Source organism: Carboxylicivirga caseinilyticus, from assembly GCF_050589785.1.
Classification (GTDB): Bacteria; Bacteroidota; Bacteroidia; order Bacteroidales; family Marinilabiliaceae; genus Carboxylicivirga; species Carboxylicivirga caseinilyticus.
Window position 1 is genome coordinate 1 of record NZ_JBNGOX010000047.1, and the last position, 47362, is coordinate 47362.

40 protein-coding genes and 1 riboswitch are annotated in these 47362 nt (G+C 35.4%); of the genes, 12 read left to right on the top strand and 28 right to left on the bottom strand.

The annotated features are described in order from the left end of the window. A partial coding sequence (locus ACRD62_RS18895) for a hypothetical protein (protein ID WP_430821673.1) occupies window positions 1-210 on the top strand: 210 nt, incomplete at its 5' end. A 38-nt stretch (window positions 211-248) separates the two neighbouring features. Here ACRD62_RS18895 and mutS read toward each other — a convergent pair. Further along, window positions 249-2831 carry a DNA mismatch repair protein MutS gene (gene mutS, locus ACRD62_RS18900; RefSeq protein ID WP_430821674.1) on the bottom strand — a complete coding sequence of 861 codons (2583 nt, stop codon included), beginning with the start codon at window positions 2829-2831 and terminating at the stop codon, window positions 249-251. A 226-nt stretch (window positions 2832-3057) separates the two neighbouring features. On the opposite strand from mutS, the gene ACRD62_RS18905 reads away from it, so the two are divergent. Further along, window positions 3058-3228 carry a hypothetical protein gene (locus ACRD62_RS18905; RefSeq protein ID WP_430821675.1) on the top strand — a complete coding sequence of 57 codons (171 nt, stop codon included), beginning with the start codon at window positions 3058-3060 and terminating at the stop codon, window positions 3226-3228. A 27-nt stretch (window positions 3229-3255) separates the two neighbouring features. On the opposite strand, the gene ACRD62_RS18910 is transcribed toward ACRD62_RS18905, so the two are convergent. From ACRD62_RS18910 to ACRD62_RS18935, 6 genes are all read right to left on the bottom strand, one after another. After that, entirely contained in the window at window positions 3256-3981 is a 726-nt protein-coding gene (locus ACRD62_RS18910; RefSeq protein WP_430821677.1) for a 2-phosphosulfolactate phosphatase, read from the bottom strand. After that, window positions 3974-5314 (bottom strand): MATE family efflux transporter, encoded by a 1341-nt coding sequence (locus tag ACRD62_RS18915; protein WP_430821679.1) that lies wholly within the window; start codon window positions 5312-5314, stop codon window positions 3974-3976. The genes ACRD62_RS18910 and ACRD62_RS18915 overlap by 8 nt, the downstream gene beginning before the upstream one ends. A gap of 54 nt (window positions 5315-5368) precedes the next feature. Next, entirely contained in the window at window positions 5369-7522 is a 2154-nt protein-coding gene (locus ACRD62_RS18920; RefSeq protein WP_430821680.1) for a peptidase domain-containing ABC transporter, read from the bottom strand. Then, window positions 7512-8666, bottom strand: coding sequence for an HlyD family secretion protein (locus ACRD62_RS18925; protein WP_430821681.1), 1155 nt, complete (start codon window positions 8664-8666; stop codon window positions 7512-7514). The genes ACRD62_RS18920 and ACRD62_RS18925 overlap by 11 nt, the downstream gene beginning before the upstream one ends. A gap of 83 nt (window positions 8667-8749) precedes the next feature. Further along, window positions 8750-8989, bottom strand: coding sequence for a hypothetical protein (locus tag ACRD62_RS18930; RefSeq protein WP_430821682.1), 240 nt, complete (start codon window positions 8987-8989; stop codon window positions 8750-8752). A gap of 181 nt (window positions 8990-9170) precedes the next feature. After that, complete coding sequence (locus ACRD62_RS18935) at window positions 9171-9314, bottom strand: hypothetical protein (RefSeq protein ID WP_430821683.1); 144 nt, start codon at window positions 9312-9314, stop codon at window positions 9171-9173. An 81-nt stretch (window positions 9315-9395) separates the two neighbouring features. On the opposite strand from ACRD62_RS18935, the gene ACRD62_RS18940 reads away from it, so the two are divergent. The 3 genes from ACRD62_RS18940 to ACRD62_RS18950 all read left to right on the top strand — a co-directional run bounded on the left by ACRD62_RS18940 (window position 9396) and on the right by ACRD62_RS18950 (window position 15588). Continuing rightward, window positions 9396-12623 carry a CHAT domain-containing protein gene (locus ACRD62_RS18940; RefSeq protein WP_430821684.1) on the top strand — a complete coding sequence of 1076 codons (3228 nt, stop codon included), beginning with the start codon at window positions 9396-9398 and terminating at the stop codon, window positions 12621-12623. 78 nt (window positions 12624-12701) lie between these two features. Continuing rightward, window positions 12702-15137 (top strand): mechanosensitive ion channel domain-containing protein, encoded by a 2436-nt coding sequence (locus ACRD62_RS18945; RefSeq protein WP_430821685.1) that lies wholly within the window; start codon window positions 12702-12704, stop codon window positions 15135-15137. Between the two features lie 40 nt (window positions 15138-15177). Then, the gene (locus tag ACRD62_RS18950; protein WP_430821687.1) at window positions 15178-15588 is read left to right on the top strand and encodes an acyl-CoA thioesterase; all 411 of its coding nucleotides are present in this window, start codon (window positions 15178-15180) and stop codon (window positions 15586-15588) included. Between the two features lie 63 nt (window positions 15589-15651). On the opposite strand, the gene ung is transcribed toward ACRD62_RS18950, so the two are convergent. Further along, a complete protein-coding gene (ung, locus tag ACRD62_RS18955; RefSeq protein ID WP_430821688.1) occupies window positions 15652-16314 on the bottom strand; it encodes a uracil-DNA glycosylase in 663 nt (220 codons plus the stop codon). Window positions 16315-17359: 1045 nt separating this feature from the next. Here ung and gpmI point away from each other — a divergent pair. Then, complete coding sequence (gene gpmI / locus ACRD62_RS18960) at window positions 17360-18874, top strand: 2,3-bisphosphoglycerate-independent phosphoglycerate mutase (protein WP_430821689.1); 1515 nt, start codon at window positions 17360-17362, stop codon at window positions 18872-18874. Between the two features lie 71 nt (window positions 18875-18945). Here gpmI and ACRD62_RS18965 read toward each other — a convergent pair whose 3' ends face one another. The 19 genes from ACRD62_RS18965 to ACRD62_RS19055 all read right to left on the bottom strand — a co-directional run bounded on the left by ACRD62_RS18965 (window position 18946) and on the right by ACRD62_RS19055 (window position 40235). Further along, entirely contained in the window at window positions 18946-19527 is a 582-nt protein-coding gene (locus ACRD62_RS18965; RefSeq protein WP_430821690.1) for a DUF3109 family protein, read from the bottom strand. Window positions 19528-19666: 139 nt separating this feature from the next. Beyond that, window positions 19667-20095 (bottom strand): hypothetical protein, encoded by a 429-nt coding sequence (locus tag ACRD62_RS18970; RefSeq protein WP_430821691.1) that lies wholly within the window; start codon window positions 20093-20095, stop codon window positions 19667-19669. Window positions 20096-20654: 559 nt separating this feature from the next. Further along, window positions 20655-21656, bottom strand: coding sequence for a family 43 glycosylhydrolase (locus ACRD62_RS18975; protein ID WP_430821692.1), 1002 nt, complete (start codon window positions 21654-21656; stop codon window positions 20655-20657). A 1-nt stretch (window position 21657) separates the two neighbouring features. After that, window positions 21658-23079, bottom strand: a complete 1422-nt coding sequence (locus ACRD62_RS18980) for an MFS transporter (RefSeq protein WP_430821693.1) — start codon at window positions 23077-23079, stop codon at window positions 21658-21660. Window positions 23080-23571: 492 nt separating this feature from the next. Then, on the bottom strand, window positions 23572-24192 hold the full coding sequence (locus ACRD62_RS18985) for a class I SAM-dependent methyltransferase (protein ID WP_430821694.1): 621 nt from the start codon (window positions 24190-24192) through the stop codon (window positions 23572-23574). Between the two features lie 135 nt (window positions 24193-24327). After that, a complete protein-coding gene (locus ACRD62_RS18990; protein ID WP_430821695.1) occupies window positions 24328-24696 on the bottom strand; it encodes an iron chaperone in 369 nt (122 codons plus the stop codon). Between the two features lie 62 nt (window positions 24697-24758). Further along, window positions 24759-25340 carry a YdeI/OmpD-associated family protein gene (locus ACRD62_RS18995; RefSeq protein WP_430821696.1) on the bottom strand — a complete coding sequence of 194 codons (582 nt, stop codon included), beginning with the start codon at window positions 25338-25340 and terminating at the stop codon, window positions 24759-24761. Between the two features lie 103 nt (window positions 25341-25443). Next, window positions 25444-26649 carry a hypothetical protein gene (locus tag ACRD62_RS19000; protein ID WP_430821697.1) on the bottom strand — a complete coding sequence of 402 codons (1206 nt, stop codon included), beginning with the start codon at window positions 26647-26649 and terminating at the stop codon, window positions 25444-25446. A 10-nt stretch (window positions 26650-26659) separates the two neighbouring features. Beyond that, entirely contained in the window at window positions 26660-27322 is a 663-nt protein-coding gene (locus ACRD62_RS19005; protein ID WP_430821698.1) for a hypothetical protein, read from the bottom strand. Between the two features lie 193 nt (window positions 27323-27515). Beyond that, on the bottom strand, window positions 27516-28256 hold the full coding sequence (locus ACRD62_RS19010) for an energy transducer TonB (protein ID WP_430821699.1): 741 nt from the start codon (window positions 28254-28256) through the stop codon (window positions 27516-27518). Window positions 28257-28328: 72 nt separating this feature from the next. Further along, the gene (locus tag ACRD62_RS19015) at window positions 28329-29390 is read right to left on the bottom strand and encodes a CHASE2 domain-containing protein (RefSeq protein ID WP_430821700.1); all 1062 of its coding nucleotides are present in this window, start codon (window positions 29388-29390) and stop codon (window positions 28329-28331) included. Window positions 29391-29460: 70 nt separating this feature from the next. After that, on the bottom strand, window positions 29461-30258 hold the full coding sequence (locus tag ACRD62_RS19020) for a hypothetical protein (RefSeq protein ID WP_430821701.1): 798 nt from the start codon (window positions 30256-30258) through the stop codon (window positions 29461-29463). Window positions 30259-30267: 9 nt separating this feature from the next. Further along, on the bottom strand, window positions 30268-32991 hold the full coding sequence (locus tag ACRD62_RS19025; protein ID WP_430821702.1) for a CHAT domain-containing protein: 2724 nt from the start codon (window positions 32989-32991) through the stop codon (window positions 30268-30270). A gap of 337 nt (window positions 32992-33328) precedes the next feature. After that, a complete protein-coding gene (locus tag ACRD62_RS19030) occupies window positions 33329-34117 on the bottom strand; it encodes a hypothetical protein (RefSeq protein WP_430821703.1) in 789 nt (262 codons plus the stop codon). Between the two features lie 846 nt (window positions 34118-34963). Next, complete coding sequence (locus tag ACRD62_RS19035) at window positions 34964-35854, bottom strand: ABC transporter substrate-binding protein (RefSeq protein WP_430821704.1); 891 nt, start codon at window positions 35852-35854, stop codon at window positions 34964-34966. Window positions 35855-35860: 6 nt separating this feature from the next. Continuing rightward, window positions 35861-36403: a cob(I)yrinic acid a,c-diamide adenosyltransferase gene (locus ACRD62_RS19040; protein WP_321412037.1), complete on the bottom strand. Its 543-nt coding sequence runs from the start codon at window positions 36401-36403 to the stop codon at window positions 35861-35863. Between the two features lie 72 nt (window positions 36404-36475). Beyond that, the gene (locus tag ACRD62_RS19045; RefSeq protein ID WP_430821705.1) at window positions 36476-37315 is read right to left on the bottom strand and encodes an ABC transporter ATP-binding protein; all 840 of its coding nucleotides are present in this window, start codon (window positions 37313-37315) and stop codon (window positions 36476-36478) included. Further along, on the bottom strand, window positions 37308-38312 hold the full coding sequence (locus ACRD62_RS19050) for a FecCD family ABC transporter permease (protein WP_430821706.1): 1005 nt from the start codon (window positions 38310-38312) through the stop codon (window positions 37308-37310). Before ACRD62_RS19050 ends, ACRD62_RS19045 begins: the two co-directional genes overlap by 8 nt. A 9-nt stretch (window positions 38313-38321) precedes the next feature. Further along, the gene (locus tag ACRD62_RS19055) at window positions 38322-40235 is read right to left on the bottom strand and encodes a TonB-dependent receptor plug domain-containing protein (RefSeq protein ID WP_430821707.1); all 1914 of its coding nucleotides are present in this window, start codon (window positions 40233-40235) and stop codon (window positions 38322-38324) included. A gap of 115 nt (window positions 40236-40350) precedes the next feature. Beyond that, window positions 40351-40545: riboswitch (cobalamin riboswitch) on the bottom strand. Between the two features lie 532 nt (window positions 40546-41077). On the opposite strand from ACRD62_RS19055, the gene ACRD62_RS19060 reads away from it, so the two are divergent. The 5 genes from ACRD62_RS19060 to ACRD62_RS19080 all read left to right on the top strand — a co-directional run bounded on the left by ACRD62_RS19060 (window position 41078) and on the right by ACRD62_RS19080 (window position 45656). Further along, entirely contained in the window at window positions 41078-42883 is a 1806-nt protein-coding gene (locus ACRD62_RS19060; protein ID WP_430821708.1) for a family 43 glycosylhydrolase, read from the top strand. Between the two features lie 398 nt (window positions 42884-43281). After that, complete coding sequence (locus tag ACRD62_RS19065) at window positions 43282-43950, top strand: DUF4468 domain-containing protein (protein ID WP_430821709.1); 669 nt, start codon at window positions 43282-43284, stop codon at window positions 43948-43950. A gap of 36 nt (window positions 43951-43986) precedes the next feature. After that, window positions 43987-44592, top strand: coding sequence for an outer membrane beta-barrel protein (locus ACRD62_RS19070; RefSeq protein ID WP_430821710.1), 606 nt, complete (start codon window positions 43987-43989; stop codon window positions 44590-44592). Between the two features lie 3 nt (window positions 44593-44595). Then, the gene (locus tag ACRD62_RS19075) at window positions 44596-45282 is read left to right on the top strand and encodes a hypothetical protein (protein WP_430821711.1); all 687 of its coding nucleotides are present in this window, start codon (window positions 44596-44598) and stop codon (window positions 45280-45282) included. Between the two features lie 17 nt (window positions 45283-45299). Continuing rightward, window positions 45300-45656 carry a MotA/TolQ/ExbB proton channel family protein gene (locus ACRD62_RS19080; protein ID WP_430821712.1) on the top strand — a complete coding sequence of 119 codons (357 nt, stop codon included), beginning with the start codon at window positions 45300-45302 and terminating at the stop codon, window positions 45654-45656. Between the two features lie 20 nt (window positions 45657-45676). Here the strand turns inward: ACRD62_RS19080 and ACRD62_RS19085 are convergent, their stop codons facing one another. Further along, complete coding sequence (locus ACRD62_RS19085; protein WP_430821713.1) at window positions 45677-46435, bottom strand: metal-dependent hydrolase; 759 nt, start codon at window positions 46433-46435, stop codon at window positions 45677-45679. 123 nt (window positions 46436-46558) lie between these two features. On the opposite strand from ACRD62_RS19085, the gene ACRD62_RS19090 reads away from it, so the two are divergent. Then, window positions 46559-47323, top strand: a complete 765-nt coding sequence (locus ACRD62_RS19090; RefSeq protein WP_430821714.1) for a hypothetical protein — start codon at window positions 46559-46561, stop codon at window positions 47321-47323. The last annotated feature ends 39 nt before the right edge of the window (window positions 47324-47362 follow it).

Consider the following 47362-nt stretch of genomic DNA (forward strand, 5'->3'; position numbering starts at 1 on the left):
CTTGGCAAGGTCGTGCTCTACCAACTGAGCTATTTTCGCGTTTTTTGCAAATTAACTTGGCAAGTTGTTGCCTACCCCACGATAGCTATCGTGGTGAGCTATTTTCGCGTTTCAAACTGTAGCAATCCCTGTATCTATCCGTTGTTAGCGTTGTTTTCTTTTGCGATTGCGGATGCAAATATAGACCTATTTTTTGTTTCTCCAAAATAAATTTTCGCGATTAATAGTAAAAAATATGGGATAGAAGCCTAACTAACTCCTATCCATTTTTTTATCTCGTTCAATTTATTTAATGCTTCTACTGGTGTGAGATTATTTACATCTAAATCCGCGATTTCATCACGAATTTGTTTTAGCACCGGGTCATCAAGTTGGAAAAAACTAAGCTGCATTCCTTCTCTGTGAGTTGAAATATCATTCATAGGCTTACTTAAGTCACCTTTACGATTTGATTTTTCTAAATCACTAAGTATTGAATTGGCTCTTTTAACAACGCTTTTTGGCATTCCGGCCATCCGTGCAACATGAATACCAAAGCTGTGATTGCTTCCTCCTGGAACCAGTTTACGAAGGAAAATGACTTTATTGTCTACCTCTTTAACAGATACATTGTAATTCTTACAACGTTTATGGGTTTTTGCCATTTCATTTAATTCATGATAATGGGTGGCAAACAAAGTTTTAGCTCCTGATTTTTTGTTTTCATGAATATATTCAACAATTGACCAGGCTATGGATATACCATCATAGGTGCTGGTTCCACGTCCTAATTCATCAAACAAAACAAGGCTTCGTTTGGTAAGGTTATTCAAAATACTGGCCGCTTCGTTCATTTCTACCATAAAGGTGGATTCACCAAGACTAATGTTATCTGAAGCACCCACTCGGGTAAATATTTTATCAACCACACCAATTGATGCGGCCTCAGCTGGTACATAACATCCTATCTGAGCCATCAGCGTAATTAAAGCAGTTTGACGAAGCAATGCTGATTTACCAGCCATATTGGGTCCGGTTATAATGATGATCTGTTGGGTATCATTGTTAAGGTAAACATCGTTAGGAACATATGATTCCCCAATTGGAAGCTGTTTTTCAATAACTGGATGGCGACCCGCTTTAATTGTCAGTTCCAGTGAATCATTAACAACCGGACGAACCAGTTTGGAATCCCCTGCCAGGTTATTGAATGAAACCAATACATCAATTTTGGATAATAACATTGCATTCAATTGAATGGCTGTTATAAATTCCGAAACAGCAATAATCAGATCATTGTAAAGTCTGGTTTCTATTGTAAGTATTTTTTCTTCAGCTCCAAGAATTTTGGATTCATATTCTTTTAATTCTTCAGTAATATACCTTTCAGCATTTACCAAAGTTTGTTTTCTGATCCATTCCTGCGGTACTTTGTCTTTGTGTGTATTTCGAACTTCAATATAATAACCGAATACATTGTTAAAGGCAATTTTTATGCTAGGTATATTGGTTTCTTCACTTAATCGTTGCTGAAGATTAGCCAGATAATCTTTACCGGAATAAGCTATCTTTCGTAAATCATCCAATTCGTCAGACACACCTTCCTGAATGACTCCACCTTTTGAAATTAAAACAGGTGGTTCAGACTGAATCTCACGGTGTATTCGCTCACGTATGGTTGCACATCCGTTTAATTGATCTCCAATATGCTTCAGATGTTCGTTACTGCTTGATAAACATCCTTCTTTAATGGGATCTATGGCAAATAATGCCATTTTAAGTTGGATTAATTCACGGGGAGTGATTCTGCCGGCGGCAACTTTTGCAACCAGTCTTTCCAAATCTCCAATTGAATGCAAAGCATCCATGATGGAGTCTTTGAGTTCAGGTTCTTTAAAGAAATATTCAACAACACTTAAGCGATCATCAATTGGTTTTACATCCTTTAACGGAAGTGCCACCCATCTTTTCAGCATGCGTGAGCCCATTGGGCTAATGGTGCGGTCAATAACATCGGTTAATGATCGTCCGCCTTCATTTAACGAACTGAAAAGTTCAAGATTACGGATAGTAAACTTATCTAACCAAACATACTTATCTTCATCAATTCGACCTAGAGTAGTTATGTGCTGAACTTTATGATGTTGAGTCAGATCGAGATAGTGCATAATAGCGCCGGCAGCCGTGATGCCGTAATTCAGGTTGTGAACGCCAAATCCTTTTAATGAATTAGTCTCGAAATGTTTTAATAATCTATCATGAGCCGAATCCGGTGCAAAAGCCCAATCATCAAAGGCATAGGTGTAATATTTGGGTCCGAATGCTTCTTCAAAAATGGCTCTTTTGCCTTTTTCGTATAAAACCTCTTTGGGTTTGAAGTTACCAAGTAGCTTTTCAACATATTCAAATGAGCCTTCAGATGTTAAAAATTCACCCGTTGAAATATCTAAAAAGGCCACGCCAGCTACTTTTTTATCAAAATGAACACTGGCAAGAAAATTATTCTCCTTGTGTTCCAGAATATTGTCGTTGATGGCTACACCTGGTGTCACCAACTCAGTTACCCCTCTTTTTACAATTGTTTTGGTTGCCTTCGGATCTTCCAACTGATCACATACAGCAACTCTTTGACCTGCACGAACCAGTTTAGGTAAATAAGTATCAAGGGCGTGATGAGGGAAACCGGCAAGCTCAACATACGAAGCTGAACCATTGGCTCTTCGGGTAAGTGTTATACCCAGAATCTCTGAAGCTTTAATTGCGTCTTCAGAAAAAGTTTCATAAAAATCACCAACTCTGAAAAGTAAAATGGCATCAGGGTACTTATCCTTAATGCTATAGTATTGTTTCATTAATGGTGTTTGAACGGTATCTTGTTTTGATTTAGCCAATGTTGAAAAATTTAATGTTTTTACTCAAATGCTGGTATGCTCTTTTTTGAATATTCAAGTCCGTAAAACCAACGAGTGTTGCAAAGATATAAATATCAGTTGCTCTTAGAAATCTTATTTATTAACAGATGGTTGTTTTAAATTTTCGATTTTGTTGGTATATTTAATCGTACCTAAATAAATCGCTATGAATCAAATATTGAAAAATTTCGGAATCTTGTTAATTCTTTTGGGAGTCGTCATTTTACTGGTATACATGATGAATACTCCAGTTGGTAATGGTTTATTAGTGCTTTCTGGTTTCTTAATGGTGGGAGGAATCGTAGCTCATGTTATTCTGAATCGGATTATTGAATAAAACTTTGAAAGGCTGTTTAAAAATATTCTAAACAGCCTTTGTTATACTTTTCCCATTCCATATAGGAACCACGTCGAATTTGCTTTTTGTAAAACACTCCTTTAAATCGTCATTGAATCCCTTATTCTTTAATACGTTATAATGGTATCCTTGTGATGCAAGTTTTTTTACATCAGCTTGAGTACTTAAGTAAAGAGTTAAGGCTGATATGGCAGAATCAGATAATTGAAGTTCTATAGATTCATTCTCAAATAAGCTAATAAGAAAGCCTGCACATAAATTGTCTTCCAGGGTATAAACGCCATTGTTTCCCGAGCAAATCAGTATAATATCTTCAGTGTTTCGTAAATGATTAACTATTGCCTGAGCATTTAAAAATGAGGCAATCAATAATTCATCGGCAGCTAAAGCATTTCTTATGGCTAATGTACCATTGGTAGTTGTGATGATGAGTGATTTACCTTCGATTACTTCACTTGTATACGAAAGTGGAGAGTTGCCATAGTCAAAACCCGGAATTAATTCAGCATGACGCTCGCCACCAAGTATTGCTTTATCTCCAATCTTTTCTTTGATTTTGAAGGCTTCTTCAGGAGTTAATACCGGGATGATTTGTTCTGCATTATTTTGTATGGCGGTAGTCATTACAGAAGTTGCTCTTAGTACATCGATTACAACAACTGTTTTTCCTTGAACTTTTTCAAAAGTGACTTCCTGTGCAGTGTTGATAACATCTATGTAAGTCTTATTCATAATTTCTTCGATAAAGCATTCTAAATCTTAGTAATAAAAATGTACCCGCAGAAGACAGTCCTACAAGGTATCCAATCCAAATTCCAACGGGACCAAAGTCGAAGATGAAAGTAACCAAATAACCCGTTGGCACAGATAACAGTAAATAGGCAATTCCAGCTCCGACAACCGGAGCCACAACATCTTCCAAACCCCTTAAAATGCCAAGCGAAACAACCTGAATGCCATCGAAAATCTGAAAAAAGGCAGCAATCATCATTAGACTTGAAGCCAGTATGATAACTTCCTGATCATTCACAAATAGTGATGGAAGAAGGTAGCGAAGCGTAAAAAATAATAGACCTGTAAAACTCATGAACATGATAACCAGATGCAACGAAGCAAAGGCGGTGTTCTTAATTTCGTTGAATAGTTTTTTACCTCTGAAAATACTTACTTTAATAGTGGTTGCTGAAGCTAATCCTGATGACATCATGTAGGTTAAACTGGCCAGACTTAATACAATCTGATGGGCAGCCAGACTTTCTGCATTTATCCATCCCATCATTATACTACCCAGACTAAAAGCGAATATTTCAATGACAAATTGTAATCCAATGGGTATGCCCAGTTTGATGATTTTTTTAAATGCGATTAGTGAAATTGGATTGTGGTCTGTTTTGATGTAATTTTTAAAGCGTTTTATTTTTGGTAATATAAGTGCAAACGATATTGCCATAGCAATACGAGAAACAAGTGTGCCAATGCCGGCTCCGAATAAACCAAGAGCAGGCATTCCAAAGTATCCGTAGATAAATATGAAATTGAGTAGGACATTTAAAATATTACCGCCAATGGTAATAATCATGGCTATTTTAGTGTTGCTCAATCCCTCTGTAAACTGCTTATAAGTATTAAAAAACTGCAGTGGAATGATGGATAATACCATGAGAAGATAATATGGCCCGGCTTCTTTCCAAACACTTTCTTCTTGACCAAGATAGGGTAGTGCAAAATAAAAACTTCCGGCAATGAGGGTTAAAATACCTCCAATAATTAGGTTCGCCCAAAGTCCTTGTTTTAACCAAAAAGCACATTCCTGATTGTTTCTTGCGCCAAAAGCTTTGCCAACCAAAGGTGTTAAGGCAAAAGAGATGCCAACTCCTAAATATAAAATATTTATGAAAATACTGTTGGCAAACGAAGCCGCAGCTAAAGGAGTGGTACCAACCTGCCCGACCATTAAAGTGTCAGCGAGGTTTACCAGCATTTGTCCTGCTTGAGCTAATATTATAGGAGTGGCCAACTTTGCATTGGGCCAATAATGTTGATTATAGCGGTTTTTTAACTTCATTTCGAGTTTGAAAGAAGCGCAAAAGTACAAAGAAATGAAGAATAAACTATTAGACTAGCTCTTTCTGTGGTGTTGAACCATTTCAAAGAATCGGCCATTTAGTTGTAGAAGTTCTTCGTAAGTCCCCGATTCAATTATTCTTCCTTTTTCAAAAACTATAATTTGCTCAGCAATATTAATAGTGCTCATTCGATGGGCTACCATAATAATGGTTTTGCCTTGATGTTTAAGTTCCGTAATGAGGTTTTTTATACTCTGTTCTGTTCTGTCATCCAAAAAGGATGTTGCTTCATCGAATACATAGATTTCAGGATTTAAATATAGCATACGAGCAATAGCTAAACGTTGCCGTTGACCACCAGAAAGCTGATTGGCATTTTCACCCAACCATGTATTGAGTCCTTCGGGAAGGGCTTCAATGATATCATCTAATTTGAGCAGATCAATAATTTCGTGAATACGCTTAATATTTGGCTTATAATCTCCTAATGCAATATTTTCAATGAGATTACCGGCAAATAATTCAATGTTTTGAGGTACAATACCTACCGTTTTTCGAAGGCGGGTAAGATTAACCTGCTTTATATCTTCATGTCCAAGGGTAATATGACCCGAAGAGACGGGGTATAGACCTTGTAAAAGGTATCCAATTGTAGATTTGCCAGAGCCACTGTCTCCAACCAAAGCTGTGATACTGCCCTTTTTTATGGTAAAGCTGAGGTTTTTAAATAAGTCCTGTTCGAGGGTATATTGAAAATGTACATCTTGAAATTTGATGTCTCCAATAGTCAGTTTTTCCTCTGAAGTATTTTCGTCTCTTCCTTCTGTTTCTCTTTCAAGATCAAGTATCTCAAAAAGACGATCTGTAGCAATTATGGCACCCTGAACTGTTTTGTTCATGCCAATTAAACGGGAAACAGGCCCGGTAAAAAAACTTGTGATGGCAAAAAATGACATCAATTGTCCGGGTGTTAACTGTTGATTGATAACACTCAATGCACCTGTCCAAAGTATTAAAATGGTAATGAGTCGGTTGATACCGATAAGATTATAAGAAGATAATATTTCAATTTTGCCCGATTTATAAACTTCTTCCAATACCTCCATCAATCGTGTTTCAGTTTTATTGATGAAGTAATCTTCGGCTCCCATTTGTTTAATTGTTTTTCCAGCCTTTAGCGATTCTACCAACTGAATTTCCAGTTTGGCAGCCTTCTTCATTTTGTCACGTTCTATTTTACGGTTAGCCTTATTGGTGAGGATGAATACAACAAAGTAAACAGGTATAACAAGTAATGCCAATAAAGATAGTTTCCAGTTTATAAAAGCCATTACTAAAAAGGCAATCAGTATAATTAAAACATCAACTGTTGCTTCCACAGCTACCTGGTTGATGAATGTCCTTATTTTAATAGCATCGTTTATTCTCGAAATCAGTTCACCAACTCTCATGCTGTCAAAAAAGCGTTGAGGTAGCTTCAGAAGATGTTTATAATATCCAGTAATTAATGTACTATCGATATTCTGACCAACCCGAAGCACAAACCAGGATTGAAGCATTCCTAATATTAGTTGAACGCCAATTATAATGAGCATTAAAATACCCATCAGATTGAGTAGGTTTTTGTTATGGCCAACCAATACAAAATCTGTGAGTTTTTGAATATAAATTGCTGTAGAAATACCTAATGTAGAAAAGGCCAAAGCTCCTATTCCCGATTGTGCGAAAATATGACTGTGAGGCCTGATGAGTTTCCAAAGTTTTTGTGCCGGTGATTCTTTATGCGTTCCACTTTTAAAATCTAATGAAGGCAGCAATAAAATACATATGCCCGTCCATGTTTCGAGAAATTCTGATAGGGGCATTTTTATTAATCGACCTTCGGCAGGATCCATTATTTTTATCTTTTTCTTGCCAACTTTGTAGATAACTACAAAATGATGTCCTCCTTCATGTAATTTAAGATGAGCAATGGCAGGTAAAGGTATTTCCTGTAAATCATCTTTCTCTATCTGGATACCCTTTGCTTCAAATCCTATGGTTTCAGCTGCTTTTAATAGACCGTAAGCACTGGTTCCACTAATGTTTGTACCTGCTAATTCGCGTATTTTCCAAAGACGGAGTTTCAGATTGTAGAAACTGGCAACCGATGCGAGGCAGGCAGCACCACAATCAGCATGATCAAATTGTTGAACCTTAATACTCATTGTTGTCTTTTGGATGAATGATTCTAGGATTTAGCCAGTCGTTCACATTGTCGAAAAGCAATTGAAAAAGTGATCTTTGGGTTACAATAAAACGGCCGGTAATGCTCATGCCTTTCTTTAGGTACCCTTTCAATCCATTACTTAAAACAAGATGATCGGAATGCATTTTACTTTTAACTACATAAACAAATTGGCCATTTTTCTCAGTTACATCATGAGCAATGCTCACAACTGTACCATCCATTAATCCCCATTGATTGTAATTATACGAATCTACCTGAATTCGAACTTTCATGCCATTCGAAATTAAACCAATGTCAGAAGACGAAATGTAACACTCCGCAAGTAAAATATCTTCAGGAGATAGCATGCAAATGATGTCGTTTTCATTAACAATACTTCCTTCAGCTATTCCGTTAAATGAAATGATATTACCATCAAAAGGGGCCGTGATAAAATATTGGTTTTTTTGTTGCAGAAGGTTTTCAATTTTAATTTGCAGGTCCTGGATGTTTAGTGCATAATTTTTCTTATCCAATTCCCATTTAGCCATAGTGTTAGTTTTGAAAACCAAAAGTTCATCTTCAGCACTTTTTAATTGAAATGAATCTTCTTGTAAGGTGGATATTGGAAGAACGTCTTCATAAAAAAGTTGCCTGGTTCGTTCATAATCCAACTGTTTTTTTCTAATGGATCGCTTTAGTTTGGTAATTCCATTAATAAAATCGGCTTGTTCTTGTTGATACAGTGGAGTATTTATATTACTTCCTTCAAACTTAACTAACTTCTCAAGATCGGAAAGATAGGTTTCAAATAATTGAATTTGATCTTTAGCTATTGTAATTTCACTGTTAATGCCCGTTTGCTCCAGTATTATTAACGTATCTCCTGAACTGACTGTTTTATTTTCAAAAATATTCAGGTTTGTAACCCTGGCTGTTACTCCAGTAGAGATAGGGCTTAATTTATTGACCGTATTAATGATTCCTCTACTTTGAGTACTAACGTCAACTTTAATTATTGGCAAAGAAATAATGGTTGCAATAAATAAAAGAAGTAATAACCAATAAATTATTATGCCTTTGTAATAAAAGCGAGAGAATAGTTTGTATTTATTGTTTTTCCAAATGGTAGTCTGAGGCATGATAATGTTTCAACGATGTTAAAATACTATTTATTATTGAAACATCCATAATCAGAAATTATGATGCAATGGTAAGAGAGGATTTAATCTTCGACCCACTTGGTTCCATTAATGAAATGCCCGGTCTTGGCATATTCAAAAGTCATTCTTGTTTTACAATATGTTATATCGGCACCTAAAGCACGCATCATGTCTAAATAAAAATAAAGCATGCGTACAGACATACTTAGTTTGCCAGCTAACTGGTTAGGGGTTCCGGTTTGCTGGTCGCGTATTTCCTGATCTATCCAATTGATAGTTCTGTTAATTTCTGCTAGTGCCATAACTTCAAGTTTTCCCGTTTCTAAATATAGGAAAGAGAAGAAGCGAAGCTTGTATCGGGAAACTTTTTGGGGGGCTCCGCTTTCTTCTTTTCACTAACTGCGTCTGCGTTCAGACTAAATTTATACTTGAATTGAGATAATCGAATAAGTTTCTTCGTCCAAAGCACTTATATCTTTAATGTTATACGCGCATTTTGCGTTCAGGATCATCAGTTTCTTGATCTTCACCTTCGCCACCTATAATCTTTTTTAAAAAAGCCTTATCTTTAGATGTGAACTTTATATATTGATTGCGTTTTTCCTGGGTTGTTTTAATTGTTTTCATCACCTATTTTTTTGTTAGTTTATAGGTTAATTGCAAAACATTGAAATCGTAACACCTTTTTTGAAAAAAAAAATGATTTTTTTGAAAAAAAATATTTTATATAGGTATATATTGTTGATTGCTAGTTTTGTAGCTCTTGTGAGTCTGTGCGCTCAAAATAGTAAAGATTCTATTGAAAGAGAAATTGTCTCAGCATATTACAGTAATAATTTTAGTATTGTAATAGAAAAAGGTGTTAATTATCTTACTAAAAAAGAAAACTATTTATCTGGCAGGGAAGATCTGGTAATATTATCACATGTTTTTAAAGCATTAATACAACTAGATGAAAATGAGCAAGCACTTAAGTTGGTTAGGGAGTTAAACCAATTACCGGCTAATGAGGAATTTAATAGATATTTATCCTTTTATTCAGCATGTGTTTTTCTTGGTAATAATCAGAAAGAAGTTGCTTTGTCTATTTTTGAAAATCTGCTTACTTTACCTTCAAAACATCAGTTGCCAGATAGTATTCAGGGAAAGATATATCACAATTTATCTATTTGTTATACCAACAAAAACAGAGTAAAGGAATTAGAGAATTTAAAGAAGTCATTTGAGCTTTCAAAGAAACTTCTAATTGAGAATAAAGATATTGAAGGTTATAACATTTCATCAGCAGCTTACCTAAAGATTATTGGTTTTGAATATAAAAGATATGAGGAAGCTGATTTTTTATTTGAAAATATTTTAAATGAAGAATTTAATAAATCGGTAAACAGGTATAATGAATATTTATATAGTACATATTTACTATATTGCAATGATATAGGCTTGTCAGTCGAATTTGATAAGACGGCAAAAAAGCTTGAAGAATTCTATCTTTCCAATATAAGTTCTTACAATACTGATTTAAGTTTGTTGTATAACAGGCTAGGTTTTTATTTATTAAAGAGAGGAAGATATACTGAAGCATTAAATTATTATCAAAAGGCTTTAAGTATTGCCAAACCGATTGTTAGTTACAGAAATTTCAGACCGGAGTCGTGCAAACAAATTGCCAGGATATATAAAGATCTGGATAATAAAAATCTGAGTATTCAATATGCAAAACAATCTATTGCTGAGGCTAAGATTAAGAAGGCAAAAACAGTCTATAATAATTATGCCAGTGTAGCATTTTTATTCGCAACTCTTGATGAAATTAAATTAGCAAAAGAATATCTCGATACAGCTATTGTTCTGGCGAAAGAGAAAGATCAATATTTAAAAAGTAACTCATTTAATAATCAAGCTGCATGGACATATTTGACACTGAAAGATTATGATAAGAGCATAGAGTTTTTTGAGCAACTTGATATAATATTAAAAAATAATGATAATTATGCGCCGTATGAATATTGGGATAATACCAATGATATGGCTCTGGCTTATTTAGGGAAAAAAGATTATTTAAGAGTTGTGCAATTGTTGAAAGATATTTATCAGCAGATTAGTGTTAAGTATATAAATGAGATTCAGCAAAAAAATTCATCACGGGTATCGCGATTATTTAAGAGAGTAAATCTTAATTTGGGTAAAGCATATTATGGTATTTATGAACAAACCAAACAAAGCGATTATTTACAAAAAGCACTCGAGCATTTAGAACAGGCAGATCAATCTATTGAAACTTTAAAATCACAACTTAGTTTTGATACTGATAGAGTAGCAACGGGTGATTTATATGCCGAGTATATTGAATTAGCGGTTAAGATTAACCTGGATTTATACAATACAACAAATCAAAATATATATTTAAAAAAGGCTTTTGAATTTGTTCAGAAAGGTAAATCTTATTCATTATTGCTTGGCTTAAATGATAAACAAATTAAGGTTAAGGCAGGTATTCCCGATTCTTTGATTCAAAAGGAGAATTACCTAAAAGGTAGATTGTCGTTTTACCAGAATGAGTTGGATCATCTTAAGTTGAGTGCAGATCCTAATGCTGATGATTTGCAGTATTTAATGACTAATCGTGATCGGTTCTTAAAAAATTTAGATAGTTTAAGTCTGATCATTTCAACTAATTATCCGAGATATTATCAATTAAAATACGAGCCCCAATTAACAAATGTAGAAGAGGTTCAAGAAAAGTTAGGTCACAATCAGGTATTAATTGATTATTTTTTATCTGATAATCGCTTGATACAGTTTGTTATTTCAAAAGAAGATTTTAAATATAATGAAGTTGAAATTGGTGAATTATTTTATGACGATTTGGATTCTGTAATCAAAGAAATAACAACACCTTTTATTGCAGATGGAAATTCTGTTGATCGTATTCGAAATTTTGCCAGATCCTCCTATCATTTATATTCTAAACTTATAGGAACCATTAAAGAAAATATTGAGGGAAAAGATTTAATTATAATCCCGCATGCCGAACTTGCCTATCTTTCATTTGAGTCACTACTAACAGATGAGGTTTCACAACAAAAACCGGATATGAGAAACTATCCATGGTTGGTGAATAGTTTTAATATAAGCTATGAGTATAATGCTGCTATATTAAGTTCTTTCAGTGAGCAGAAAAGATCTTTTAATAAAGTTTATTCATTTGCCCCTGAATATTATGGCGACGAGTCAATGAAAGATTCAATTCTGATCAACATTCGTCAGGCTATAAATGACTATTTAATGCCTTTAGCCTCTGCTAAAAAGGAAATTGAAACAATTAGCCAGATATTTGATTCAGAGGTGTATGAAGGTGAAGATGCCAGTAAAACCAACTTTCTTAATAATGCCTATTCCGACAATATAATGCATTTGGCCATGCATTCTTTAAATGATGAGTTGTTACCGTTAAATTCTCAATTGGTATTTTCAGCCATTAATGATTCTAATGAGGTATTGAAAGCCTATGAACTGTATAACTATGATTTGAATTCTCCAATGGTTGTTTTAAGTTCGTGCAGCACCGGCAGGGGACGACGAAAAACGGGTGAAGGATTGATTAGTCTGGCACGAGCATTTAAGTTTACCGGTGTTGAAACACAAGTGTTTACTTTATGGGCAGTTCATGATGAATCGGGAGCGAAACTGACGGAACTCTTCTATAGTCAGTTAAAAGATGCAATGTTTAAAGATGAAGCTTTACGAAAGGCAAAAATAGAATTTATTAAATCCTCAGATGCTATTAAAGCGCATCCTTATTATTGGGCTAACTATGTTATAACAGGTAATGTTAGCCCTGTCGAACAAAAAAATAGTTCGTATCTCTATTACTTATTATTAATCATTCCTCTTTCTTTAATTGTTATTTTTATACGGTCAAAGCGAAACAAGTAATATGATTGACTCAATTTTACGATTTAAAATGGGTGTATTTTATTTGTATTCAATTGCTTGATTAAATAATCGATATTTATGAGATTCAAATATTTAATAAGAATTATTGTTTTCAATATATGTTTGTTTTATACTCTTGACGGGGCATCTCAGGTAAATTTATTTGGAAAAGATACCCTTGAAACGGAAGTTCTGTCTTTTACAACAGCTAATATTGGAACTGAATCAGAGAGGACTCAAGCTTTAATACGAACCATTGCCAATAAGCTGGAGAATTACAAACAAAAGGAATTGATTGATTCATTAACTCAATTTCGTTTGGATAGGGTTACTGATTATCGAAAAAGTTTGTCTATTGAAGCCTTAAATCAGTTGGATTTCAGGCAATCAGACGGACTTAGAAATAAATTATCGAATTTAAAATCGGAACTGGAAGAAACCAGAAAGCTGCTGGCAACAATATCTACTGAATTAAACCTTAATAGAGATGAAATACAAGGTTTGATGAGTAAATGGGAAAAAACGCTGGAAAATCAACAAAACCAGAATACGCCTCAAAGAATCATTGAAAGAATTCGAAGCAATATTTCTGATTTAAATCAATTGCTACTCCAAATAAATAAGCAGAATAATATTTCATTAACCCGGCAAGATGAGATCACGGGTGCCATTCTTTTTTTAGATGAGATTTTAACGAATTTGGACAATGCACTGGAGAGATTCAGAACACAGATTTATGTATTGGATAGCCCTCCGTTGTGGTCAGCCCTTTCAGGCGAGGAAGATACAGCACCCTTTGTAAAGAAGATTTTAAATTCCCTGGAACAGAGAAGGTTTTCAATAATAAGCCATAGGGATGCATTGATTCATACAACATTAATTTTTGTATTCTTATTCGTCGCATTACTATCTCTTTTTATTTTTCTAAGAAAAAGGTTGGTTCACAAAGATGAATTAATGAAGTGTGATACCATAAAAGTACCATTGTTATTTTTATCTAATCCATTTTCTTCCTCACTTCTTTTTACCAGCTTTTTTATTCTAATCTTTTTCCCAGGACTTACACCTGAATCAAGAGATATCTTGAAATTATTGTTGATCATCCCGCTTTTGAGATTGTTACCTTTTGTGTGGCCTCAATTGCCCACAAGATATTTTTATTTGTCGGCGGGTGTTTTTCTGTTAATGATATTAACCGACTTATTAAGTAGTTTTGGATTATTGGGGAGGTTGTTAGTATTAATCAATAGTATTTTGTCAACAGTTATTTTTCTTTCAATTTGGAAATATTTAAGGAAGAACAAAGAAATTAAACTGAAGGTTTTTAGTTCACAGGTATTGCTTATTGGATTAATCTCTGTTGCACTTTCTGTTATTATTAATGTTATAGGTAATAATTTTTTATCTCTAGTACTTTTTAACGGAGCTATTGCCCTTGTATTTGGAGGACTTATTATCTTCTCAACAGTTGAAGTTTTTAAAAGTCTTTTTGACTTAATTGTTCGTCATAAATTATTAGTTGATCTACACATTTTTCGTAATTATCCGGATGATATTCTTAAGTGGGTTTTTAAAATTTTAAAATATTCTGCATTAGTATTCTGGATTGTTTTTACAGCAAAAAGTTATCTGGTTTATTTGCCCATTTATAATTGGATCGAATCTATTCTAACCAATAAGTTGGAGTTGGGATCAGTAAGTGTGTCGTTAGGTAATATTGTTGCCTTCGCAATTACTTTATCGGCAACTATTTATATTTCAAGATTTATAAGGTTTATTCTTGAGGATGAGGTTTATACTCATTTTGAAATGCCCAGGGGTATAGGTGGTGCAATTACCATGATGGTAAGATTAATATTACTGGGATTTGGTTTTATTCTTGCTTTTGGAGCAGCCGATATTGATATCAGTAATATTACAATCATTTTTGGGGCATTGGGTGTTGGTATTGGTTTCGGATTGCAAAATATCTTTAATAATCTGGTGTCAGGATTGATACTGGCTTTTGAACGCCCAATACAGGTGGGGGATGTGTTGCAGATTAGCAGTCTTAACTTAATGGGTGAAGTGAAAGAGATTGGAATCAGGGCCAGTGTTATCAGAACTTTTGACGGAGCGGAGGTCATCGTTCCGAATGGAAATCTTATTTCCAATGAGATGGTTAACTGGACACTGTCGGATAGAAGAAGACGTCAGGAAATAATGGTTGGTGTAAGTTATGGCACGGATTTAAAAACTGTTTTAGCAATATTGGAAAGGGTGGTTGCGGATCAGGATGGAGTGCTGAAAGATCCTGCTCCCGTAATTATTTTTAGAGGTTTTGGGGATAGTTCACTTGATTTCAGAGTTATGTTCTGGACGCATTTTGATGAAGGATTGAAGACCATAAGTGCAGTTGGTATTGCCATTGATAACGCATTTAAAGAGGCTAATATAACCATTCCTTTCCCACAACGCGATTTGCATATTTATCCGGTTAAAAGTGAATCAGAAGAAAACGATAATAGTAATTAATACATAGGTGGTTTAATATCATTAATTCAATAAGTTACCCATGGAATATGATTTTGAGTTAGAATTTAAGGTTCGTGATTATGAGTGTGATTTACAGGGGATAGTTAATAATTCAGTCTACCAGAATTATCTTGAACACACACGACATGAATTTCTGGATTCAATTGGATTAAATTTTAAGGAACTGTATGATAAAGGTGTTGTGGCAGTGGTAGCACGTGCTGATTTATCCTACAAGTCTCCACTGTGCAGCAACGATAAATTTGTGGTTAAGACAAGGGTGGAACACAAGGGAGTGAAATATATTTTTTATCAGGATATTTTTCGTCTGTCGGATAATAAACTTTGCTTAAAAGGCATCATCACAACAACCAGTTTAATTAACGGAAGGTTGGCTATAAGCGAAGATATTGTGCAGGCGTTTGATAATGTAATAGAAAAAAGGAAATAAGTTTTGAGGCAGAAGGCAGAAGCTTACTACTGACTACTGCCTAAAAACTCATGAACTAATAGACTACCAATCAATCTCGTTCAGTCCTTTTTGAGCCAGGTATTGATTAGCCTTGCTAAAGTGTTTATTTCCCATAAAACCACGATGAGCAGATAAGGGCGATGGATGCGGAGAGGTTAAAATAAGATGTTTGTTTTTATCAATCAATGCTGATTTTTTGATAGCATAAGATCCCCATAATAGAAAAACAATGTTTTCTGTGTTCTGAGCCAGGGTTTTTATTACGCTATCTGTAAATTCTTCCCATCCTTTCTTCTGGTGTGAACCTGCATTATGAGCTCTAACTGTTAAGGTGGCATTGAGAAGCAAAACACCTTGTTTAGCCCATCTCTCCAGATTGCCACTTTGCGGTATTGCCTTTCCCAAATCAGCATGAATCTCTTTGTAGATATTTACCAACGATGGAGGTATTTTAACTCCATCATTTACTGAAAAGCATAGACCGTGTGCTTGTCCAGGACCATGATAAGGATCTTGTCCCAAAATCACTACCCGGGTTGAATTAACTGGACAAAGATCGAAGGCTTTGAAAATTTTTGAAGCAGGAGGAAAAATAGTTTGTGATTTATATTCACTTCTCACAAATTCAGTTAATTGTTTGAAATACTTTTTCTCAAATTCATCTTTTAAAAGTTCTTTCCAGCTCGATTCTATTTTTACATCCATGCTTTATTGTTTTTGGGAGCATGAAAATAGTAATGATAGTTGAGGAAATAAAATGTGAATAGTTATTAGTTTTTAGTCAGTAGTTAGACGTTCTAGATTATTAGATTTTCAGAAACTAGATGATAGATTGATGTACATGATTATAAATCAATAACTAATCTTTTATTATCCTTTTTCGGCCTCATTAGTGATGATTATTTAATTGTAGTAGGTCTTTAGTAAGACCGGGAAGCTCCGAGCCAAGCTCGGGGATCACCCGGCCGCACTTAGAAATACAAAAGTAAATGATCTGAACTAATGTAGCCGTGGTCTTTTTTGTTTACTTTTTTTGACTGTTGAAAAAAAGTAAAAGCCTGCCGGCTTGAGGCAAAAAGTAATTTTATCTATTAAGTTAATATTGAGGCTAGAAGTAAAGTAAATGTAATTGACATTTATTACAAGGTGTATTCCTGCCCCATTTAACCCATTTATAAATGGGGAGATACATTAATCAATCATTTAATGAGGATCGATCTCTCAATAAAAAGTTAGCGATTGTTAATTAATTATAATTGATTGTTGTTGCCGAAACTTTTTTGTGAAACCTGACGTTTTACTCCTTGAATAATCACTTACAAACCTTTAGATCAATGCTTACAATACTAATTATTACTGCGATTTTTGTGAAGTTGGGATGGATTGAAGCCCCTGTTTTTAGGAAGTATTATTTTACAAACCGTTATTTTTTACTTTATCCGATTTTTGTTAAGAAATAATTTTTAAATAGGTATAGAGAATGAGCAGGCTATAATTGTTTGCTCATTTTTTTTGTATAAACATTATCTCGTCACTTCAAATTAAGTATGCCATTTCATTAAGAACATTTAACGATTTTTACACTGCGCCCAATAAACCAAGTAATGACCGACATTGTTTACTTTTGGTAGCAATTCAATTGCTAATTATATGGCTGTACATTTTTACATTGAATACTAATTAAGTATTTTTGCGCAGCTTTTTATAATAGACAGAAAGAAAAGAATATAGAAAAATAAAATATCATAACATGAGTAAAAAGACTATTCTTGTCATTTTAGACGGATGGGGATTTGGAGATAAATCCAAATCAGATGTAATTTCACAAGTAGAAACTCCTTACTGGGATTCATTATTAGCTAAATATCCTTATTCAGAATTACAGGCTTCTGGCGAAAATGTAGGTTTACCTGATGGTCAGATGGGTAACTCTGAAGTAGGTCACTTAAATATTGGTGCGGGTCGTGTGGTTTACCAGGATTTGGTAAAAATCAACCGTGCTTGTGCTGATGGTTCAATTGCTGAAAATAAAGCATTGTCTGAAGCCTATGCTTACGCTAAAGAAAGCGGTAAAAAAGTACACTTGCTTGGTTTGATGAGTAAAGGTGGTGTACACAGTAGCCAGGATCATATCCACACTTTGTTAGATGTAGCAAAATCATATGACTTAAATGATGTTTTCGTTCATGCTTTCATGGATGGTCGTGATACTGACCCACGCAGTGGTAAAGGTTTTATGACTGAATTGGTAGATCATATGGCAAAATCAACAGGAGCTGTGGCAACAGTTACAGGTCGTTACTATGCTATGGACCGTGATAATCGTTGGGAGCGTGTGAAAGAAGCTTACGACGTAATGGTATCAGGTATCGGATCTGAAACAACTAATGTACTGGATGCTATCCAGGCATCATACGATGCTGAAGTAACTGATGAGTTCATCAAACCTATTGTTAACACAACTGTTGATGGTAAGATTGAAGAAGGTGATGTAGTTGTTTTCTTTAACTTCCGTAACGACCGTGCGAAAGAGTTAACCATTGCATTGACTCAAAAAGATATGCCTGAGCATGGAATGAAAACAATTCCATTGCACTATTGCACAATGGTACCTTACGATGCAACATTCCAAGGACTACATATTCTTTTCGATAAAGAAAACGTAAAAGAAACCATTGGTGAAGTAGTTTCAAAAGCTGGTTTAAAGCAATTACGCATTGCCGAAACTGAAAAATATGCTCACGTAACATTCTTCTTCTCTGGTGGTCGCGAGGCTGTTTTCGAAGGTGAAGATCGTATTTTGGTTAATTCACCTAAAGTGGCTACTTATGATTTGCAACCAGAAATGAGTGCTTACGAAGTAAAAGATAAAGTGGTAGCTGAGTTGAATAACAAAAAATATGACTTTATCTGTTTGAACTTTGCTAATGGCGATATGGTTGGACATACAGGAGTTTACGAAGCCATTGAAAAAGCAGTTGGTGCAGTAGATTCATGTGTTGAAAGCGTAATTGAAGCGGCTAAAGCCAACGATTACGAAGCAATTATTATTGCCGACCACGGTAACGCTGATAATGCTGTTAACGCTGATGGTTCGCCAAACACAGCTCACTCATTGAATCCGGTACCATTTGTTTGGGTAACTGAGCAAAAAGGTGAAGTTTCAAACGGTGTATTGGCTGATGTGGCTCCATCTATTCTTCAGTTGATGGGTGTTGAACAACCGGCAGCAATGACTGGAAAATCATTGATTAAACTAAGCTAATTATTAGCTTTTAGATATTCAAAACGGCAGTCCATCGGGCTGCCGTTTTTGTTATTTGTAAGATGATTTTATTATATCATTCCTTGCTTTTTAAGAGTATCTTCAACATCTTCTAATTCATTGTAGAACGCTTCTCCATATTTGCGGATAATAGGTTCCTTAAGAAATTTATAAATGGGCACACCAATCTGGCCTCCCAGTTCGCGGGCAGGAGCACAAATAGGCCAGGTATGATAATTCAAGGCTTCAAAATCGGGGTATTTGGCAACACGAATAGGATAGAGGTGACATGAGATCGGTTTCTTAAAGTCAATTTTACCTTCCTGGTAAGCTTTGTCGATGGCACATTTGCAAATACCTTCTTCATCGAAGTAAGTGTAAACGCATTCGCGTCCGTTGATGATAGGGGTTACCTTATCACCATCACCGTCAATAATCCATTTGCCATGTTTTTCAATTTCATCAATAGCAACCTCGCTTAGGTATGGTTTAACAATCGGATAGATCTCTTCCAAAATAGCAGTCTCTTCCTCTTCCAAAGGAGCACCTGATTCTCCTTCAACACAACACTCACCTTTGCAAACGGATAAATTACAAACAAATCGTTTCGTAAAAATATCTGTGCTTACTATCTTATCATCAATCTGAACCATCTTCTGTTAATTATTTTGAAGCTGCAAAGATAGTAGAATAATTGTTTTGGCTAAGAGAAGTGATTCAGGCTGATAAAAATTAAAACAGGAAGGAATAATATACTTCTTCCTTCCTGTTTTATATGAATTTAAAAGTTGATTATTTTAATCGGATGTATTTCTCTGTATTATGGTTGTCAACAGGGATCCAGTTGTCATCAACCGGCCATTTTTGTATTAATGTATCGTTACGCACTATGATAATCATATTAATTGTTTCACCAACAAGAGCATCATCTGGATGGTTGATAATGGTTTCAGTGTAATGTGTGTCTTCTAACGTGTAGGTGCCCCAACCATGATAATTGTAATGGATGGTGTCTATTTGCCATTCTCCGCCAATAGTGAAGCCTCCTGTAGTCCATGATTTTGTTGCTTCCCCGGTAGCTCCTCCTGGGTAGGAAATTTCCATATTTGGATACTCCATAAAAATCATTTCCCATACACCTTCAATAGGATCTTTGGTTTTCTGCTCGCAACCTATGATGATTATGGAAAACACCATAAGAAAAAACAATTTTGCTTTCATGATTGGAAATATTTAGTGAACAGCAAAGTTACTCCCAGATTTATGGTTTGTCCAGTTTAAGAGAATGATAAACTAGCTAACATCTATAAGAAAAGGTTTTAAGAAGTGAGGAGATCAATAAGATGTAACAACAATCAAATTTCATAACAGCATCACTGTTATAATGTCGCTTACATTTTAGGTGAGCTTAAGTGATTAAATATCAAATAATTTTCAACCACAGATTACGCAAATTACACGAATTGAATTTTAAAGGTGCGTTTAAATGATAAAAGTCGTTAAATGAAGCCTGAAAGGCTGACTGTAATAGCCGTGGGTTTTAACCCACGATATGAGTGATCTGTAAATCCGTCGCACGCAGTAACCTTCTTTGCCAAATAGCTCTTATTGCGACGGGATAGTATTATTTTTCAACCACAAATTTCACAAATCTAAAAAGGTCTATGGCTATTAAGAAAAAAGGTGGATTGCTCCACCTTACTATTAACAAACTACTATTAGAACCCCTCAGGGTAAGAATACTTTAATATTTAATCAAATAAATTGAAATTTTGCCTGATTAATAAAGTTCAAAAACAGGCCTTCCTTCATTGTCAAATTTTACTTCCATTACACGGGCATGTCTGTTTGGATCGTACAATGGATCAGCAACGATTTCCTCCAATGGACGTTTATCGCTCTTAGGCACAACCGTAGGATCGCCAACTGCTTTGTCGTAATCACGTGCATGATAGATGCATAAAGGAGTAACGCCGTCTTCAGCAACTGTAAAGCTGTTATGTCCCGGACCATAAATCTTTTTATCGTAATCCGTTTGGAATACAGGATATCTCGATTTCTTCCACGAATTTCTATTCAGCAGGTCTGAGTTCTCATCCGCTTCCATCAAGCCCATGCAGTAACATGCACCCGTGGCACTTGCCGAAAAAGTAATATATATCTTGCCGTTATTTTTAATCACTGCCGGACCTTCGTTTACCCAGAAATCAACTCTTTCCCAGTCATAATCGGGGGTGGTAAGCATAAACTGAACAGTCTTCAGTTTAATAGGTGATTCCATTTCGGCCAGATAAAGATTGGATGCAGCAAACTGACCACCCGTTTTTTCGGCCCAACAGAAGTAACGTTTTCCTTTGTTTTCAAAAATGGTAGCATCCAGCGAAAAGTCAATAAATGATTTATTATCATTATCGGCAGCCTGCATCATACCCAATTCAACCCACTCATCTTTTAATGGATCCTGACCTTTACATTCCAACACATAGGGTCTTAATGCCCAAATGTCATCTTCTTCACTGGCGGCGAAATATACGTACCATTTCTCATCCAGGTAATGAATCTCAGGTGCCCATATATGGCGACTCATAGGACCTGATTCGTGCTTGAACCAAACATCAAAAGTTTCAGCATCTTTTAATCCTTCCAATGTTTTTGATCTTCTCAGTTCAATCCGATCGTAAGTAGGTACTGAACCTGTGAAATAGTAATAGCCATCGGTATGTTTGTATGCAAACGGATCAGCTCGTTGCTCCACCAAAGGTTTATTGCTGTATGTAGCCATTTTAAATATGAATTTTTGCTTTGATTGTTTCGTAATATTTGTCGGTAATTTTATATCGATGTATCAGTATTCCATTGATAACATGGAAAACGCCCGGTATAATTGTCAACATCAATGATATACCCAATAGGGCTGTTTCGGATTGTACCGGATTAGGAATTTCTTCGGTTGCTGCTACATATCCAAACCATGATAGCAATAGACCCACAACAGCACCTGCAATACCCATACCTGCTTTCTGAGCAAATGAAATACCTCCGAAAGCTAAACCTGAAACACGAACTCCTGTTTCTGCCTGACCATAATCAACAGCTTCGGCAATGGCAGTCCAAAAGATAGGAGCATGCACATCAACAACAAAAGATAGAATGAAATACATAACATATGCCACCATCATACTTTCGGGTTGTGGTTGAACAAGTACAAACATTAATACACTCAAAATACCAACCCCAAATTGCGACATCCAGAATAATTTAACCTTACAGAATCGTTTGGTTATTAAGGTTGATGCAGGCATGGCTAGTATGGCTGCGGCAACACCTGTTCCCATAAAGGTTGATTGAACTATTTCATCGCCTCCAAGGTAGTATTTGGCATAAAAAATGGCTACAGAAGCACGTATTACATAACCGGTAGTACCTGACAGGCAAGAGCCCAGCAATAATACCCATTGGTTGTTCTTAAAGAGATACTTTAACTGTTCTAAGTACGGAGTTTTTTCAACTTCATGTTCAACACGCTCTGAAGTAGTGAAAAAGCAAAACAAAAACAATACTGTGCCTAAAAATGCCATAACACCCATTGCAGCCTGGTAACCAGTTTTTAAATTGGGAGTTTCCAGTTTTTCGTATGCCAGGTTTAAGCCATTGATCGAAAAGGTAGACCAATCTATTTCACCCACAAATTTTGCCATGATAGGTACTAATATCGAAACACCGAAAGCGGCAACCTTTGCAAAGAATAAGCGATATCCACTGGCCGATAACCGCTCTTTAGGATCGTTGGTAAGAACACCGATTAACGAAATGTATGGAATGGTTACTGAAGTAAACATTAAGGTAACAAAGATATAGGTTGCGTAGGCATAAATTAATTTACCTGCATATTCAAAGTCGGGTGTTGAAAAGGTAAAAAACACTGCCAAACCAAAAGGAACCGATAAATAAAGGAAATAAGGGCGAAAACGACCCCACTTGTCTGATTTATATTTATCAGTAATAATTCCCATCAAAGGGTCACTAATGGCATCGATCAGGCGCACCAGCAAAAACATAAGAGCTACGTCTTTGGGCGAAATGCCGAATATATCAGTGTAGAAATAAGTTATGATTAGAAACATGGAAGAAATCACAACATTTACTGCTGCATCTCCCGATCCGTATCCGATTTTTTCGAGAATACTTAACTTTTGATTTTTCATTAATTGATTATAAAAGTTTGTTTTTCATTTAGCTAATGGAGTTTATCTAAAATAGTAGCTTTTTTAATAGTTACTTATACCATTTTTATTGGTTCTCTAAATGGTGCAACAAAAATTAGATCATCTCCTACTTACAAAGATTGATTGTAATTTTCGAATTACGGTGGAGAATTGATTCCAATAGGTGGAGTTTTAAGGCTTCAAAGAAGAGGATTTTGGTTGGTGCAGGTGCACAGGCGGTACGAAATATCTGGTTTTAAGTTAGATTGTGTTTGGTGTGTGTTTGTAATTCCCTTTGTATAGATTAAGTAAAGCTGAAGGGTTGATCAAGAATTTTTTGCTACGTGATTTATGTTTTGTTCAGAGTTTGAGCGTAAGAAACGAGTGTAATATTGCCAAATGGTTAGAAAGCAAAGTAAACAAATAGCACCTGTAGAAACATCCATGCATTATTTTAAAGGCTATTTACTATTATTTATTTCCTGCTTAATTTTATATCTGTTTTTTACAAATCATTAAAAATAATGGGTATTTCTTTATTTTGGCACCCATCTTTTTTTCAATTACATAGCACTCTTTATAGTAAACAACCTTGAAACCCGATTCTTCTAATTTTTCACTTAGTTCATCTTTGTCAAATCCATTATGACCGTCAAAATCATTGAGGTGTGAGTGAAAAGATCCATCCTCTTTTACCAAATCGGCTACACATAAATATCCGTTAGATGCTAATGTGGAATTGAATACTTTTAGCGTCTTGTTAATATCGGTCATATGATGAAGCGTCATCAATGTATAGATTACATCAATTTTAGGAAGAGGGATTTCATGGTCGAACAAATCAATTTTAAGAGGAGTGAAGTTTTTAATATTCCCTTTATCAATCTTTTCCTTTAAGACATTTATCATCCCTTCTGAATTGTCAACGAGAATGATCGATTTAAAGTTGTCTTTGAGTTTGAAACTAAGTAATCCTGTTCCACAACCAAATTCCATCGCACTCATCTTATTATCAGGATGAATAAAATCATTTATTTCTTTGGCGAAAATTTCAGCTCTCTCTACCTTTTGCGGATCCTTATCCCATTCTAATGCCTGATTATCAAAATGCATACTAACTTCTTTTATCAATATTAAACCAAAATTTATAAGTCAAATTTATCAAATCGTAAACATAGGTTTGTCACAAAAAATACCAAATTACCTTATAACGATTGGATATAATTGCGCATTATGAACCAGATGCCTTTAATACATCCATTTTGCATCATTTTGTATTACATCATTATACCTGTATTGGGCAATTCTTACAATCAAATCCTTTGGTAAGGGTTTATCATATGGAAACTGAATTGTGTCTTTGCCGGTTTTAAATAAGGACAATTCATTTTTAAAAGGTTCCAGTGACGGACCGGTTGGCATAAAGGTTATATGGTTTTTAAAAGCAGAATAGGAGAATAAAATTCTCTTTTCAAAAAATACGGGGTGGCCCCATTTCAATTCTTCGGTTGCATTGGGTGCAACAGATTTTAAAATAGATCGAATCTCATTTAGCTTTTCCTGTGCATAATCAGGTGTGGCTTTTAAATACTCTTCAACTGTTTTATGCTTTGTCATATAAGAATAAATTGGGGTGACCGTCAATATTTATAGTGCAGCAAACCTTGTGATGTATTATTTTATCGAAACTGTTTTGGCTTCTGTTTTTGACTTGCCGACTGACAAATTTCACTAATTCGCTTAAGTCTGGTTTCAGGTCTCTTGGCTGAACCAATCCAGTACAACAATATTTTTTTATTCGACTTGCTTAACGTATCAAAGTATTCCGTCGCATTTTCATATTTTTTCAATTCTTCAGTCAAATCAGCTGGAATAACAAGTGCTTCTATTTCATCCATTTTTGTCCACGAACCGTTTCGCTTGGCAGTTTCTATACTATCAAAGCCTGCCTTGGTCATTTGTTTGTTTTCAATGAGCATAGCAACTTTCTCTTTGTTTATAAGTGACCAGGAACTATTGGGTTTTCGTTTACTGAAATATTGCATAAACCGATCGGCGTCAATGGTTTTTCGTGTACTGTCGATCCATCCAAAGCAGAGTGCTTCATCAACCGCTTCACTCCAGCTAATCGAAGACGCCTTTGATGATGACTTATAATAAATTAGCCAGACTGACTGTTTTGTGACGTGATTCTTATCAAGCCATTGGCGCCATTCTGCTCTGCTTTTAGGGGTAAATGTTTCTATTTCTTTTTTAGTCATGCTTTTTTATTACCAACTCTATTTTGCTTGATTTGTTTTATATCGCCAACCCCGGCTCAACTTAGTGGTGTCTGCATTGCCAAAAAATATCTCCTGCCTAGCTTTATTTCTGCGGTTCAGAGGCAGATATTTTGACCATTTTCACTGTTTCGTTACGAAAGAATTTTTCGTCATAAATTTCCTCTATTTCACAGAATATCTCCAGGTAGTCGCTTTCAAGCTTGTTAATGGTTACATATTCTGTCCAAGCGTCATTGTGTTTTAATAGAATATATTTTCCTGTTTTGCCAATATCCCATTTGCCAATCGGGATATCTTCCAGAAATATTTTTTCGCCTTGTTTTACAATTGTACCTGATCTTGTTAATCTAAAGGTTTTATCTTCATTAAAGTCGATCTCGTATTTTGGATTCAGCAAAGAATCTATATTATGAAAATCCTGAAAGGATGTGTCGATACGTATAGGATTATTTATAGCAATCCATTTTCCAATTAAATCTTTTTCTAATGATTTAAGAACGATGCTATCAGGAAGTTCTTTTTTTATCAGTTCAATATTTTTTAATGTAGGAGGCTCATTTGAAAAAAAATTATATTCATACGTGTTTCCAATTAAAGCATTAATGTTCCGATCATAAAAATGATAAACTTTTATTTCAAGTTCAATTCTATCTATGATGCCTAAAAACAAATGGTTTTTATACCAGTCAATTTTTCGATCACCACAATTGGTATAGCCATTATCACCAAAGTCTTGATTAATGACTACAAATGCACTGTCAAGAAAATGAAAGTCAAAACCATAATTAAGTGATGAGGTATCAGTTTTAACCAGCCAGTTAGTATTTATCAAAGATTTACTATCAAGTCCGGTTTTATCAATAATATTTGAATCAACAATCCTTTCAAAATAGGTTTCTCTGATAATTGTTTTACTGATTTTATCAATTAGAAAGATGCTGTTATCGGAAATCTGTCCTTTTATGCTGTGATTGTTTATTTTAACCTTTAGCTTATTGTTTTTTACCTTGTAATCACATTTAATTTCTCCATCACCAAGTCTCTTTACAATAACATTTTTATCATCAATGAAATCGAGTAATATATACGCTTCTTCGTAATATGTATCTGTTTCAGTCGAATCTAATTTTATAGTAACATCTTCATTTTCACTTATAACTACACGTTCACTGACAGATCTTAACTCCTTGACATGGCTTGAAAACCAAATGCCTTTTAAATCCTGACTATTAGCATTCGAAAAAGTTAGAATTATAAATCCGCATAATATTTTGTGAAGTGTCTTCATAAGGCATGCTTTATTCCAGTTCTTCTTGCAACGTATTTTCTTCTTTATTCTGATTTTCTCGATATTTCATATATGACTCAAATTCCTCTTCAGACATAGTTATCCGATAAAATTCTATTTCTTCTTTTGTACGCAACTCTTCATTCTGAGGATCAGCACTAAGTGCTTCAATTATATGAATATATTCGGGATAATTACGAAATCGAATCTTGGCAATTGTCAATTCGGAAATTAAAACTAATATAAGTCCAAGTGCTCCAATAATTGTCAATCTATTTAATATCATTAAATAGCAGTTGTCTTTATCTCTAACGAATTTTATAATTGATGTAATAAGTACGATTAGGGTGGCTATTAATCCCAGGAACAATAACTTTTTAGCACCTGGATAATGTAGAATTCTAAATAAAATACCTCCACAGGTAAGAGATAATGCAAGTCCTGATGCTATAGAGATTATAATTCTCAATTTAGATATTCCTTTAAATGTTTTCGCGCTAATATTTTGTTTTAGCTCTATTTTGTTAAATAAAAGAATACTAAATACATAATAGAAAATAGTTAATAAACCCAATGAAAGTAATATTAATAGAGTGCTTCCGGGCACTAAAAACAAGTACATTAAGAATCCTATAAAGACAATTATTCCTAATATTAGTTCAATTTTTTTCATATATACAATTTCGTTATCAATATGTTGCTCAACGGTGCGCCTAGCCACCTGAATTGGCCCGGTTTGCGTATATTATATTCGCTTTTTTGTTTGTGACTCAGCTGACGCGGGAGCTGTATTCCCAAAACACGCAAAAGCCAGGGCTACTTTATAATGGCTTGTTGTATGGCGTTATTATATTTACATCAGATATTTATTGCAAAACAAAGCTAGTTTGAACTATAATGCATACTTTTATTGGTTTTCCATCAAGTTTTACAGGTGTCCATTCTGGTGAATTAAGAATGACTCTGGCTGCTTCAGCATCCAATATTTTATCAGCACTTTGTATAATACGTAACTCTATAACTTTACCTTTTTCATCAATAATAAACTGAGATATAACTTTTCCTTGAATTCCATTTTCCATTGCCATTAAGGGGTATCTCAGGTTCATCGCAACATATTTTTGAAAAACATCATCGTTTATGTGAAATACTGGTGGTGTAAAATCACCTATTATTTCATTAATTAATTTTTTTTCTATTAAATCATAGTTTGGTATGTCAGAATATGTAGTGTCTTCATAACTAAATTCAATATTATAATCTACATGTGAACCTGTTCTTGAAATCCATATACCAGTTGGAACTCCATTTTTAAAACATCTTTGTCTAAATAGTTTTTTCCCTTTACGATTCATCATTTTATGACAGATAGTCCCATCAGGCATTTCAATAATATATTCTAAAACTTTTCCCTCTTTCTCTGATACTTGCGGTCCACCATATTTACTCTTATAATATAATGTATCAATAATATTCTGACTAGATACCATTGATAAAACGAGGAATAGCATCAATTGGATCAATATTAATACTCTCATCTCTTTTAATTTTTCACCATTTATAAAATCATGTTTCTTAAATAAATTTCTGCGCAACGCTAATGCCATACAAAGGCGTCAGGACGAGCAAAGCCAGCCATGCTTTATGCCAGTGTGTTGTGTGTAGGTAGTTTTGTTTGTCTATTTTAGAAATAATATTTTAGCCTTTATTTCTGTAAAATTGTTTGCAATTGAATCTAATAGTAAAAAGTATCCTCCCAGGTATATAATGTTTAAGTAAATATTAAAAACCACATAGTATAAAATAGAACATAACAACAGTATTGCACCTATACCGGCACTTTTAACTAGATATCGCACAATCACTCGTTTTTCATCAATATTATCAAGCATTCTTTGGAAAATATCCGTGGGATAAATGGCAATACATGAAAGTAAAAAGAAGCCCAGAAACAGCACAAAAAACTTAAAGGTTGTAAAAATATGATCTTTGTTCTCGAGTGCTAAAATTACATTTGTTAGAATTAAGGGTCCTTGTATTTCACCCACAGTTGTTGAAACATTATCATGTTCTTTGAAATCGCCAATAACAATAATTCTGTCTTTTGCCAGATCCTGAATAGCGTCTTTCCCTAAGAATACAAGTGAACATAAATCTGTTAAAGTGTATTTTGATGAATTAATATCGTGCTTAGTAATTCGGAAATTAAGAATGAAACTGTTTAGTTCGATACTCATTCTTTTTTTTGAAACATTTTGATTTAATTCGTTATACACTTTTAGTGGTAATGATGCTACTCCATTGTCAGATTTTAAATTGTATTTTAAGAAAGTGCCATTTATAGTTTCAATATCACACAGCCCGCAGTTAGCATTGAATATAGGTTTAATTACTTCGTCTGAATTGTTCGTGTATGAGCATGTAATAAAACGTGGCAGACTATCTATAGCCTTCTGCAGCAAGGAATCGGCATCAGATTGATCTTCGAAAATAATATCAGCTATTACATATTTGTAGTTTTGTGTTTCCTTCAGGTCATTTAAAAAGGAAGCCAACATTTCCCTGTTAACTATTACCGAATTATCAAACGGAGGTTGTTCATTCTGAATAATGGTATTACTTGATGAGGTATTCACGAAAAGAAACCGATGAGAATCGATTTCTTTTTCGGAATTCAGGATAATATTCTTAATAACATTACCCCAGGTGCCTATTCCTTCAGCTTTTGGTTGAAAGATCATTACATTCTGAATTAAGAATGTAAACAGAATCAATAACAATGAGTTGGCAGTGCTAAGACCAAGGCACCATTTAGTCTTTCTTGCTAATAATTTTTTTAATAGCCTTTTCATCAAAGTTGCCATAAGCCATGTTTAGATATTGAAAAATGAAATCATCTTGTTTTTCTGATGCAATGTTACTATTTAATATGGTTTCAATTTCATCTTGAATAACTGTATCATCAACAAATACCAGATTCATCCCGGAAAGCGAAAGAGACTTCTTCGCCCTGCTGTCATAATAGAATAAATTATAATTACTGACTTCCGATGGTATTATTGGGTTTCCATCGACACTATGTAAATCTTTAGCATTAATAATTACTCCATTGCCTGAGAATGGTAATTTTTTATTTATTGATTCGCCCTTATAATTGTAACGTATAAAGAAGAAACTATTTGCGTTTAATGGATAATTTGCCGTATCAACATAAAAAACATTTTCGGTTAAAAGCAAGTACCCAATATTATTAAAGTAGAGATAAAAATCTTCTGTGTTTTGTAAAAGTTCCAGACTTCTAGAACTGGTAGTACTTCGTTCGGCAAGGTATTTTTCCTTAAGAAATGCAAAAAGCTCGCTGTCCTTATTGATATTGCCTTCAGGGGTTAATTCTATGCTTCCCTTTATGTTGTGCAATACGTATAAGATATCTTCGTTTGTCGAGAATTTTATTTTGTCGTTATCGTATAATTTGTCGCGAGACTTAATGGGCTTATTGTTGACTGTTATATTACCCTTACAACTAATTACATAATAATATTCTTGAGAATATATGTGGCAAAAGGACAGTAATGCCATCGCAACTAAAAGCAATTTAATTTTTTTCATATTATTTCTTTATTGTCCAATTAATTCAAAAGCGCCCCAAAAGTAAGGGTGTTTATACTCTAATAATAGCTGTTTTTGCGCATTATGATATGCTTTATATTTGTCCCCCGAGTTTAAGTAAGTTTCATAAAAAACTTTCATAAAACTACTTGTAGCTTCATCATCCACGCTCCATAAGCTAATTAACAAAGCATCAGCTCCGGCAATTTTTAACGATCGTTGTAATCCATAAACACCTTCGCCACTCTTTAGACTACCCAAACCACTTTCGCATGCTGATAGCACTACAAGTTCGGTGTTTTGAAGATTTAATGTGGTGGCTTCGAATGCTGTAAGTACGCCATCATCATTTTGTGTTTTTGCCCCAGGAGGGTTGTTTATACCGGCAAGAACAATCCCGGAGTTGTGCATGGCATTTTTCTCCGAAACCTGAAGGTTTTGTTTGCTGCCTCGAAAAACCACACCTCCCTCTTCAACCACTTCATTTTCTAGCATTTCACCCGAAAAGAAACCGTGAGTAGCTATGTGTAAAATCAGAGGGCTGTTCATACTTCTTAAATTACTCTCAGTTGCCTCTTGTTTTAGATAAACTGTTGATTTTAATTTGTTTGAAATTAACAAATCATTAATTGCAAGTACTTCCTCTTCGGTGCCAGGTAAGTCTGTCCATGTTGCATTCTGAAGATTTACACTACGTTTCCTGACTGAGAGCCCATCATTTTCTGTTTTTTCAGATGGTAAGCTTTTAATACCGTTAAATGCATAAGCAGGCCTGCCGAAAAGATATGCGTCTTTGGATTTTGAAGGAGAGTCGTTTAATAATATTTCATCTGTTCGGCTTAGGGTAACAAGGTCTTTCTCTTTGAGAAGAAAATCACCGGTAGCCGGATTTATCAGAGTATTAAGGTTAATCAAATTATATACACCATCTTTTGAGAGGTAAATTTTTTGTATATCTCCTAAATTATTAGCTACGGGTTGCCAATACTGGGTGTATAAATCGTTTTTATAGTTTGAGTTAATAAAGCTCTGCATACTTGACCTATATTCCTGTAGATATTTATTTTCCAAATCATTACCATTATTTAGAAAAACAATTTCCGGAGAAGTAGAGTTTTTTGTTAGAATTAATGCTGCATAATATATTTCTTTCGTAAAATCACCTTCATATTTTCTAAAACGAATCAATTCAATAGCTGCTTCCGAGGGGGCTAACTTATTTCTAACATCGCTCCAGTCATAAGTCGTAGTTGTCGAAAATGTTAACTGATGTAGTTTTTCAGACAATGCTCTTTCCAGCTTATCTATATCATTTTTTATCCCATCTAAACTTTTAGTTGAAATAGATGCATTATTTAATTTAACCGAGAATAAATTCTTATTGATTATCCACTGACGATAGATATCTTTTACAGCAGCATCATCGCTTTTGTTAATCAGGTTTAATATTTTTTCCTGATTCCTATGTATTAAACCTTTTGTGGCTAGACGGTAATTATATAATTGAATTCTCAATTGAGGGTTGCTTCCCTTATCCTTTAATACAAGGGTGTTAAAAGACTCTATCATTGGTGCGATACTCGTAAAATACATATTTTCTTTTTCCTGTTCCGACAAGTATTTAAAGTCAGTTCGGATGACACCAATTAAAATTTCACTTGCTTCGCTGAGGTATTTCAAAGCATCTTCTAATAACCCGGCATCCATTAATCCCTGCCCAATTTCTCGTAATAGATAGGTGTTTATATAACTATCCTTTTCGTAAAACTCATATTGAATGGATAATGCTTCTTGAAAACACGTTCTGGCCTTGTCAAACTGTTTAAGTTTTAAGAAAACTAACCCCAAGTCTTTATTATACCTTGGAAGATTGATTCGCCAGGTTCCTATTTTTTCAAAATTCTTTATACCAGAACTAATATTCTCACTAGCATTTTGAAGCAATTTGGTATCACTCTGTTGTGAAAAATATTTGTACTGAAATATACCCATATCAATTTTCATTTGAGCCAATGATTCCTTTTTTCCCTTATAAGTTAAAAATCGTATAGACCGGAGTGCTCTTGATTGATATTCAATAGCTTTGGTATACTCACCCATTGAGGAGTAAGATTGAGCTGTATTAGAAAGGGTTGTCGCAAACATTGCACTTTTTTCTCCGTCCAACTGCCGACTGAGCTCAACATTTTTTTCAATAAAACTTAAATCGGCTAGATCAGGATTATCTTTTGCTAATGCTGCATTATACCATGATAAATACCATAAGGACACAGATAATGGATTACGGTGGTTTGGTGTATATAATCTTTTTTTTATCTCATACGAATCTGTAAATAATCTAACAGCTTCAATATAGTCTTGTGTATATTGTACATGCCAATTAGCTTTCATATCAAGACATTCAGCATATTGAGTTGAATTTCGTCCAAATTCCTTTTCAGCATATTCGGTAGTCTCATCAATAATTTTACCTTGTTCTGATGCCATACCTAAATAAGCCATAGGACCTGTCATTCCCATTAATAAATCAAAATACATTTTATCCTTAGTGCCACCTTGTTCAATAGCAAGGTCTCTTGCTTTATAATAAGCATTAACAGCACCGACAAAATCCTGAGTTTGATATATTTTAATTGCATTTTGAAATTCATCAGTCCATGACTGGGAATTAGAATTAATAGTAATACATAATAGCAATAAAACGGATAATATTAATCTATAATTGGCTTTCATGTCTTATAGTGCTTTTCTTAGGCTAAATATAACTGTTTTTAATGTTTGAATAGGATATTACATTTTTCATCTCTTGGATTTCCAGAATTTACTTGCACACAACGGTGGCAATATGCGGAGGCTGGGATTTTGAAGCACTTTCCTGTCAAACCGTTGTGATTTTGAGTAAATGTGAAAAGGCTCAAATTGGCAATATCGCCCAGCTTATGTATATTGCGTGTTAGTGCCTGGCATTTGTTTGTATTTCAACAATAACCATTTATTTATCAATAGATTTAGAATGAAGTTTTATTATTAATTCACGAAAGTTCCTAGCTGAAACAGTTATAACTTTTTATTATGGTTTCCCAAAGAATATTTTATTTTGAGCCAAACCAATCTTGTAAATCGCGTAATTACTAACTGGAGCGGATAAATTTACTTCTGAAATCAAATGTTCAGATATAACAGTCATTGTTTTATCAGTGTAAAAGTTGACTTCAGAAATTGTCTGTACTGCTCGTTCATTATTGTTTTGATCAACAACTAAAATAGAATGCTTACGACCTTCTAGTAACTTTTGCATGGACCTACGCATCAAAGGATAGAATAACTCGATTTCCCCAACGCCATCCATTTCAAAATCTTCTATTGTTTCCTGATACCATTCCACATTAGATGTTGTTGAATTAATAATTGTAAGTTTAGAAAGTAGTTTATTACGAATAATTTTATCCCGATCTACGTCAACTATATCCATTGGATCTAAAACTGCACCAACTGCAAGATAATCACCTTCATAAGCTGTTATTTCAATTTCTGATTTTACATTTATATACCTTCCAACAATCCAGAAAAAAGGTGGAATAGTCATTGTAAAACTTACTTTGGCATGCCCAATGGCATCATCCACATTATCAGTAGTTTCGTAATTAAAAGCGCTGGTTAAGATACGTTGTTCTCCCTCTGTTGCTGTTTGATAATCCATACCATTAAAATGTAGGTTGGAAACACCACTATTTTGATTATAAACTTCTATCGAAATATTTTCATATTCTATTTCCTTTTCTTCTTGAATTGCTTCTTTATCACAAGCTGAAATGAACATTATAATAGCATAAAAAGCAAGGTATTTTCTATAATTCATAGTATAAAAGATTAAATTTTATATAAAGTTTTCATTCTATAGGATTTAAGACATAACATTCTACCTTAATAGATAGTGTAATATTACAAATATTTAATTTTTGAGTTTTAATATATTTTTCTTGAATTCTCATATTTAAATAGACAGTTCTATTTAGCGTCTAATTCTTTACAATTACATGAATCGCAGTATTTTTTCCTGTCTGGTTTATAATTAAAATATTTGCATATGCTTGATGTTTCGCTTGGCACTAACTACCTTATATCCACTATTACTATTTTATCTATATCAAATTGCTGTATTATAAGTACAAAAACATTTTAAATACTTATCAGCGTATTTAAAAAAGATATCGTTTATAAACGGATATAAAATTGTCAACCTTGGTTTTGGTGTAAATGGGGAGGTAATTGCATTAAGCTTCATAGTGTTTGGTTTAGTATTGATAACTACAAAAATAGCAGAATATGCCAATTATACTAATCAAACATTTATTAAGTTTAACAGTGATGAAGAAAAATATGCTTTTACTGCCCGGGAGGGTTCACTTTTCATGAGGGAAGGACAAAAACTATCGTAGGAAGGTAGAATAGGAGGGATTTAAATAAAAATATTGCCGCAGGATGCAAAATACTCCGCCAGGAAGGGGTAAAGTTGATCAGGAGAGGTGTAATAGTGGTGGTTTTTCAAAAAATATTAGCCAGGACGGGATTCCTTGCCCGAGGATGTAAAAAACCTTGGCGAGGATATAAAAATATGTCTCCGGGACGGAGAAAACCTCGCCAGGAAAGGTCAAACCTCGCCAGGAAGGGTTCTGTCCTGGAGAGGACAATAAAATTGAGGGTTTTAGAATTGCACCTGTGGATAAAATATTTCGGCAAAGACTCTAAGCGATTGATTGACCCGTGGTCCGTTTAGCTGCACCATATGTTGATCAACTGCATAAACACGATTGTTTTTAACGGCCTTGAGTTCTTTGTAATGTTCGTGTTGGCAAAAAGCCTCCAGCATGCCCGGCTCAATCAAAATAATATCCGGGTCTTTCTGCATCAGCGTTTCCAGGTTATAGTTCCAGCCGTTAACATCCTGAGCGATATTAATACCTCCGGCTAAATTGATCATTTCGGAGATAAAGGTATCTCCGCCGGCAGTAAAATCGCCGCCTTTGCCAAATCCCACCACATAATAAACCTGAGGTTTGGGCTGGTCGGCAGGTATCAATTCAACGGTGTGTTTCATATCGGCCTGTATGGCTTTCCATAACGAATCAGCTTTCTCTTTTTCGCCAATCAGGGTACCAACATTCATAATCAGATCGCCGGCTCCGCTAACTGATTCCTGACTCAGCAACCAGGCAAAGGGCATTCCTAGCTGTTCGATACGGTTAGCAGTTTCTTTTTTGAAATGAGTGGATGCCATCACCAGATCGGGTTTAAGTTTGATCATTACCTCCAGTGAAGGATCGATTAATCCGCCAATTGCCGGAATGGATTCTACTTCGGGTGGATAATAACAGTAGGAGGTACGACCCACCAGTTTTTTCTCTTCGTGTAAGGCAAACATTACCTCCGTAATGGCCGGAGAGCAGGAGATGATGCGTTGCGGTACTTTATCCAGCTTTAATTCTTTGCCATTGCTGTCGGTAAACTGAACCGATTTTTCGTTGCTGCAATTGTTTGAATGGCATGATGCTATCAGAATAGCAATCAATAGTATGGTAATGTTTTTAATCTTCATAAGGCATTAAAATTCGATACATTCCTGGGCCATAACCCCGTTTTTGTATGGGTGTTTAACATTGTTTATTTCTGAAACCAGATCTGCTTCTGCAATGATTTCAGGTAAGGCATATCTGCCTGTCAAAACCAGGTGACGTTCAGGGAAACGACTTCTCATCTGTCTTATCAGCTCAATCAATTCATCGGCTGTGATCAATGTCTCTTCAAATTTTTCAGGCAATGACAGGGCAATATTTATTTCGTCTAACAATATAAAATCATAACCATCAGCCATTACTTTGTGTTTAGCCAGCTCCCATGCCGACTGAACTGTTTCAACAGTATCTTCTTTTGAAACCGTCCAGGTGCATCCGGCACCAGCCTGGTAGTTTTCAACTCCTAAGCGGTTCATCATGTTTATTTCGCCATAACCCGATTCAGGTGATTTCATAAATTGTATGACACAGGCTTTTTTATCATGTCCTAACGTGCGCATAAGCATACCCAGGGCCGAAGTCGTTTTGCCTTTTCCGTTTCCGGTTATTACTATGGTTAATCCTTTGGTCATTGGATGTGTGATGTTTTGATGTGTGATGTAAATCTGGATTTCTAAAAGTCTAATGGTCTAACAGTCTATTGTCTAATGGTCTAACAGTCTATTGTCTAACCGTCTATCAGTCTTCTTCTTACTTTGATAATGAAAGATCAGGTGTGGTTTCATATCTTCGGAGCAAACCCATTCGGCATTCACCCTGAATACTTCTTTTAAAAGTGCCGGCGATAACACTTCGGTTGGAGTACCATTGGCCACAATTTTACCCTCATCCATTACCATCACATGGTCGGTGAATTCACTCACCTGATTCAGGTCGTGCAATACGGTAACAACCGTTTTGTTTTGAGTGTCGGCAATCTCACGCAACAGTTTCAATACTTCAATCTGGTGATAAACATCGAGCTGCGATACCGGCTCATCCAGAAACATAATAGGTGTATCCTGTGCCAGTGCACGTGCTATGATGGTACGCTGACGTTCACCACCACTAAGGGTTATTACTGAACGATGACGGAGGTTTTCGATATCAGTAAGCTGAAGCGCTTCCTTAACTTTTTGTTTGTCTTCCTTGCTTGGTCCGGTAATACCCGAATAATACGGGTAACGACCCATCATCACTACTTCTTCAACCGTAAAGTCAAATTCAAGCAAGGTGTTTTGAGGAACATAACTGAAATAATGTGCTTTGTTTTCAATTTCCTCCGGTAGGAAAATCTTACCAGATGATGGCTTTTTGATTTGCAGCAGCGATTGTAATAAGGTGGTTTTGCCCGATCCGTTGCATCCGGCTATACTGTAAAAACAACCTTTGTAAAGCTCGTGCGATACGGTATCCAAAATTTTTTCATTACCCACTTTGTAGCTCAGATCTTCGAAAGCTAGCACGATGGAGCGTTTTTGTAATTCCTTCTTTACTTTAAACATGGCGACGGCTTTTTTTGATTAGAATAAAGAAGAAATAAGGAGCTCCGAACAAAGCGGTTATGCTGCCAACAGGTAATTCGCCCGGTTGAACAAGCGTGCGGGCCAGGGTATCAGCTATAATCAGAAAAACACCACCCCATAAGGCAGATAATGGTAGTAATCGTCGGTTGTCGGCACCAATTAAGAAGCGCACCATATGCGGTACAATCAATCCTACAAAACCGATTACGCCACTGTACGACACCACAATGGAAACTGACAAAGCAGAAATAAGCAGGATGATGGCCACTTTTTGTTTAACATTGATTCCTAATGAATGGGCTGTTTCGTTTCCCATGGCCAGTAAATTCAGGTCTTTACAGTATCTGAAAAGCATCACCAGCGAAAAAAGTACCACCGGACAAACGATATAAATTTGTTTCCAGCTTATGGCATTAAATCCGCCCAGCATCCAAAAATAGATGCTTTCCATTTGTTCGCGATTAATCACCAGTAACAACGAAACAACGGCACCCAGCATTAAACTCATGGCAATACCGGCCAGTAACAAGGTGTTTTGTTCCGACTGTTTTAGGTTAAAGGCAAACCAGTAAACAATGGCCAGTGCAGATGCTGAACCCAGAAATGCAAAGAAAGGAATGCTGAACATGCCGGCCTGAAGTCCCAGAACAATGGCAATGGCTGCACCTACTGAAGCTCCGGATGAGATGCCCAGAACATAAGGATCGGACATGGGGTTGCGAAATACTGATTGAAAAGCACCACCGGAAGCGGATAAGGCCATTCCCGCAAGTAATGCCATTGCAATACGTGGCATTCTTATTTGTAATACAATCTGCCCAATTCCGGCATCAGCCTCGTTAGGGTTGAAAAAGCTCATCCAAAGCTGCGATAAAGAAACATTAGACGGCCCCAGGGTTAATGCTATAAAAGAAAGTAGCACTAACACCACCAGTGTTAGTGCTACTATCCATTTATATTTGGCAGATGTAATCATGCAATGAAATTAGTTTAAACTCAATTGAATGCCAAGTAAAAAATATCTGCCTGGCATTGGGTAGTATTGTCGGGTCTGATAATTTGTATCCCAGATATTATTGATTTTAAAGGTCAGTGCAGTTTCTACCTGTCCATCGAATCGTTTTTCGAATGACAGATTACCAATGTTATACTTTGGCATTAAAGTAGAATTGCTGGCTGATGTATATCGTTCGTCGACAAAACTGTGAGCGTAAATTAAGCGCAAACCTCTATATTCTCCAAATACGGCAGCAGCTGTTTTTGATTTAGGAACATAAGGCAGCAGATTTTCCGTGTCAGGATCAACGGCATCCTGGTTGGTATAATTAATGTTGCAACCAATGCTGGCTTTGTTGATTTTGGTGTTTATACCGGCATGTATTTCCAGTCCCTGAATCTCTGCTTTATCCTGATTAAATACCGTCCAGGTGCCGTCTTCAAGTTGTCCCCAGCTAATCCATTTTTCAAGGCTGTTTTTAAACCAGGTAGCCTGCACCTGAAATTCGGTTGAAGCAACAGTTTGCTCATAATGCAGACCGGCCTCATAGTTAAATCCGGTTTCGGCTTCCAGATTTGGGTTTCCAACCTGAGTTCCCCCCGACCAATATAAATCGTTGAAGGTTGGTATACGATAGCTGGTTCCGGCTTTTGCTTTGGCTGATAATCCGCCCACTATTTTTTGTGTCAGACCAATATTGCCAGTGATGGTGAAATCGCTGTCACCGGCTTTTTCGCCACGTCCGTTTAAAGTCACAAAGGTTCCGCTTTTTTTGTTCTTAATACCAAACGAAGTAAATGTGGCAAAACGATTGCGACCTTTTTCGCCTTCGTAAGAGCTCGATTCAGCTTTTTCGTAGGTGTAATTCAGTCCTAAATTCCACTTTAACCAGGGGGTGAAGTTAAGATCCAACTCCGCCTCGTTGATAGAAGAAAGTCCTGTTGTTTTGGTGGTATCAGAAGTAGATGGTTTTTGATAATTGGTTTCGGTAGAGAATAAAGCTGTTCGAACGGTAACAACTCCATTTTTAAGGGGTGCTTTCCATTCTGCTGCTCCACGTATAGCCTGGTCGCGTTGTTCGGCATCCGAAGTTTTTCCTCTTGCCATGTCGCGTACTGTTGGAGCAATTTGCTTATCCACATCCTGGTACCATAAATGTATGCTGATGTTTTGTCCGTTCTTCAATCGAAAATGATTGTTCGACATCACTCCAAACTGATGCATATTGGCATTAGGCAGGTCTTTATCCACGGTAGTTGTTACCCCTGAAGAAGTGTAATCTCCGGTAAACGGAAAGTCGTTATCGGCCTGCTGATAATAAGTGCGTAAAACACCGCTGTAATTTTTGTTTCCGTACTGAATACCTGAAGCTCCGTTGAATCGTCCAAAACTACCGGCATTGATGGTCATAAACGATTTTTTGGCTTCATTGTAACGGGCTTTGTTATTAAGATAAATAACACCGCCAACGGCTCCACTTCCAAAAAGGGCAGAGTTTCCACCCATCTCCATTTTAATATCATCGGAAAACAGTAGGGGAAGGGTTGATATGTCGGTGCCGCCATTGGCGATGCTTTGTAAGTTAAAACCATTCCATAGGATAGGGGTTCGGTTGCTTCCAGCACCCCGTGCATTAATACTGGATGATCCTGTTCCGTAAGCATCAATGTTCATGGGAGAAAGGAATTGTAAAACTTCATCCATGCCCAGTGTTGATCTTTGCATTAAAAGTTGTTGATTAGGCTGATAAACAGTGCTGCCAGCATTGAAATTGCTCAAACGGTTTTCGGTGATGTTCACCTCAGTTATCACAATTAATGTGTCGGTTGATTGGGCAACTGGCTTCAAAAATGCCATGCCTGATAAAAAGCCACCAATAAGGAGACGTTTTAAATAATTCATTTTACAAATAATTTATTCAATGGTTAAACTATTTGTAGCAGTTAGGAAAATGGAGAAGATAGATAGATTTGTCTAGAATTACCTGTCTGTCTCTTCGCTTTTACTCCCGAAAGCTACGATACCTTTGACTATGGCAGGTCTTCTGACTCACTCCTGAAAGACGCCTTCCCAATCGCGTGAAACGATCAGTGGCAAGTAGTGCCTTTCATCAAAATGGAGTTTACAGCAGCGGGTACTGTTCAGGATTTTCACCTGATTCCCTTTCAATCCGATTTGAATGACCGGATTTACCGTAATCGGTCGCAAAGGTAGAAAAGATTTTTAATGCGCAAACTTAAAATATAAGTGTGTGGTATATTTTATAAAATTATCAGGCTATAATAAATGTGAAGGATTTGTTATTACTGATTCATCACTAATCTATTAACCAACTTCAATTGCGTCCTAAATAATATTTGATAATGAAAGAAAGCTACTGTGTATAACAGGCCTCAGTTGGCGAGCAAAAAAACAAGGTTGAATTGACGATTAAAAATCGTTTACTGTTTGAGTTGAGCGTAGTCAACGAGTTTAAACGATTTCAGTCAATTGACCGTAGTTTTTTTAGTGAGACAGGTGTAGCCTTGATTTTCTTTGCTTCGTTTCTTGCATCAAGGCAAGAAATGAAGTCGGGTTTGGGCGAAGCGCCAATTTGAAAAATAATTAGGACAGAATTGAACCAACTTCAAGAAAAAGTTTTGGATTATTTATGGAAATTAATGTAAGTTGGTAATCTCAAATATGAAAAAACCAAACGACCTCATTGAATCAATTTTAAAAGTTTAATTAAATCCAAATTAGCAATGAACCGGATAAAGAATGCCTTACGTTTAGCCTTACTGTTTGTTAGTTCACTTGTATATGCTCAGGATCCGATACCTCAAACCTATTGTAATCCGCTTGATATTGATTACACTTACATGATTTATAACTCCGCCTGGAATATTTCTTATCGTTCGGGAGCTGATCCGGCAGTGGTTGAGTTCAGAGGTGAATACTATATGTTTGTAACGCGTTCGTTTGGTTACTGGCATTCAACTGATTTGGTTAACTGGGATTTTATTCGTCCGCAGCAATGGTTTTTTGAAGGTTCCAATGCACCTACGGCATTTAATTATAAAGATTCTGTTATTTATTTTGCCGGTGATCCTGCTGGTTACGGAAGCATTCTTTATACCGATGATCCTAAATCCGGCAAATGGTCTTCTGTAGCATCCATTTCAAATAATATACAGGATTCAGAGCTTTTTATTGATGATGATGGAAAAACCTATTTGTATTGGGGATCATCAAATGTTCATCCTATTAAAGTAAAACAGCTGAATAAAGATGACCGAATGCTTCAGATTGGTGAACCAAAGGACCTGATTAATCTTAATGAAGAAGAGCATGGATGGGAACGCTTCGGTGAGAATAACTTTCATCCAACCATCAAAGAAGGTTATATGGAAGGTGCCTCCATGACCAAGTATAACGGCAAGTATTATCTTCAGTATGCTGCGCCCGGCACTCAGTTTAATGTATATGCCGATGGTGCCTATATTGGAGATTCGCCAGAAGGACCCTTTACCTACATGGAAGGCAATCCGGTGAGTTTTAAACCCGGTGGATTCACCAATGGTGCCGGTCATGGAATGACCGTAAAAGCTACTGATAACCAATACTGGCATTTTGCAACCATGGCATTAGCATCCAATTCTCACTGGGAGCGTCGTTTGTGTATGTTTCCAACTTATTTTGATGCGGAAGGTATCATGCATTGCAACACTCATTATGGCGATTATCCGCGCTTTAGTCCCGATCATCCAACAAAAGCCGGACAACATTGTGGCTGGATGCTATTATCGTACAAAGGTAAAACCACCGTATCAAGTTCGGCTTTACAGATAAAGAAAAGTACAGCTGATGATGGCGAATTTGATATTGAGGAAATGAAAGTGGAACATACGCCAGATGGCAAAATCATTTCAAAGGTATTAACTGACGAGAGTCCTAAATCCTTTTGGGTAGCTGGCTCCAATGATGCCAACCAATGGGTAGAGATAGAAATGAACCAAATTGGAAATGTATATGCTTTGCAGCTCAATTATCACGATCATGAATCAGGTATTTATACTCGTGTTGACGGTTTACGTCATCGTTATATAATTGAAGCCTCGTTAGATGGTGCTAATTGGCAGACCATTGTAGATAAAAGCAATAGTTTTAAAGATACACCCAATGCATATATAACGCTGAAACAACCTGTAAGAGCTAAATATATACGGTATAAAAACATTGAGGTGCCGGGTAAGAATCTGGCCATGTCGGAGATACGTGTTTTTGGTTTAGGTGAAGGTAAAAAGCCGACCAAAGTATCCAACTTTACAATCAGCCGTGAGGCAGACAGGAGAGAAGCCGTAATGTCGTGGAATGCTGTAAAGGGGGCTCAGGGATATAATATACGTTGGGGAATAGCACCTGATAAGTTGTATCACTCATGGTTGGTTTATGATCAGGCAGAACTTAAAATACCTTCGCTGGATAAAGCAACCGGTTATTATTTTTCAATTGAAGCTTTTAACGAAAATGGTATCTCAGTTTCAACAAAACCTGTTATGGTAAAATAGTGTTTTATCGTATAAAGAAAATATATTGTAAAGTTATCGAATTGTTCTGGCCTGATTTTTGTGTTAAGAATGGTTAATTAATTAGATGTAATATTAAAAATAACAGATCATCCAAAAGTGGTTGGTTTAAATGAATAATCTATCAATTAGTTTTGAACTTAGTCGGTTTGTAGCATAATGATTAATAAGAATATATCTTCAAAAATTAATCAAAATTGACCTGACGTAGTGTTTGTTAATGATTTGATTTATAATCTATCATAGATAAATTAAATCATGAAAATTATTGGATTATCACCATTAGTTTAGGTTCAAGATTAATACAAGTCGGTTAATTAGTTAAAGAAATAATTATATTTAAAATTATAAACATAAAATACAACCTAGCATAATATATTATGAAGAAATTTCCATTATTAATCCTGCTAATGTTTGTTGCCACAAATATGTTTGGCCAGACTTCGAAATTGGAAGAAAATGCATTGTACAATAAGTTTATGTCTAAAGAATTATCAAAGGAGATGTATTCTTCTTTTGCTGTGCGATGGAATAAAATTATTGACGACTTCAAAGAGTATCCCGAACTACCGTTAGATGAAGACAGTGTGGTTCATTATACATATGTAAGTGATTTCCCTGGTGTCAATAAAGATCATTTGTTCAACCAGTCGATGGAGTTTCTGGCCGTTAAGTTTGGCCTTTATCCTTCATTCATGTATGCGAACAAGGAGGATGGACGAATCATTTTTGATAATAGCTTTGAATTAATCGACAACTATACAGGTTTTTATACAGGTATCATCACTATTATTGATGAGAAGATTGTATTTGAATTTATCAACTTGTCGTATCAGGCCTTTTTTAAGGGGCATTATTCCGGAAATGTTTGGGTTGAGGATAAGACGGTTAACACCGGCATTGACACAGCTTATCCGGTTATTTTAAAGGATCCTGCGCATTGGAGGTTATATCTGACTTTATTTGAAAAAACAAACAGTCAGATATTGACTCAGATAAATAGTTTCAGAAGTTTTCATACCAGCTATCCACTAAAACGAAAATTATAGCTATCAGAAGTAAAAACCTATCCTAAACCCTTATTAATGAAAAAAACAATTGTACTATTTGTATTGCTATATTCAGTAAATACTTATTTGCATGCTCAATCATCCGATTCTGAGGTGACCAAATTTAAACTTGGTTTATCTTATTCATCGTTTGGCAGTAATGATGTGTTTCGTTTTAATGAATTGATAGGAGCTGCCAGTTATGACGGAGATAATTTCTATAACATCGGGTTGATATTTAGTAAGCCATTGAATTCTTGGCTTGAAATGGAAACAGGACTGGAATACTCGCAACAAAGTATTTTAATTACACCTGCTTACGATCCGCAAAATGAAATAAAACCCTACAATGAGGATTTTGGACTGATTGAAATTCCGGTACTTTTGAAACTGCGCTTTTTAAAGTATTTGTTTATTAATGGAGGAGCATTAATCAGTTTTGATACCAACGCTACAATGTCGGTTGACAGTCAGAATGGTTTAGGAGGAGTAATGGGAGTTGGTGCACAATACGATTTTAAATGTGGCGCCGCTGTCTTTGTTAATCCTTACTTTAAACTTCGTGCATTGATAGGTACCGAAAGGTATCAACAACATGTAGCGGAATCAGGCACACGAATTGGGTTTACTTATAACTTTTAAAATATGAGTTCTTTTTCTATTGATCCGGTTTTTATCATCATAATTGCAGTTGTTGGTTTAATTATCTTTTTGGTTGCTTATTTTAACAATAATGCCCGTGTAAAGCGGAAACTCAAAAAGGCTCCTGTTAAACGGGTATCTTCTTTTTATGCCGGCGATGTAGCTAAAGTGGTTGGTAAAGTTGAATTGGTTGATGAACCATTAATAGCCCCATTGTCAGGTCGCCCTTGTGCCTGTTATCATATTATAGTTGAACAGCAAAAATCATCGGGTAAAAGTTCACAATGGCATACTATAATTAACGAAACAAAGCATTGCAAATATCTCATTCGTGACGGTAATGCTCATGCGATGGTTGATGACCGTGAATTGAGAAGCTACATTGTTAAAGATAAAAGTTATCGCTCCGGCTTTTTAAACGATGCAACAGATGTGTTGGAACGTTATCTGAACCAACATGGTTTGGAAAGTGAGAATATGTTGGGAATGAATAAAACCATCAGATATAAAGAAGGAGTAATTGAAAAAGGGGAAGAGGTAGCTGTTTATGGAAAAGGGAACTGGAAACAGGCAGAACAGTTAGGCTTGCCCGATTATTATGGTAGAGTTCTGGTTTTATCGTCTCCCGATGATGACACCGTTTATCTTAGCGATGATCCTTCTACCCTTGGAGAAGGAGCCTATAATTAATAATAAATTTTCGGTATATGGATCAATTACTTAGTAATCAATATAACTTGATAACGATGGCCTTAGGTTTTGTTATTTTAATTGTTGGTTATATAATGCTAATTAAGATCAGACAAAGTGATCGACCCAATAAAGTACCAATATTCTGGATTTGGTTATTAGGATTAGTCACATTACTGTTTGGCATATTGGGGCAAGTAATGTCAATTGCCTCAACTTTTGATACCATTACCATGATGGGGACTATATCAGCATCCATTGTAGCTGAAGGAATAAAAGATTCTTATCAGTCTACCATAACCGGATTATGGGTGTTAATTATATCTTTAATTATTTGGGGTGTACTAAAAAATGTACAGCAAAAGAGATTGTGATCGCTATCAGTCTTTAGCCACTAAAAAGCTACCGGAATAATATCATCTGTCTTTTGCATTATTTTGAAAATGGTTTCACCCAAATATTGTTTTTGTAATTCTTTTGATAGTTCTTCCTTGTTACCACTGAGGTTGAAATTGTGATTGCGTCTTTCAATCTGAATAGTAAAGAGCAATATGGCTACCAGTATAATGATTTTTGTGAATAAAGCGGATTTATATCGGGCAATAATAAGACCCGTATTGATAGTAAGTGCAGCCACAACAATCAGAAATAGATCGTAATTATTCCACCACCATACTTTACCCCAGCCTCCAGTAAAATGGGCTGATGGCCAAAAGAAAGCAATTCCATCCCACGATCCTCCGGGAGTTATCATATCTTCTGTGAGGTGTCCCATATAACCCATAAAAAAGGCTATCGAATACCAAACTAATCGATTTAGACTCGTTATTCCAAAAGCTTTAGCATAAGCCAGGTAGAGGAAGCTACCTATTAAAATAAAAAATAATGAGCCAACAATCGAATGAGTAAAAACATGATGCGAATACCAATGAGTATCCCAGAATATTTCATTACCACTTTGTTGAAGGTTAAACCACTTACCAAAGGTAGCATCAAAGCCACCCCATTTCGATATAACATCCACATCGGGCAGAATACCTCCAAATCCACCTGCAATACCTATCCAAAGCTTACTTTTCCAACTCGATGAGGTATGTGCTGCAACTGCAGTTGATAATGCCATTCCGGTTAAACCATGTGTAAGTATATCCATGCTATAGATTTTATAAGTAAACCGGGCCTAAAGATATAAGTTCATTGAACATGTTAAAGCTTATAGTGGTAAATTATACTGATAAATTATTTACATTTGACTTCCTAATCTAAACTTATGGTAATGACTAAAATCTTATTTCTTCTTTCTGTCCTTTTTATTTCAACTTCTTTATTAGCTCAATCAGAATTTACAAAAGGATTCTATATTAACAAGGAGGGTAATGCTGATTCTTGCTACATTCAGGTTGAACAATGGAGAGATATTCCTGCATTTTTCCTGATAAAAACACATTTGGATAGTATGCCTGAAAAGGTTTATTCTAATCAAATAGATGAATTAGTAATTGGAGAAAGCTATAAGTTTAAGTCTGAAAAAGTTGAGGTTGACAATAAATATCTTTCAGGTAATCAGATTAGACGAATAAAAAATGATAGTCTTTTTTTAAGGGTTGTTGTCGAAGGGGAAGCAAGTTTGTTTATGGCAGGTGTGGATGATAATGTAACCTTTTGGTATAGTTTTAATCATGGTGATTTAAAATTATTAAAGTATCGTAAATATATTTCTTCCAATGGGAAAGAAATGGAAGACTATTCTTTTAAATCTCAAATACAGGCTGACTTTAAATGTGAGGCTATTGGCTTGAGCGATATTATCAAATTAAAATATGATCAAAAGGCCTTAACAAACTTTTTTATCAGCTACAATGATAATTGTTCAGAAGAACAGCAGCAAAAATATTTTAGTAATACTGCAAAGCAGGCTAAAAGAGTTACTCTTAGTCCAAAAATTGGTTTATCTCGGTTTTCAATGGTGAGACCTGCAGGGGAATTGTCAAGTCCTAAAATATGGCTACAGGTAAAACATGATATTACGCTATATTTTTAAAGACCGTATTAGGAGTTTTATATCCTAAAGATAGATGTA

Coding starts and splice junctions, on each gene's coding strand:
- gpmI (WP_430821689.1), top strand. CDS start 17,360: ATGAGTAAAAAGACTATTCTTGTCATTTTAGACGGATGGGGATTTGGA.
- ACRD62_RS19040 (WP_321412037.1), bottom strand. CDS start 36,403: ATGACCAAAGGATTAACCATAGTAATAACCGGAAACGGAAAAGGCAAA.
- ACRD62_RS19005 (WP_430821698.1), bottom strand. CDS start 27,322: ATGAAAAAAATTGAACTAATATTAGGAATAATTGTCTTTATAGGATTC.
- ACRD62_RS18965 (WP_430821690.1), bottom strand. CDS start 19,527: ATGGTTCAGATTGATGATAAGATAGTAAGCACAGATATTTTTACGAAA.
- ACRD62_RS18975 (WP_430821692.1), bottom strand. CDS start 21,656: ATGGCTACATACAGCAATAAACCTTTGGTGGAGCAACGAGCTGATCCG.
- ACRD62_RS19070 (WP_430821710.1), top strand. CDS start 43,987: ATGAAAAAAACAATTGTACTATTTGTATTGCTATATTCAGTAAATACT.
- ACRD62_RS18950 (WP_430821687.1), top strand. CDS start 15,178: ATGGAATATGATTTTGAGTTAGAATTTAAGGTTCGTGATTATGAGTGT.
- ACRD62_RS18995 (WP_430821696.1), bottom strand. CDS start 25,340: ATGACTAAAAAAGAAATAGAAACATTTACCCCTAAAAGCAGAGCAGAA.
- ACRD62_RS18925 (WP_430821681.1), bottom strand. CDS start 8,666: ATGCCTCAGACTACCATTTGGAAAAACAATAAATACAAACTATTCTCT.
- ACRD62_RS19065 (WP_430821709.1), top strand. CDS start 43,282: ATGAAGAAATTTCCATTATTAATCCTGCTAATGTTTGTTGCCACAAAT.
- ACRD62_RS18970 (WP_430821691.1), bottom strand. CDS start 20,095: ATGAAAGCAAAATTGTTTTTTCTTATGGTGTTTTCCATAATCATCATA.
- ACRD62_RS19080 (WP_430821712.1), top strand. CDS start 45,300: ATGGATCAATTACTTAGTAATCAATATAACTTGATAACGATGGCCTTA.
- ACRD62_RS18930 (WP_430821682.1), bottom strand. CDS start 8,989: ATGGCACTAGCAGAAATTAACAGAACTATCAATTGGATAGATCAGGAA.
- ACRD62_RS19000 (WP_430821697.1), bottom strand. CDS start 26,649: ATGAAGACACTTCACAAAATATTATGCGGATTTATAATTCTAACTTTT.
- ACRD62_RS19010 (WP_430821699.1), bottom strand. CDS start 28,256: ATGGCATTAGCGTTGCGCAGAAATTTATTTAAGAAACATGATTTTATA.
- ACRD62_RS19090 (WP_430821714.1), top strand. CDS start 46,559: ATGACTAAAATCTTATTTCTTCTTTCTGTCCTTTTTATTTCAACTTCT.
- ACRD62_RS19030 (WP_430821703.1), bottom strand. CDS start 34,117: ATGAATTATAGAAAATACCTTGCTTTTTATGCTATTATAATGTTCATT.
- ACRD62_RS19075 (WP_430821711.1), top strand. CDS start 44,596: ATGAGTTCTTTTTCTATTGATCCGGTTTTTATCATCATAATTGCAGTT.
- mutS (WP_430821674.1), bottom strand. CDS start 2,831: ATGAAACAATACTATAGCATTAAGGATAAGTACCCTGATGCCATTTTA.
- ACRD62_RS19015 (WP_430821700.1), bottom strand. CDS start 29,390: ATGATCTTTCAACCAAAAGCTGAAGGAATAGGCACCTGGGGTAATGTT.
- ACRD62_RS19060 (WP_430821708.1), top strand. CDS start 41,078: ATGAACCGGATAAAGAATGCCTTACGTTTAGCCTTACTGTTTGTTAGT.
- ACRD62_RS19035 (WP_430821704.1), bottom strand. CDS start 35,854: ATGAAGATTAAAAACATTACCATACTATTGATTGCTATTCTGATAGCA.
- ACRD62_RS18910 (WP_430821677.1), bottom strand. CDS start 3,981: ATGAATAAGACTTACATAGATGTTATCAACACTGCACAGGAAGTCACT.
- ACRD62_RS19085 (WP_430821713.1), bottom strand. CDS start 46,435: ATGGATATACTTACACATGGTTTAACCGGAATGGCATTATCAACTGCA.
- ACRD62_RS18945 (WP_430821685.1), top strand. CDS start 12,702: ATGAGATTCAAATATTTAATAAGAATTATTGTTTTCAATATATGTTTG.
- ACRD62_RS18915 (WP_430821679.1), bottom strand. CDS start 5,314: ATGAAGTTAAAAAACCGCTATAATCAACATTATTGGCCCAATGCAAAG.
- ACRD62_RS18905 (WP_430821675.1), top strand. CDS start 3,058: ATGAATCAAATATTGAAAAATTTCGGAATCTTGTTAATTCTTTTGGGA.
- ACRD62_RS19025 (WP_430821702.1), bottom strand. CDS start 32,991: ATGAAAGCCAATTATAGATTAATATTATCCGTTTTATTGCTATTATGT.
- ACRD62_RS18920 (WP_430821680.1), bottom strand. CDS start 7,522: ATGAGTATTAAGGTTCAACAATTTGATCATGCTGATTGTGGTGCTGCC.
- ACRD62_RS18935 (WP_430821683.1), bottom strand. CDS start 9,314: ATGAAAACAATTAAAACAACCCAGGAAAAACGCAATCAATATATAAAG.
- ACRD62_RS18990 (WP_430821695.1), bottom strand. CDS start 24,696: ATGACAAAGCATAAAACAGTTGAAGAGTATTTAAAAGCCACACCTGAT.
- ACRD62_RS19020 (WP_430821701.1), bottom strand. CDS start 30,258: ATGAAAAAAATTAAATTGCTTTTAGTTGCGATGGCATTACTGTCCTTT.
- ACRD62_RS19050 (WP_430821706.1), bottom strand. CDS start 38,312: ATGATTACATCTGCCAAATATAAATGGATAGTAGCACTAACACTGGTG.
- ACRD62_RS19055 (WP_430821707.1), bottom strand. CDS start 40,235: ATGAATTATTTAAAACGTCTCCTTATTGGTGGCTTTTTATCAGGCATG.
- ACRD62_RS18985 (WP_430821694.1), bottom strand. CDS start 24,192: ATGCATTTTGATAATCAGGCATTAGAATGGGATAAGGATCCGCAAAAG.
- ACRD62_RS19045 (WP_430821705.1), bottom strand. CDS start 37,315: ATGTTTAAAGTAAAGAAGGAATTACAAAAACGCTCCATCGTGCTAGCT.
- ung (WP_430821688.1), bottom strand. CDS start 16,314: ATGGATGTAAAAATAGAATCGAGCTGGAAAGAACTTTTAAAAGATGAA.
- ACRD62_RS18980 (WP_430821693.1), bottom strand. CDS start 23,079: ATGAAAAATCAAAAGTTAAGTATTCTCGAAAAAATCGGATACGGATCG.